Source organism: Pseudogemmobacter humi (assembly GCF_900609055.1).
Lineage (GTDB): Bacteria > Pseudomonadota > Alphaproteobacteria > Rhodobacterales > Rhodobacteraceae > Pseudogemmobacter > Pseudogemmobacter humi.
In genome coordinates this window covers 1-55,273 of sequence record NZ_UXAW01000051.1, presented here as the reverse complement: position 1 = coordinate 55,273, position 55,273 = coordinate 1, and the positions used below count along the sequence as shown (strand labels likewise).

At 67.4% G+C, this 55,273-nt stretch carries 54 protein-coding genes, 1 tRNA gene and 2 pseudogenes (1 of these 57 cut by a window edge); 39 read left to right on the top strand and 18 right to left on the bottom strand.

Annotated features, from left to right (window positions below; all coding sequences use genetic code 11):
* The 13 genes from pdeM to XINFAN_RS06475 form a co-directional block, all read left to right on the top strand.
* A protein-coding gene (gene pdeM, locus XINFAN_RS06535; RefSeq protein ID WP_124085685.1) for a ligase-associated DNA damage response endonuclease PdeM crosses the window boundary here: on the top strand, positions 1-594 show its 3' portion. 96 nt of this gene lie to the left of the window's left edge; only the last 594 of its 690 coding nucleotides appear in the window; its start codon lies beyond the left edge, outside the window; it ends in the stop codon at positions 592-594.
* On the top strand, positions 595-1,389 hold the full coding sequence (locus XINFAN_RS06530; RefSeq protein ID WP_233352148.1) for an NAD(P)/FAD-dependent oxidoreductase: 795 nt from the start codon (positions 595-597) through the stop codon (positions 1,387-1,389). It abuts the gene before it with no gap.
* A gap of 578 nt (positions 1,390-1,967) precedes the next feature.
* The gene (locus XINFAN_RS06525; protein ID WP_124085684.1) at positions 1,968-2,834 is read left to right on the top strand and encodes a phosphate/phosphite/phosphonate ABC transporter substrate-binding protein; all 867 of its coding nucleotides are present in this window, start codon (positions 1,968-1,970) and stop codon (positions 2,832-2,834) included.
* A gap of 4 nt (positions 2,835-2,838) precedes the next feature.
* Positions 2,839-3,639 carry a phosphonate ABC transporter ATP-binding protein gene (locus tag XINFAN_RS06520; RefSeq protein WP_199286376.1) on the top strand — a complete coding sequence of 267 codons (801 nt, stop codon included), beginning with the start codon at positions 2,839-2,841 and terminating at the stop codon, positions 3,637-3,639.
* Positions 3,636-4,430, top strand: a complete 795-nt coding sequence (gene phnE, locus XINFAN_RS06515; RefSeq protein WP_124085683.1) for a phosphonate ABC transporter, permease protein PhnE — start codon at positions 3,636-3,638, stop codon at positions 4,428-4,430. Before XINFAN_RS06520 ends, phnE (XINFAN_RS06515) begins: the two co-directional genes overlap by 4 nt.
* Positions 4,427-5,095: a class I SAM-dependent methyltransferase gene (locus XINFAN_RS06510; RefSeq protein ID WP_233352147.1), complete on the top strand. Its 669-nt coding sequence runs from the start codon at positions 4,427-4,429 to the stop codon at positions 5,093-5,095. The genes phnE (XINFAN_RS06515) and XINFAN_RS06510 overlap by 4 nt, the downstream gene beginning before the upstream one ends.
* A complete protein-coding gene (locus XINFAN_RS06505; RefSeq protein WP_124085682.1) occupies positions 5,092-6,345 on the top strand; it encodes an alpha-D-ribose 1-methylphosphonate 5-triphosphate diphosphatase in 1,254 nt (417 codons plus the stop codon). Before XINFAN_RS06510 ends, XINFAN_RS06505 begins: the two co-directional genes overlap by 4 nt.
* Positions 6,338-7,246: a lysophospholipid acyltransferase family protein gene (locus XINFAN_RS06500; protein WP_124085681.1), complete on the top strand. Its 909-nt coding sequence runs from the start codon at positions 6,338-6,340 to the stop codon at positions 7,244-7,246. The genes XINFAN_RS06505 and XINFAN_RS06500 overlap by 8 nt, the downstream gene beginning before the upstream one ends.
* Before the next feature lie 88 nt (positions 7,247-7,334).
* Positions 7,335-8,153, top strand: coding sequence for a phosphonate ABC transporter ATP-binding protein (gene phnC / locus XINFAN_RS06495; protein WP_124085680.1), 819 nt, complete (start codon positions 7,335-7,337; stop codon positions 8,151-8,153).
* A 36-nt stretch (positions 8,154-8,189) separates the two neighbouring features.
* Complete coding sequence (gene phnD, locus XINFAN_RS06490; protein WP_124085679.1) at positions 8,190-9,086, top strand: phosphonate ABC transporter substrate-binding protein; 897 nt, start codon at positions 8,190-8,192, stop codon at positions 9,084-9,086.
* A gap of 61 nt (positions 9,087-9,147) precedes the next feature.
* Positions 9,148-10,026, top strand: a complete 879-nt coding sequence (gene phnE, locus XINFAN_RS06485) for a phosphonate ABC transporter, permease protein PhnE (RefSeq protein WP_124085678.1) — start codon at positions 9,148-9,150, stop codon at positions 10,024-10,026.
* Positions 10,027-10,029: 3 nt separating this feature from the next.
* Positions 10,030-11,358, top strand: coding sequence for a phosphonate ABC transporter, permease protein PhnE (gene phnE / locus XINFAN_RS06480; protein ID WP_124085677.1), 1,329 nt, complete (start codon positions 10,030-10,032; stop codon positions 11,356-11,358).
* A gap of 1 nt (position 11,359) precedes the next feature.
* Positions 11,360-11,977: an LbetaH domain-containing protein gene (locus tag XINFAN_RS06475; RefSeq protein WP_124085676.1), complete on the top strand. Its 618-nt coding sequence runs from the start codon at positions 11,360-11,362 to the stop codon at positions 11,975-11,977.
* Here the strand turns inward: XINFAN_RS06475 and phnF are convergent.
* Positions 11,968-12,678, bottom strand: a complete 711-nt coding sequence (gene phnF, locus XINFAN_RS06470; protein ID WP_124085675.1) for a phosphonate metabolism transcriptional regulator PhnF — start codon at positions 12,676-12,678, stop codon at positions 11,968-11,970. The genes XINFAN_RS06475 and phnF overlap by 10 nt on opposite strands.
* A gap of 112 nt (positions 12,679-12,790) precedes the next feature.
* On the opposite strand from phnF, the gene phnG reads away from it, so the two are divergent.
* From phnG to phnN, 7 genes are read left to right on the top strand one after another with little or no spacing between them, the layout of a single operon-like run.
* Positions 12,791-13,240: a phosphonate C-P lyase system protein PhnG gene (gene phnG, locus XINFAN_RS06465; protein WP_435530857.1), complete on the top strand. Its 450-nt coding sequence runs from the start codon at positions 12,791-12,793 to the stop codon at positions 13,238-13,240.
* Positions 13,237-13,806, top strand: coding sequence for a phosphonate C-P lyase system protein PhnH (phnH, locus tag XINFAN_RS06460; protein WP_124085673.1), 570 nt, complete (start codon positions 13,237-13,239; stop codon positions 13,804-13,806). Before phnG ends, phnH begins: the two co-directional genes overlap by 4 nt.
* Positions 13,806-14,897 (top strand): carbon-phosphorus lyase complex subunit, encoded by a 1,092-nt coding sequence (locus XINFAN_RS06455; RefSeq protein WP_124085672.1) that lies wholly within the window; start codon positions 13,806-13,808, stop codon positions 14,895-14,897. Before phnH ends, XINFAN_RS06455 begins: the two co-directional genes overlap by 1 nt.
* Before the next feature lie 33 nt (positions 14,898-14,930).
* Positions 14,931-15,821, top strand: coding sequence for an alpha-D-ribose 1-methylphosphonate 5-phosphate C-P-lyase PhnJ (locus tag XINFAN_RS06450; RefSeq protein ID WP_124085671.1), 891 nt, complete (start codon positions 14,931-14,933; stop codon positions 15,819-15,821).
* 5 nt (positions 15,822-15,826) lie between these two features.
* Positions 15,827-16,603, top strand: coding sequence for a phosphonate C-P lyase system protein PhnK (gene phnK / locus XINFAN_RS06445; RefSeq protein WP_435530858.1), 777 nt, complete (start codon positions 15,827-15,829; stop codon positions 16,601-16,603).
* 4 nt (positions 16,604-16,607) lie between these two features.
* Complete coding sequence (gene phnL / locus XINFAN_RS06440) at positions 16,608-17,291, top strand: phosphonate C-P lyase system protein PhnL (RefSeq protein WP_124085669.1); 684 nt, start codon at positions 16,608-16,610, stop codon at positions 17,289-17,291.
* On the top strand, positions 17,288-17,812 hold the full coding sequence (gene phnN, locus XINFAN_RS06435; protein WP_124085668.1) for a phosphonate metabolism protein/1,5-bisphosphokinase (PRPP-forming) PhnN: 525 nt from the start codon (positions 17,288-17,290) through the stop codon (positions 17,810-17,812). Before phnL ends, phnN begins: the two co-directional genes overlap by 4 nt.
* On the opposite strand, the gene XINFAN_RS06430 is transcribed toward phnN, so the two are convergent.
* A complete protein-coding gene (locus tag XINFAN_RS06430; protein WP_354002128.1) occupies positions 17,794-18,465 on the bottom strand; it encodes a DUF1045 domain-containing protein in 672 nt (223 codons plus the stop codon). The genes phnN and XINFAN_RS06430 overlap by 19 nt on opposite strands.
* Before the next feature lie 104 nt (positions 18,466-18,569).
* Between XINFAN_RS06430 and XINFAN_RS06425 the strand changes: the two genes are divergently transcribed.
* Both XINFAN_RS06425 and XINFAN_RS06420 read left to right on the top strand, forming a co-directional pair.
* Positions 18,570-19,715 (top strand): alpha-D-ribose 1-methylphosphonate 5-triphosphate diphosphatase, encoded by a 1,146-nt coding sequence (locus XINFAN_RS06425; protein ID WP_124085666.1) that lies wholly within the window; start codon positions 18,570-18,572, stop codon positions 19,713-19,715.
* Between the two features lie 39 nt (positions 19,716-19,754).
* The gene (locus XINFAN_RS06420; RefSeq protein ID WP_124085665.1) at positions 19,755-20,027 is read left to right on the top strand and encodes a hypothetical protein; all 273 of its coding nucleotides are present in this window, start codon (positions 19,755-19,757) and stop codon (positions 20,025-20,027) included.
* A 135-nt stretch (positions 20,028-20,162) separates the two neighbouring features.
* Here the strand turns inward: XINFAN_RS06420 and XINFAN_RS06415 are convergent.
* Positions 20,163-20,238 (bottom strand) — tRNA-Lys (locus XINFAN_RS06415).
* Positions 20,239-20,936: 698 nt separating this feature from the next.
* Here XINFAN_RS06415 and XINFAN_RS06410 point away from each other — a divergent pair.
* The 10 genes and pseudogenes from XINFAN_RS06410 (at position 20,937) to lpdA (ending at position 32,894) form a co-directional block, all read left to right on the top strand.
* The gene (locus tag XINFAN_RS06410) at positions 20,937-22,142 is read left to right on the top strand and encodes a hypothetical protein (RefSeq protein WP_124085664.1); all 1,206 of its coding nucleotides are present in this window, start codon (positions 20,937-20,939) and stop codon (positions 22,140-22,142) included.
* A gap of 215 nt (positions 22,143-22,357) precedes the next feature.
* Positions 22,358-23,551 (top strand): ADP-forming succinate--CoA ligase subunit beta, encoded by a 1,194-nt coding sequence (gene sucC / locus XINFAN_RS06405; RefSeq protein WP_124085663.1) that lies wholly within the window; start codon positions 22,358-22,360, stop codon positions 23,549-23,551.
* Between the two features lie 7 nt (positions 23,552-23,558).
* On the top strand, positions 23,559-24,119 hold the full coding sequence (locus tag XINFAN_RS06400) for a hypothetical protein (protein ID WP_124085662.1): 561 nt from the start codon (positions 23,559-23,561) through the stop codon (positions 24,117-24,119).
* Positions 24,116-24,328: a hypothetical protein gene (locus XINFAN_RS06395; protein ID WP_124085661.1), complete on the top strand. Its 213-nt coding sequence runs from the start codon at positions 24,116-24,118 to the stop codon at positions 24,326-24,328. The genes XINFAN_RS06400 and XINFAN_RS06395 overlap by 4 nt, the downstream gene beginning before the upstream one ends.
* Positions 24,329-24,414: 86 nt before the next feature.
* Positions 24,415-25,299 (top strand): succinate--CoA ligase subunit alpha, encoded by an 885-nt coding sequence (sucD, locus tag XINFAN_RS06390; protein ID WP_124085660.1) that lies wholly within the window; start codon positions 24,415-24,417, stop codon positions 25,297-25,299.
* A gap of 232 nt (positions 25,300-25,531) precedes the next feature.
* Positions 25,532-28,492: a 2-oxoglutarate dehydrogenase E1 component gene (locus XINFAN_RS06385; RefSeq protein WP_124085659.1), complete on the top strand. Its 2,961-nt coding sequence runs from the start codon at positions 25,532-25,534 to the stop codon at positions 28,490-28,492.
* Positions 28,493-28,568: 76 nt separating this feature from the next.
* Positions 28,569-29,831 (top strand): annotated as a pseudogene (gene odhB, locus XINFAN_RS06380) (2-oxoglutarate dehydrogenase complex dihydrolipoyllysine-residue succinyltransferase); the annotation flags it as partial.
* A 67-nt stretch (positions 29,832-29,898) separates the two neighbouring features.
* Positions 29,899-30,927: a glycosyltransferase family 2 protein gene (locus tag XINFAN_RS06375; RefSeq protein WP_124085658.1), complete on the top strand. Its 1,029-nt coding sequence runs from the start codon at positions 29,899-29,901 to the stop codon at positions 30,925-30,927.
* Positions 30,924-31,325 carry an MAPEG family protein gene (locus XINFAN_RS06370; RefSeq protein WP_124085657.1) on the top strand — a complete coding sequence of 134 codons (402 nt, stop codon included), beginning with the start codon at positions 30,924-30,926 and terminating at the stop codon, positions 31,323-31,325. Before XINFAN_RS06375 ends, XINFAN_RS06370 begins: the two co-directional genes overlap by 4 nt.
* 180 nt (positions 31,326-31,505) lie before the next feature.
* Positions 31,506-32,894, top strand: a complete 1,389-nt coding sequence (gene lpdA / locus XINFAN_RS06365) for a dihydrolipoyl dehydrogenase (protein WP_124085656.1) — start codon at positions 31,506-31,508, stop codon at positions 32,892-32,894.
* A gap of 80 nt (positions 32,895-32,974) precedes the next feature.
* Here lpdA and XINFAN_RS06360 read toward each other — a convergent pair whose 3' ends face one another.
* The 7 genes from XINFAN_RS06360 to XINFAN_RS06330 all read right to left on the bottom strand — a co-directional run bounded on the left by XINFAN_RS06360 (position 32,975) and on the right by XINFAN_RS06330 (position 40,669).
* Positions 32,975-33,451 carry a copper chaperone PCu(A)C gene (locus XINFAN_RS06360; RefSeq protein ID WP_124085655.1) on the bottom strand — a complete coding sequence of 159 codons (477 nt, stop codon included), beginning with the start codon at positions 33,449-33,451 and terminating at the stop codon, positions 32,975-32,977.
* A 68-nt stretch (positions 33,452-33,519) separates the two neighbouring features.
* Positions 33,520-33,870 (bottom strand): DUF2946 family protein, encoded by a 351-nt coding sequence (locus XINFAN_RS06355; protein WP_124085654.1) that lies wholly within the window; start codon positions 33,868-33,870, stop codon positions 33,520-33,522.
* Between the two features lie 67 nt (positions 33,871-33,937).
* Complete coding sequence (gene mdoH, locus XINFAN_RS06350) at positions 33,938-35,659, bottom strand: glucans biosynthesis glucosyltransferase MdoH (protein ID WP_124085653.1); 1,722 nt, start codon at positions 35,657-35,659, stop codon at positions 33,938-33,940.
* A 2-nt stretch (positions 35,660-35,661) separates the two neighbouring features.
* Complete coding sequence (locus XINFAN_RS06345) at positions 35,662-37,251, bottom strand: OpgD/OpgG family glucan biosynthesis protein (protein ID WP_124085652.1); 1,590 nt, start codon at positions 37,249-37,251, stop codon at positions 35,662-35,664.
* Positions 37,248-38,495 carry an OpgC family protein gene (locus XINFAN_RS06340; protein WP_233352145.1) on the bottom strand — a complete coding sequence of 416 codons (1,248 nt, stop codon included), beginning with the start codon at positions 38,493-38,495 and terminating at the stop codon, positions 37,248-37,250. Before XINFAN_RS06340 ends, XINFAN_RS06345 begins: the two co-directional genes overlap by 4 nt.
* Positions 38,496-38,780: 285 nt before the next feature.
* A complete protein-coding gene (locus XINFAN_RS06335) occupies positions 38,781-40,223 on the bottom strand; it encodes a protein adenylyltransferase SelO (RefSeq protein ID WP_124085651.1) in 1,443 nt (480 codons plus the stop codon).
* Positions 40,224-40,300: 77 nt separating this feature from the next.
* A complete protein-coding gene (locus XINFAN_RS06330; protein ID WP_124085650.1) occupies positions 40,301-40,669 on the bottom strand; it encodes a pore-forming ESAT-6 family protein in 369 nt (122 codons plus the stop codon).
* A gap of 363 nt (positions 40,670-41,032) precedes the next feature.
* Here XINFAN_RS06330 and XINFAN_RS06325 point away from each other — a divergent pair, with 363 nt between their 5' ends.
* From XINFAN_RS06325 to XINFAN_RS06310, 4 genes are all read left to right on the top strand, one after another.
* On the top strand, positions 41,033-42,082 hold the full coding sequence (locus XINFAN_RS06325; protein ID WP_124085649.1) for a substrate-binding domain-containing protein: 1,050 nt from the start codon (positions 41,033-41,035) through the stop codon (positions 42,080-42,082).
* Between the two features lie 240 nt (positions 42,083-42,322).
* Positions 42,323-43,108, top strand: a complete 786-nt coding sequence (surE, locus tag XINFAN_RS06320) for a 5'/3'-nucleotidase SurE (RefSeq protein WP_124085648.1) — start codon at positions 42,323-42,325, stop codon at positions 43,106-43,108.
* Positions 43,105-43,785, top strand: coding sequence for a protein-L-isoaspartate(D-aspartate) O-methyltransferase (locus XINFAN_RS06315; protein ID WP_124085647.1), 681 nt, complete (start codon positions 43,105-43,107; stop codon positions 43,783-43,785). The genes surE and XINFAN_RS06315 overlap by 4 nt, the downstream gene beginning before the upstream one ends.
* A 64-nt stretch (positions 43,786-43,849) precedes the next feature.
* A complete protein-coding gene (locus XINFAN_RS06310) occupies positions 43,850-45,040 on the top strand; it encodes a LysM peptidoglycan-binding domain-containing protein (protein ID WP_124085646.1) in 1,191 nt (396 codons plus the stop codon).
* Between the two features lie 244 nt (positions 45,041-45,284).
* Here the strand turns inward: XINFAN_RS06310 and XINFAN_RS06305 are convergent, their stop codons facing one another.
* From XINFAN_RS06305 to XINFAN_RS06285, 5 genes are all read right to left on the bottom strand, one after another.
* Complete coding sequence (locus tag XINFAN_RS06305) at positions 45,285-46,568, bottom strand: hemolysin family protein (RefSeq protein ID WP_124085645.1); 1,284 nt, start codon at positions 46,566-46,568, stop codon at positions 45,285-45,287.
* Positions 46,569-46,585: 17 nt separating this feature from the next.
* Positions 46,586-47,431, bottom strand: a complete 846-nt coding sequence (locus XINFAN_RS06300; protein WP_124085644.1) for an ATP-binding protein — start codon at positions 47,429-47,431, stop codon at positions 46,586-46,588.
* The gene (gene tatC / locus XINFAN_RS06295; protein ID WP_124085643.1) at positions 47,428-48,318 is read right to left on the bottom strand and encodes a twin-arginine translocase subunit TatC; all 891 of its coding nucleotides are present in this window, start codon (positions 48,316-48,318) and stop codon (positions 47,428-47,430) included. Before tatC ends, XINFAN_RS06300 begins: the two co-directional genes overlap by 4 nt.
* Positions 48,315-49,031 (bottom strand): Sec-independent protein translocase protein TatB, encoded by a 717-nt coding sequence (gene tatB / locus XINFAN_RS06290; protein ID WP_124085642.1) that lies wholly within the window; start codon positions 49,029-49,031, stop codon positions 48,315-48,317. The genes tatC and tatB overlap by 4 nt, the downstream gene beginning before the upstream one ends.
* An 85-nt stretch (positions 49,032-49,116) precedes the next feature.
* On the bottom strand, positions 49,117-49,338 hold the full coding sequence (locus XINFAN_RS06285) for a twin-arginine translocase TatA/TatE family subunit (protein ID WP_124085641.1): 222 nt from the start codon (positions 49,336-49,338) through the stop codon (positions 49,117-49,119).
* Positions 49,339-49,497: 159 nt separating this feature from the next.
* Between XINFAN_RS06285 and XINFAN_RS06280 the strand changes: the two genes are divergently transcribed.
* Positions 49,498-49,869, top strand: coding sequence for a helix-turn-helix transcriptional regulator (locus XINFAN_RS06280; protein ID WP_124085640.1), 372 nt, complete (start codon positions 49,498-49,500; stop codon positions 49,867-49,869).
* Between the two features lie 352 nt (positions 49,870-50,221).
* Here the strand turns inward: XINFAN_RS06280 and XINFAN_RS06275 are convergent, their stop codons facing one another.
* A complete protein-coding gene (locus XINFAN_RS06275; protein ID WP_124085639.1) occupies positions 50,222-51,001 on the bottom strand; it encodes an SDR family oxidoreductase in 780 nt (259 codons plus the stop codon).
* A gap of 161 nt (positions 51,002-51,162) precedes the next feature.
* Here XINFAN_RS06275 and XINFAN_RS06270 point away from each other — a divergent pair, with 161 nt between their 5' ends.
* Positions 51,163-52,209, top strand: a complete 1,047-nt coding sequence (locus XINFAN_RS06270; protein WP_124085638.1) for a Hint domain-containing protein — start codon at positions 51,163-51,165, stop codon at positions 52,207-52,209.
* 238 nt (positions 52,210-52,447) lie between these two features.
* Here XINFAN_RS06270 and XINFAN_RS06265 read toward each other — a convergent pair whose 3' ends face one another.
* Complete coding sequence (locus XINFAN_RS06265) at positions 52,448-53,326, bottom strand: trypsin-like serine peptidase (RefSeq protein ID WP_124085637.1); 879 nt, start codon at positions 53,324-53,326, stop codon at positions 52,448-52,450.
* A gap of 103 nt (positions 53,327-53,429) precedes the next feature.
* Here XINFAN_RS06265 and XINFAN_RS06260 point away from each other — a divergent pair, with 103 nt between their 5' ends.
* A complete protein-coding gene (locus tag XINFAN_RS06260) occupies positions 53,430-55,028 on the top strand; it encodes a peptide chain release factor 3 (RefSeq protein WP_124085636.1) in 1,599 nt (532 codons plus the stop codon).
* A 32-nt stretch (positions 55,029-55,060) separates the two neighbouring features.
* Here XINFAN_RS06260 and XINFAN_RS21640 read toward each other — a convergent pair.
* Positions 55,061-55,273 (bottom strand): annotated as a pseudogene (locus XINFAN_RS21640) (hypothetical protein); the annotation flags it as partial.

Here is a 55,273-nt window from a genome sequence, read left to right as displayed (position 1 = left end):
GCCGACCTGCATCTGGGGCGGTCCGGGCGCTATGCGCGCCGGGGTGGCGCGCTGTTGCCGCCCTTTGAGGACGCCGACACCCTGGCCCGGCTGGCGGCGGAGATTGCCGCGCTTGACCCCGCGCGGGTGGTGTCTTTGGGCGATGCCTTCGACGATGATCACGCCGCAAGCGAGGTTGCAACGCGCGAAGCCGCCGTCATCGCGCGGCTCGCGGACGGGCGGGACTGGCTCTGGATTGCCGGAAACCACGATCCGGCCGCGGCCCGCGCTCATTTGCCAGGCACCTGGCTTTCGCATCTGCCTGGCCTGATCGCCTTTCGCCACATCGCCGCGGATGGCCCCGATATCTCGGGCCATATGCACCCCTCAACCCGGCTCGCCGGGCGGCGGTTTCGCTGTTTCGTGCTGGGGCAAACGCATCTGATCCTGCCCGCCTTCGGCACCTATACCGGGGGGCTCGACATCGGCGATCCGGCTTTCGCACCGCTTGCCACGCGGGGAATCGCGCTGGCCTGCGCGGAGCGCGTCTTTGCCCTGCCCATGCCGACCGCCCGGAAACGAAGCCCTCTCAACACCTTTTCAAAGGAGGCATGAATGGCGAAGCACAAGGCGAAGACCCGCAAGGATGACCTGCGCACCGGCACCCCTTTCTGGGTGAAAACGCCGCATTCGGCGGTTGCCACCGAGCCGCGCCTGCCCCGCGACCGTTTCGATGTGATCGTGGTGGGTGCCGGCATCTCGGGCGGGCTGGTGGCCGAGGCGCTGACGCGGGCGGGAAAATCGGTGCTGATCCTTGACCGCCGCCCCGCCGTTCGCGGCTCTACCCCGGCGTCAACTGCGATGATCCAGCATGAGATCGACGTGCCGCTGACGAGGCTGAGGAAGAAGATCGGCAAGGATCATGCCGACCGGGCCTGGTTGCGGTCTGTGCGCGCGGTGGAGGATCTGGTCGCGCTGGCCGGCAGGCTGAAACTCGATTGCCAGATGCGCGCGAAGCCTGCGCTTTATCTGGCGGGGAACGAGATGGGCGCGCGGGCGCTGGCGCATGAGGCGAAAGCGCGCCAGGAGATCGGCATCCGCGCCGATTATCTGAAACGCGCCGATCTGATGGATCGATACGCGATGGACCGCCCGGCCGCGATCTGGTCAGAGGCCTCGGCCTCGGCCAACCCGGCGCAACTGACGGCGGGGCTTTTGCAGGCCACACTGTCGCAGAAGGCGCGCATTGTCTCGCCCGTCGAGATTACCGACATGGCCGAACTGCCCTCTGGCATCGCACTGGCGACGGCGAAGGGCGAGGTTCTGGTCGCGGAACATGCGGTTTTCTGCACCGGCTATGAATATCTGCCGCAGATGAAGACGAAATCGCACAATGGTGCCGGGGTTTAACATCTCGCAGAGCGCGGCCGCCTGCCCGGCAATCTGTGCCGCCTCAACCGATTTCGGCAAACTTGATCCGAGACCGGAAAGGACCGCTTCCTGCACCAGTTCGTGGGCCATTGCCGCAAGGAGCCCTTCAGCGGTTTCGGGATCGACGCCAAGGATCTCGGCAGCACGCTGAAGCCGGCGCTCCGAAGCCAGACGCGTGAACTGCTGCAAGGCATCACTGGCTGCCAAAGCGGCCAGCGATGCGGTCCCAAGTGGTGTGATTGCGACAGCCCGGACACCAAGGCGGCGCAGGATGGCGTCAACTGACGCCTCGGCCGGCAGGGCAAGGGTGGTGCGGGTGGCAGGATTTCAAATGTGGTGGACCCCGCTCTATGGCTGCCGTTCGGACCACCACCACAGGCCAGCCCTTCAGCGATGCTGTCGAGGCAGGCATCAGATGGCCAATCCCGGGATACGCCGCCAGTTCGCATGACGTTGACCGTCGGGGAGCTGTCGCAGTCCTGTAACCTGTCCGTCGCGTCGTTGTTCTCAAGGACTGTTAGCTGCCCTCTCAGAATGACCTGAAAGGACATCACCCCATGAAACACCTTCTCGCCTCGGGCCTTCTGGCCATCGGCATTGCGACGGCCACCCAGTCCGTGGCCCAGGACACCATTCGTTTTGCGGTCACCGACATTGACGGGATGGAAGCGCTGCAGCGTGAGATGGGGCCATTCAAGGAGGCGTTCGAAGCCGCCTCGGGCCTGAAGGTCGAGTTCTTCCCGGTGTCCGGCCGCACCGTCGCGGTCGAGGCGATGGCCGCCGACCAGGTCGACTTCGTGCTGACCGGCCCTTCGGAATATGTGGTGTTCAACGCGCGGCTCGATGCCCGGCCGGTCGTCACCTGGGTGCGGCCGGATTACTATTCCACGGTCGTCGTGCTGGACGAGAGCCCGGTGAAGACCCCCGCCGACCTGAAAGGACAGATGATCTCGTTCGGCGAGATCGGCTCGACCTCGCAGCACCTCGGCCCGGTGGAACTGCTGACCCGGGCGGGGCTGGCCTACGGGGTGGATTACCAGCCGGTGTTCCTGAACCGAAATGTCGCGGTCGAGGCGCTGATCAGGGGGGAAATCTCCGCGATCGGCCTGAACCGCACCCATATCGACAGTATCGCCGGCAAGTTCCCCGACCAGAAGTTCCGTGTCCTGGCCAAGGGTCCGCAACTGCCGGACGACATCCTGCTCGCCTCGGCCAGGGTGGCGCCCGAGGTGGTCGAAAAGGTGCGCAAGACCTTCGCTGACAATGGAGAGGCGATCCTGGCGGCGCTGACCCGCACGGAAGAGAACGCCAAATATCTCGGCGGCCGGTTCAACCCGAAGGTGACCGACGCCGACTACGACGTGGTGCGCGCGATGTTCAGGAACCTCGGCATCACCGAGTTTACCGAATTCGTCGGTGAGTAAGCCGGTGAACGCCCCGCTTTCTCCGCCGCCGCTGACCGGATCCGCCGTAGCGGAGCCGGTCCTTGCCGTGGCCGGTCTGACCAGGGACTTTCCGGGCCGCAAGGTGTTGCAGGGCCTGAGCTTCACGCTTGCCCCCGGCCAGGCGACGGCGCTGATCGGGGCGAACGGGTCGGGCAAGTCCACGCTCTTGCGCTGTCTTGTCCGGCTGGTCGAACCCTCGGGCGGCGAGATCCGGATGCTCGGCCGCGATGTGTGTCGCCTGACTCCGCGAGGGCTGCGCCGCTTCCGGGCCGAGGTCGGGATCGTCTGGCAGCGTCACAATCTCGTTCCCCGCCTGTCCGCCCTTTCCAACGTGATCCACGGCGCGCAGGCGCGGATCCCGGGCCCGCGCACCTGGGCGCAGGCGCTGGCGCCCGCCGCGGTGCGCAACGAGGCGATGGCCTGCCTTGCCCGCGTGGGCCTTGCCGACCGCGCGCTTTTGCGCGTCGACAACCTGTCCGGCGGCCAACAGCAGCGCGTCGCCATCGCCCGTATGCTGATGCAGCGCCCGGCCTTCATCCTGGCCGACGAGCCGGACGCCAGCCTTGACCCACAGACAGGGGAAGAAGTGATGTCCCTGCTTCTGGGTCTTGTCCGCGAGGAGGGACTGTCGCTTCTGGTCATCTCACACCGGCTGGAGCACACGCTGCGCTTTTCCGACCGTATCCTGGGTCTCGCCAACGGCCGGATCGCGCTGGACCAGCCCACCCGGCATGCCAACGCCGCCGGCCTGCGGCAGTTCTTCGATCATGCGGAGGCCGCATGATCTCCCAATCCCCCGCCCGCTTCCGGCACCGCAGCCTGGTGGAATATGCCGCCTTGCTGGCCGTGTTGACGCTGGTCGTGACCTCGCTCGCGGCCACCGCCCCGGCGCCAGACAAACTTGGCAGCGGCATCGCCCGGCTCTTTGCACCCTCGGGCCTTCTGACCCGGATGTTCCCGCCCGACTTCACATGCATCGTGCCCATCGGCTGGAAGCTTCTGGAAACCCTGCAGATGGCCGTCGCGGGGTGTTTCCTGGGCCTGATCCTGGCGCTTCCCTTCGCGATCCTCGCCACAGACCGCCTGTCGCCGCACCCGCTGGTCCGTCAGGCTGCCCGGGCGCTGATCGCGCTGTTCCGCACCGTGCCCGATCTCGTATGGGCCATCGTCTTCATCATCATCGTGGGCCTCGGCCCCGCCGCGGGGGTCATGGCGATCATGGTCGACAAGATCGGCTTCGCCGGCCGCTTCTTCGCCGAGGCGATGGAGGAGACCGACCCCGGCCCGCAGGACGCGCTGCGTGCCATCGGCGCCAGCCGGCTGGGTATCATCGGCTCGGCCGTGATCCCGGCCTGCATGCCCTCGTTCACCGCCACCTCGCTGTTCGCACTTGAGAAATCGATGCGAGGCTCGGCCGCGCTGGGCCTTGTCGGCGCGGGCGGCATCGGGGTGGACCTCAAGGTCGCCTTCGACCTTTTCAATTACGACGAGGCGCTGGCGATCATCCTGATGATGCTGGGGCTGGTCATCGCCGTCGAGCAGGGCTCGGGCTGGATTCGGAGGAAACTGATATGAACCGGATGGTCACCGACACGGCCCACCACTACCGGAACGCCGAGTGGAAGGAGGCCGACAATGCCTCGCCCCGGGCGGTGCCGGAACCCTGGGCGATGGACCATGCCCGCGGCCTGCCACAGGGATCGCGCGTCCTGGACCCCGGCGCCGCGATTGTTCGCCACGCACTGGCCTTCGCCGAACCGGGCCACGAGGTCACAGCGCCGGACGCCGCCGAGGCCGCGACCGCCGCCATTGCCGCCGCCGCCTTCGCCCGGGCCGTGCCCGTCCAGGTGGTCCAGGCGCCGATGACCAATCTGCCGTTCGCGGCGACCAGCTTCGACCAAGTGCTGGCCTGGAACGTCGTCTGCCACGGTGGCGAAGCCGTCGTCCGCCGCGCCCTGTCCGAGGTTGCCCGCGTCCTGCGCCCGGGCGGCAGCTTCATGGAAACCCTGCTGTCCGCCCGCCGCCTGCCGGTGGAACAGGTGAAGGCCCCCTGCCGCGAGATCAGCCGCAACACCCGGGTTTTCGACGGACCGGGCGACAAGAGACATCCACACTATTTCTGCACCGCAGCCAACCTTCTGTCGCTGCTCCGGGGGGTCGAGATTCTCGCGCTGTTCGACCGGCCGCATGAAAAGCCCGGTTCATCGCCCTGGCATCTTCTGGCGGAGCGTCTGGCATGAGCGCCGAGTTGATCGAGGGCGCCCGCGTCATCCTGGACGACCGGGTCGAGATCGCCTCGGTCCGCATCGAGGGCGGGCGGATCACCGGCATCGATGTTGCGCGCGACGGCGCGGCCGTCATCCCGGCGCGCGGGCGCATCCTGGCCCCGGCCTTCGTCGATATGCACGGCGACGCCTTCGAGCGTCAGGTCATGCCGCGCCCCGGCGTCATGGTGCCTGTGGAAACCGCCTTGCTGGAGACCGACCGCCAGCTGGCCGCCAACGGCATCGCCACCGCCTATCACGCGCTGACCCTGTCCTGGGAACCCGGTCTGCGCAGCGTCGATACCGGCTGGCGGATCCTCCGCGCACTGGAACGCCTCCGCCCCCGCCTCACCGCCGAGAACCGCCTGCAACTGCGGTGGGAAACCTTCTGCCATGAGGCCGAACCCCTGATCACCCATGCCCTGGCTGGCGCCGATCGCCCGGCGCTGGCTTTCAACGACCATACGAGCTCGATGCTCCTTCACCCCGATGTCGCAGTTCAGGACCGGCCCTTTGACCAGATCGATCCCTATCCGGTCACCCCTTTCGACGCACCGCGCTTCCGGAAGAAGATGGCCGACCAGGCCCTTCGCGCCCATATCCTGCCCGAGGACTATGTGGCGCTGCTCAACAGGGTCTGGGCCCGCCGCGCCGAGGTCCCGGACCATATCGCCCGCATGGCGGCGCTGGCCCGGACGCACAAGGCACCGATGCTCAGCCACGACGACAGCCAGGCCGAAACCCGCAGATACTATCGCGGGCTGGGCGCGACGGTGGCCGAGTTCCCGATGCACGAGCGCGTCTTCCTTGCCGCGCGCGAGGCGGGCGATGCCATCGTGCTGGGCGCACCGAACGCCATGCGCGGCGGCAGCCACCTCGGCAGCCCCGGAGCCGCGCAGATGATCGCGCGCGGGCTGTGCGACATCCTGGCGTCCGACTACTATTACCCTGCCATGCTGGGGGCCATGGTGCGGCTGCACGCCGACCGGGTGGCACCGCTGCCGGTCCTGTGGGCGCTCGTTTCGCTGAATCCGGCTCGCGCGATGGGGCTGGCCGACCGGGGGCGGATCGCCGCCGGGCTGCGCGCCGACCTCCTTCTGCTCGACTGGCCCGAAGGCCAGGCCCCGGCCCCCCTGCGCACCTGGGTTTCGGGCCGGCCCGGATATTCGGCCCTGCCCGTCGTCCGCCGACCCGAACCCGCCCTCGGAGGAGGCCCCAATGCTTGATGCGCTTGCCGATTTCGACAGCCTTCCCGCCGCGCCGCAGATCGACTTCACCTGTTCCCACCCGGGCCAGTCACGCTTCCGCCGCAGCCTGATCCGCGCGGTCGAAATGCTGACCGGCCAGCGCAGGCTGCGGCGGCTCTACCTCGACTGGGTATGGTGCGACCGGCCTCTGGGCATGCCGGTCTTTTCGGCCGCGCTGCGCCAGCTGCGGATCGACCCGCAGATTGCCGCAGGGGCCGGGCATCTGGAGGCGGTGCCGGCATCGGGTGGGCTTCTTCTTGTGGCGAACCATCCCTTCGGCGTCATCGATGGGCTGGCCATCGGCCATCTGGGAATGCAGATGCGCGGCAATGTGCGCATCCTGACGAACAGCCTGCTCTGCCGGGTGCCCGAGGTCGATCCCTACCTCCTGCCCGTCGATTTCTCGGGCACACCCGAAGCGCGGCGGCTGACGGTCGAGACCCGGCGGCGCGCGGCCGCGCTTTTGCAGGCGGGCGAGGTCGTGGCCGTCTTCCCCGCGGGCGGCGTGGCCACGGCGAACCGGCCGCTGAGGGGCCGCGCGGTGGATGCGGCCTGGCACCCCTTCGTCGGGCGGCTGGCAACGATTCCCGGCGTGACCACTCTTCCGGTGCATTTCGCCGGGCAGAACACGCGTCTGTTCCAGATCGCCAGCCACACCTCTTATGCGCTGCGCGTGGCGCTGATCTTCCATGAAACCCGGCGCCGGATCGGCCAGCCGGTCGAGCTGCGCCTCGGCGCGCCGGTTCCGGCCGCAGAGCTGCGCCTGCTCGACCGCGACCGGGTGGCGGCCGAACTGCGGCGACGCTGCATGGCGCTTGCGGACCCGGCGCTCAGGGACCCTGACGAGACTTTTGTCTGGCCCCGCCACATCAGATGGTAGCCCGCGTCATACAAGGTTCATCCAGGGTTCGGACGGCTGTCACATCCCCCCGGTAGGACTATCGCAGACCACGGGGCGAGAGAGACCGATGCTGGACGTGCAGGGCGTGACGCGGATGTTCGGCCAGAAGGCCGCGGTCGACAATATCAGCTTCCGCATCGACAGCCCGGCCTTCGTGGGCATCATCGGCCGTTCGGGCGCGGGTAAATCCACCTTCCTGCGGATGATGAATCGCCTGCTCGACGCCACCTCGGGCGAGATCCGCGTTGGCGGCCGCAACGTCCTGGCGCTGAAGGGGGCCGAGGCGCGCGCCTGGCAATCGCAATGCGCGATGATCTTCCAGCAGTTCAACCTCGTGCCCCGGCTCGATGTGGCCTCGAACGTGCTGCACGGCATCCTGAACCGCTGCACGACGCTTCAGACCATGTTCAACTTCTGGCCCCGCGCCGACATCCTGCGCGCGCTGGAGATCCTCGACCGTCTCGGCATCGCCGAACAGGCGCCCAAGCGCGCCGAGGCGCTCTCGGGTGGCCAGCAGCAGCGCGTCGCCATTGCCCGGGCGCTGATGCAGGACCCGAAGATCATTCTCGCCGACGAACCCATCGCCAGCCTCGATCCGATGAACGCCCAGGTCGTCATGGACACGCTGAAGCGCATCAACGCAGAGGACGGGCGCATGGTCATCGCCAATCTGCACACGCTCGACACCGCGCGACGCTACTGCGACCGTGTCATCGGGATGCGCGACGGCCGGATCGTCTTCGACGGCACCCCGGACCAGCTGTCCACGGGCGTTGCCCGCGACATCTACGGCGCTGACGCCGGCTTCAACGAGGCGGCGACCTCGACCTCCCTCCCCGCCGATACCACGGCAGACGGCACCTATGCCGACCTGATGCTGTCGTGATCCCGGCCACCCCGGCCTCAACCTCATGGAGACCCCATGCAAAAGCTGCTGACCGCAACCGTCCTGACCGCGATCCTGGCCTCTGCCGCGACCGCGCAGGAGATCAGGAAATTCAACATCGGAATCCTCGGGGGCGAGAACGCCCAGGATCGCCTGACCTCGAACGAGTGCCTGCGCGTCAGGATCGAGGCGGAACTGGGCGTTCCGGTCAAGCTGTTCACCCCCGCCGACTATGACGGCGTGATCCAGGGCCTGCTGGGCGGCACACTGGACTATGCCTGGCTCGGAGCTTCGGGTTATGCCAAGATCTATCTGACCGATCCGGAAGCGGTAGAAGTCAGGCTGACCAAGCAGAACGTGGATGGTTCGACCGGCTACTATTCGATCGGCTTCACCCGCAGGGACACCGGCATCACCTCAATGGAAGACGCCAGGGGCAAGGTCTTCGCCTTCGCCGACCCCAACTCGACCTCGGGCTACCTGGTCCCCGGCGCCGAACTGGCGGCTGAATATGGCAACCTGAAGTCCTATTTCGGCGAAGTGAAGATGTCCGGCGGGCATGAACAGACTATCGTCGGCGTTGCCAACGGCGATTTCGATGCGGGCGTCAGCTGGGCCGACGGCCTGGGCAACTGGGAAGACGGCTACAACTCCGGCGCCTTCCGCAAGGCCGCCGATGCAGGTCTCGTGGACATGTCGAACCTGGTCGAGATCTGGCGCTCGGCGCTGATCCCGGAAGGCCCGATGGTCCTGCGCAAGGCTCTGCCGCAGGATGTGAAGGACAAGGTCACCCGGTTGACCGCCGACCTGTGGGAAACCGACCCGGAATGTGCCTATTCCGTCGCCGCCGGCGAGGCCAGGGACTTCGTTCCGGTCAAACACTCGGACTACGACGGCATAATCGCCGCCCGCAAGATGCAGGAAGGCACCTGATCCTGCCCCTCCCGGACCCCGCCGCTCCCCGGGGGTCCGGGCCTTTCCCCTGGATGATCCCATGGTCGATGTCGCCTTCGGTCCCGAACCGGGCCGCCGCCCCAATCTTGTCGACCCGCAAGCTGCTTATCTGGACCTGGTCCGGCGCAAGCGGATGTATGGCGGCATCCTGCTGGTCGTTTTCGTGGCCCTTATGGCCTCGGGCTGGCGGCTGGCCGAGGACCGCAATGCAGGCGGGTTCCTCGGTGGCCTGGGCCAGCTGTTCGACTTTCCCGCCGAAGTCCTGGCCGAGGCCTGGGAGAAGCGGGCGCTTCTGCCTGCGATCTTCCGCGATCACATCCCCGCCCTGATCGAGACGCTGAACATTGCCGCGGTCGCCACGCTGACGGGGGCGATGGCCGCGATGGCGTTGTCGCTTCTGGCCACGCGGGGCCTTGCACGCTGGCCGCGCCTGATCCCGCTTTTCCGCCGCGCGATGGATGCCTTGCGGGCGATCCCCGAGATCGTCGTCGCGCTGGTGCTGATCTATATCCTGGGCGGCGGCCCGGTGCCTGCCGTCATCGCCATTGCGCTGCACACCGGCGGTGCCCTGGGCAAACTGTTCTCTGAGGTGGCCGAGAATGCTGACCTGAAGCCCGTCGAGGGGCTGGCCTCGGTCGGCGCCAGCTGGGGCCAGCGCATGTGGCTGGGCGTCATCCCCCAGGTTGCGCCGAACTGGCTGTCCTATGCGCTGCTGCGGTTCGAGATCAACGTCCGCGCCTCGGCCATCCTGGGTTTCGTCGGCGAAGGCGGCATCGGCCACGACCTGAAGATCGCGATGCAATGGGGGCAGGGCCGCTATGACGAAGTTGTCGCCATCTTCGCACTGCTGTTCCTGACCATCGTCCTGATTGACCAGGTTTCCGACCGCTGCCGCCACAAGCTGGTCAGGGGGAACTGAACCATGACCGCGTTGCCCGCACCCGCACCCGCACTTGCCGAGACGGTCACCCGCCGCTTCGCCGCCGGCCGCCGCATCGCCTTCGCGATCCCCACGGTGATCCTGGTCTATCTGGTCTATGCCGCGGTCAGCTTCGATATCACGGGTCTGGTGCAGCGCGCCCGCTTTGAAAATGCCGCGATCCTTCTGGGCGACTTCTGGTCGCACAAGACCCATGTCACCCGCGACAACCGCACCGGCCGCGTCACCATCGCCATCGAGGGCGAGGCCAAGGGCACCTATCCCGAGGGCATGGTGCCGGAATGGGTGGGCATTGCGGGCAATGTCACCACCATCGACCTCGGCGGGGGCCATGTCGTCACCTACGACGACCGGGGCGCGCGCTATGTCGTGCCCGGCTACGGCACCCTCGACATCCGGCCCGAGGGCGGCAAGCCTGTCCTCACCGCGCCCCGGCCGATCCCCGACTGGATCAGCGTGTCGGAAAACAAGGTCTCGGCCACCACCGCGGCCGGGCGCTTCAGCTACTCGCGCTCGAAGGTCGAGACCTTCCGATACGAGCCGGGCTGGGAGCTTTGGTTCTTCACCCTCGACAGCCCGTTCTACGGCAAGTCCTGGGGCGAGCTTCTGGCGCTGGCCACGACCGCCGACCGGATCGACCCCGCGCGGACGAACCTCGGCTACATGGCCCGCGAGTTCTGGACCAACAAGATGTGGCGGCACGGAGACGTGGCCTGGGCAATCTTCGAGACGATCCTCATGGCCTTCCTGGGCACCATGTCGGCCGCGCTGGTGGCCCTGCCGCTGAGCTTTCTCGCCGCGCGGAACTTCAACCCGCTCGGCCCGCTGCGCTTTGTCGCCCGCCGGGTCTTCGACTTCATCCGCGGGGTGGACGGGTTGATCTGGACCATCATCCTCAGCCGTGCCTTTGGCCCGGGGCCGATGACGGGCGCCATCGCCATCGCGATCACCGATTCCGGCACCTTCGGCAAGACCTTCTCGGAAGCGCTGGAAAACATCGACGACAAGCAGGTCGAGGGGATCCGGTCCACCGGCGCCAACGGCCTGCAGCGCGCCCGGTTCGGCGTGATCCCACAGGTGACGCCGGTGCTGCTGTCCCAGATCCTGTACTATCTGGAATCGAACACCCGCAGCGCCACCGTCATCGGCGCCATCGTTGGCGGCGGGATCGGGCTTTTGCTGACCCAGGCGATCAACACCCAGAAGGACTGGGAAGAGGTGGCCTACTACATGGTCCTCATCGTGCTGATGGTCATGCTGATGGACAGCCTCTCGGGCTGGCTGCGGCGCAGGCTGATCAAGGGGGCGTAAGATGCCGAAGCTTTCCGCCACCGAACCGCTGGTCCACCCCGGCTGCCTGATCGTCAACTCGACTTTCGGCGCCTGGTGCGAGGTGGGCGAGGGCAGCCGCGTCCTGAACTCCGGCTTCGGGGACTATGCCTATTGCGACCGGCTGTCCGACATCGCCAACACCAGCGTCGGCAAGTTCGCCAACATCGCCGCGATGACCCGGATCGGTCCGACCGATCATCCGATGGCGAACGCCAGCCTGCACCATTTCCTTTACCGCTCGACCCATTACTGGGACGACATCGCCGACGATGCCGAATTCATGGCCCACCGCGCCGGCCGCCGCACCGTGCTCGGCCCCGACTGCTGGCTCGGGCACGGGGTGATCGTGAAACCGGAGGTCACCATCGGTGCCGGCGCCGTCATCGCCTCGGGCGCGGTGGTGACCAGGGACGTGGCTCCCTACATGATCATGGCCGGGATCCCCGCTCAGCCGCTGCGCCGCCGCTTTGCGGCAGGCATCGCCGACCGGCTGCTGGCACTGGCCTGGTGGGACTGGAGCCACGACCGGCTGCGGGCTGCGCTGATCGACTTCCGCAGCCTGAGGGCCGAGGCCTTCCTGGAAAAATATCAGGGCTGATCCGCCACCGTCAGCGTGACCCGCTCGCCCGCGAACCAGGTCGTGCCCAGCTCTACCGGCGCCCCGGCCGGATCCACGTTCACCGCCACCGTCCGCATGACCGGCGCGCCTGGCCGCACTGCCAGTGCCACCGCCAGCACCGGATCGGCAAGCTGCGCCGTCAGCCGCGTCTCGGCGCGGGTGTAGTCGGTGAGCCCCGCGTCTGCGAGGGAGCGGGTGATCGAGCCCGTCTCGCGGACCGAGGCCAGCAGACCCGGAAACCGGGCGGCCGGAAACACCGACCGGAAGGCCGCAATCGGTTGATCATCCGCCAGGGACACGCCCTCGACCACATGCACCGCATCGCCCGGCTTCAGACGAAGGATTCTGGCTTCCCCGGGATCGCAGGGGCGCGTCTCAGCCCTGTTGATGCGGCGCGAGGGGGTCTGCCCGGCCGCAAGCACGTTCTGGTGAAAGCGGACCCGCCGACCCAGCGGATAGTCAGTCGGCCGCGGAGCCACGAAGACCCCTGCGCCCTGCCGGGAGTGGACGAGGCCACGCTCGGCCAGCGCGGCCAGCGCATGGCGGACGGTGTGGCGGTTTACCCCGAACCGGGCCGCCAGCGTCGCCTCGGTCGGCAGCCTGTCGCCGGGGCGGTAGTGACCAGCGGCGATCTCTTCGGTCAGCGCCGCCGCGATGGCGGACCAGATGGCTTCCTTCAAGGGCTTATCCCGTCATGAAAAATTCACAACTCTCCGGTTGGCCGATGGCCCACTGTCAGGTATTATTTGTATAGTTGTCTAGTATTCTAGACAACCCCCTTAACCTGTCGAGATGAAAATGACCGACGCCCCACCTCTGGCCCGCAAGACCTGGATGGCCGCGCTTGCCAAGGCTTCGCCGGTGCGGCTGGCTGCGCTTGTGCCGGACCTTCCCGTGCATACTGTTCTTCGCCAGCCCGAGATCGGCGCGGTGATGGTGCGGGGGCGGGTCGGGGCGACCGGCGCGGCCTTCAACCTTGGCGAGATGACGGTCACGCGGGCCTCGGTCCGGCTGGTCTCGGGCGAAGTGGGGCATGCCTGGGTGCAGGGCCGCGACAAGGGCCATGCGCTGCGGGCGGCGGCAGTGGATGCGTTGATGCAGACCGACCGGGCCTCCGACCTGATGTCGCGGGTGCTTCAGCCGCTGGAGGCCGAAGCCGGGGCCGCCCGTGCGATCCGCGCTGCGAAGGCCGCAGGCACAAAAGTCGATTTCTTCACCATGGTCCGGGGAGAGGACGAATGATCGCTGACGCGCTTGAGGGCGGATTCGCCGAGGCCCCCGTCCAGTCCGCCCGCGCCTTCCGCGAGATTTTGGAAGCGATGGCGCGCCCGGGCACGATCCGGCGGGTCCAGGGGGCGACACCGCCCGCCCCCCTGTCCATCGCGGCAGGCGTGGCGCTTCTGGTCCTTACCGACCCGACGACACGCCTGCACCTCGCGGGCGAGGCCGACTGCCCTGCCGTGCGCGACTGGGTGGCCTTCCACATCGGCGCGCCGCTGGCCAAGGCCGAAGACGCGGATTTTGCGGTTGGCCCCTGGGAGGCGCTGCAACCAGTCTCGCGCTTCCGGATCGGCCAGCCCGACTATCCCGACCGTTCGGCCACGCTGATCGTGGAATGCGACCGGCTGGTCAACCACGGCCCTGCGCTGACCGGCCCGGGGATCGGGGCGGCAACCTGGCTGAACCTGCCCGAAACCGCGGCCTTCCGCGCCAACCGGGCGCTGTTCCCGCTGGGCTTCGATACGCTTTTCACCGCCGGCGACCGCATCGCCGGCCTGCCCCGGTCCACCCGCGTGGAGGCGATCTGATGTATGTGGCCGTGAAGGGTGGCGAACGCGCCATCGACAATGCGCATCAGTGGCTGGCCGAGGAGCGCCGGGGCGATCCTTCGGTGCCGGAGCTGACGATCCCCCAGATCCGCGAGCAGATGCGGCTCGCGGTGAACCGGGTGATGGCCGAGGGTTCGCTCTACGATCCCGACCTTGCGGCGCTGGCGATCAAGCAGGCGCGGGGCGACCTGATCGAGGCGGTCTTCCTGATCCGCGCCTATCGCACCACCCTGCCGCGGCTGGCCGCATCGCGGCCGGTGGACACTGGTGCCATGGTGATCGACCGGCGGATCAGCGCGACCTTCAAGGACCTGCCGGGCGGACAGGTGCTGGGCCCGACCTTCGACTACACGCACCGGCTTCTGGATTTTGCGCTGATGGCCGAGGGCGGTGCGCCTGCCCCTGGCGCCCCCACGACCGGGGCGTCCCCCACGGCGCATGTCCCGCATGTCACCGGCTTCCTGAACCGGGACGGACTGATCGAAGCCGCCTCACCCGACGATACCCCGCCGCCAGACCTGACCCGCCAGCCGATGGAGCTTCCAGCCGGCCGGGCGCTGCGGTTGCAGGCCCTGGCGCGCGCGGACGAGGGGTTCGTCCTGTCGATGGCCTATTCCACACAGCGCGGCTATGGCCGCACCCATGCCTTCGTGGGCGAGCTGCGGATCGGCCGCGTGGCGGTCGAGGTCGATATCCCCGAGCTGGGCTTCGCGGTCGGGATCGGCGAGATCGAGCTGACCGAATGTGAGACGGTGAACCAGTTCAGGGGCTCGAAGACCGAACCGCCGCAGTTCACCCGCGGCTATGGGCTGGTGCCGGGCCAGTCCGAACGCAAGGCCATAGCGATGAGCCTGGTGGACCGGGCATTGCGCTGGCAGGAGCTGGGCGAGGACTTCACCGGCGCCCCGGCGCAGGACGAGGAGTTCGTCCTGATGCACTGCGACAACATCCAGGCCACCGGGTTCCTCGAACATATCAAGCTGCCGCATTACGTCGACTTCCAGGCCGAGCTGGAACTGGTCCGCAAGCTGCGGGCCGAGGCCCAGGCGATGCAGGAGGCGGCGGAATGACCTGCCGCACCATCCTTCACGGGGGCAATTGCCATGTCTGACCTTTCGCCGCAGGACGCTTACAATTTCGCCTATCTCGACGAGCAGACCAAGCGCATGATCCGCCGGGCGATCCTGAAGGGCATCGCGGTGCCGGGTTGTCAGGTGCCCTTCGCCAGCCGCGAGATGCCGATGCCCTATGGCTGGGGCACCGGCGGGGTGCAGGTAACGGCGGCCTGCCTTGTGCCCGAGGACCGGCTGAAGGTCATCGACCAGGGGGCGGACGATACGACGAACGCCGTCTCGATCCGCCGCTTCTTTCAGCGCACCGCCGGGGTTGCGACCACCGGGGCGACGGGCGAGGCGACCGTCATCCAGACCCGCCACCGCATACCCGAAACGCCGCTGACCGAAGGCCAGATCCTGGTCTTCCAGGTGCCGATCCCCGAACCCCTGCGCTTTCTGGAACCCCGCGAGACCGAGACGCGGAAGATGCACGAGCTTGAGGAATATGGGCTGATGCATGTGAAACTTTACGAGGATGTCGCGCGGCATGGTCAGATCGCGACCGCCTATGCCTATCCGGTGAAGGTGGAGGGGCGCTATGTCATGGACCCATCGCCGATTCCGAAGTTCGACAATCCGAAACTTTCCGGCAGCCCGGCGATCCAGCTGTTCGGCGCAGGGCGCGAGCAGCGGATCTACGCCCTGCCGCCATGGACCGGGGTGGTGAGCCTGGATTTCGACGACCATCCGTTCGAGACCTCGAAGGCGCCACACGACTGCGACCTCTGCGGTGCGAAGGACAGCTATCTGGATGAGGTGATCACCGACGACCAGGGCGGGCGGATGTTCGTCTGCTCGGACACTGATTACTGCGCCGGGCGACGGGCGCGGGGCATGAAGGGGCGTCTCTGGGCGCCCGAGCCGGAGGGTGCGGCATGACGGTGATGGAGAAGGTGGCTGCCACCGACCAGCCTTTGCTGAAGGTCGAGGGGCTGACCAGGCGTTATGGGCCGCGGATCGGCTGTGCCGACGTGTCCTTCGATCTCTACCCGGGCGAGGTGCTGGGCATCGTCGGCGAAAGCGGGTCGGGCAAGTCCACGCTGCTGTCCTGCCTTGCGGGCCACCAGCGGGCGGACCTTGGTCGCGTCAGCTACGACGGCCGTGACGTGCTGGCGATGGCAGAGACCGAGCGCCGGCGGCTTGGCCGCACCGACTGGGCCTATGTCCACCAGAATCCGCGCGACGGGCTGCGCATGGGTGTCAGCGCGGGCGGCAACGTCGGCGAGCGGCTGATGGCGGTGGGGGCGCGGCACTATGGGCAGATCCGCGGCAAGGCCGTGGACTGGCTGGGCAGGGTCGAGATTGCCGCCGACCGGGTGGATGACCGGCCCTCGGCTTTCTCGGGGGGGATGCAGCAGAGGTTGCAGATCGCGCGGAACCTCGTCACCTCGCCGCGGCTGGTGTTCATGGACGAGCCCACAGGGGGCCTCGATGTCAGTGTGCAGGCGCGGCTTCTGGACCTTCTGCGCGGGCTGGTGCGGGACCTCGGCCTGTCGGTCATCATCGTGACCCACGACCTCGCCGTTGTGCGGCTGCTGGCGCACCGGCTGATGGTGATGAAATCGGGCCGGGTGGTGGAGCAGGGCCTGACCGATCAGGTGCTCGACGATCCGCAGCACGCCTATACGCAGCTTCTCGTCTCCTCTGTCCTTCAGGTGTAAGCCCATGATCCGCATCGAGAACCTGTCGAAGTCCTTCACGCTTCACAACCAGGGCGGCGCCGTCATCCCGGTGATGGCCGGGGCCGCCCTGGCTGTGAATCCGGGGGAATGTGTCGGCCTGACCGGCCAGTCCGGCGCGGGGAAATCCACCCTGATGCGGATGGTCTGCGGCAACTACCTGGCCGCGGGCGGGCGGCTTGTGGTCGGGGATCTCGACGTGGTTCGGGCAGAACCGCGCCAGATCATCGCGCTCCGCCGCCATACCCTGGGCTATGTCAGCCAGTTCTTGCGTGTAGTCCCCCGTGTGCCGACGCTGGACGTGGTGGCAGAACCGCTCCTGGCAATAGGCACCCCGGCCGAACCGGCACGCGAGCGTGCGGCTTGTCTGCTGCAACGGCTGAACATCCCGGAACGGCTGTGGTCGCTTTCGCCCACCACCTTCTCGGGTGGCGAGCAGCAGCGGGTGAATATCGCCCGCGGTTTCGCCCATGCCTTTCCGGCATTGCTTCTGGACGAGCCCACCGCCAGCCTCGACGCCGCCAACCGTGAGGTCGTCCTGACCCTGATCGAAGAGGCCAGGGCCCGCGGCGCAGCGATCCTGGGCATCTTCCACGACGAGGGCGCCCGTGCCCGGGTCTGCGACCGGCTGGTCGATGTGACCGGTTTCACCCCGCGGGCGGCGGCATGATCTTCGCCATCGTTGGACCATCGGGCGCGGGGAAGGACACGCTGATCCGCGGTGCGCTTGCGGCCCGGCCCGACCTGCACCTTGTCCGCCGGGTCATCACCCGTCCGACAGAGGCCGGGGGTGAGGATTTCGAGGGGGTCACCCCCGCCGAATTCGCATACCGCCGGGCGCGCCGCGACTTCGCCCTGACCTGGGAGGCGCACGGCCTGTCCTACGGCATCCCGAGGGACCAGGCGGACGGCCCCGGCGATGTGATCTTCAATGGCAGCCGCGCTGTCCTGCCTCGGGCGGCGGCGGTTTTTCCCGGCCTCCGCGTCATCCTTGTCACCGCGCCTGCCATTGTCCTGGCCGCACGCCTTGCCACGCGGGGGCGCGAGAGAGCAGATGACATCCGCGAGCGTCTCTCCCGTGCTGCTTTCGGGATGCCCGAGGGGATCGCCTTCCAAACAGTGGTGAACGACGGCTTACCCGAGGACGGCATCGCGCGGCTGCTTACCTTGCTTCAGCCGGTGAGGGCGTAGCGGTGGAGAAGGTGGAAGCGGCCCGAAGGGTCCTCGCCAAACAGGCAGAGATCCTCGATCGCAAAGGGCCTGGGCAGCACGGGGGCAAAGTGGGTTTCCAGCGCCTCGCGGACGGGTTCGGGATGGTCGAGCCGGTCGGTCAGCGTAAGGTGGAAGCGGAACTCCTCCATCACATGCGGATAGCCCCAGCGGTCCAGAAGCTGACGCTGGCGGGGCGAGAGACGTTCCGGGTGGCGCCGGGCGATTTCGGCCTCGGTCAGGGGCGCGCGCAAATCGTCGGTTCCTTCGACCACCCTTGCCGCGAAGTTGGACAGTGCCGCCTTGCAGCCGACCGGGGTCAGCGCCAGAAACCCGTGCAGGATCTCAAGCCGCAACCCCTCGCAGACCACCGGCGCCAGCCGCGCGGCAAGCATTGCCACACGGTCGAGGATCATCTCCCCGCTCACGCCCCCGGCGGGGCGGAAGGGCGCGCGGAGCGTGCCGTGGAACCCGTAGCGCCTTGGCTCGGAGGTCAGGGTATGGGGGTCGCCGACGCCCGCCAGCACCGGCTGCGGCAGAGCCTGGCCGGTGGCCGGATCGCGGCCCAGCCATTCGTTGGCCCGGCAGGCAAAGGTCGGCTCGCGCGGGGAGTAATAGACGGCGTAACGCTTCATCTTGTCCATTCGGGCTGGGGTAGCGGGATTTTGTCACGCCGGTGTGACGGGACCATGTCAGCAGAGGCCATCCCGCTGCGGGTCGCAAGCCAATCGAGGACAACATGACCAGCGAAACCATCCTTGCCAACGCCGCCCTGGTCCTTCCGGGCGAGATCCTGCGCGGGCAGGTGCGGATCCTGGACGGCAGGATCGCGGAAATCGCCCAAGGCAGCGATCTGCCCCGCGGCGCCGAGGATTGCGGCGGCGACCTGCTGATGCCCGGTCTCATCGAACTGCACACGGACAACCTGGAGCGACACATCGAACCTCGCCCCAAGGTCGACTGGCCCCATGCTGCCGCAATCATCGCGCATGACGCAGAGCTCGCCAGCGTCGGGATCACCACGGTCTTCGACGCCCTGCGCGTCGGATCCGTCGTGTCGAATGCCAGGGCTAACTATGGCGAATATGCCCGGGCGCTGGCCGACGAGATCCTGGGCCTGCGGACCGCTGGTGCGCTGAAGATCAGCCATTTCCTGCATCTCCGCGCCGAGGTCTGCTCGGAAACCCTGGTCGGAGAGCTGGACAAGTTCGGCCCCGAGGACCGGATCGGCATCGTCAGCCTTATGGACCACACGCCGGGTGAGCGGCAGTTCCGCGACCTGACGCAGCTGCGCAGGTATGTCATGGGGAAGCACGGCATCAGCGATGCCGAATTCGAGACCCATGTCGCCACGCAGAAGGCATTGTCCGCCCGCCACGGCGCCATCCACGAAGCCGCGGCCGTCTCGGCCGCCCGCCGGTATGGCGCGGTTCTGGCCAGCCATGACGACACGGAAGTCTCGCATGTCATCCGCTCGGCCGGGCATGGCGTGCAGTTCGCCGAGTTTCCCACCACCGTCGAGGCGGCCCGAGCCTGCAAAGAACACGGCATCAAGGTGATGATGGGTGCGCCGAACCTGATCCGCGGCGGCAGCCATTCCGGCAATGTCGCCGCCGCCGATCTGGCCGAGGCCGAGCTTCTGGAAATCATCTCCTCCGACTACGTGCCATCGTCGCTCCTCTCGGCGGCGCTGATGCTCGGCGACCTCTGGGGCGACCTCTCCCGTGGTGTCGCGACCGTCACGGCGGCCCCCGCAGAGGCTGTCGGCCTGTCGGATCGCGGAAAGATCGAGCTGGATGCAAGAGCGGACCTGGTCCGCGTTTCCAGGGTCAGCAATGCCGAATCTGTGCGCGGCGTCTGGGTCCAGGGACGTCGTGTCGCCTGAAGTCACGTTGGTCCTCGCCCCTGTCACGCTGAGAGATTGGTGGCTTCCGAGCAGTATGACTTTGCCCGGCTCATCTTCGACATCGGCTATTCGCCAGTCCGCGAGGTGGCGCTCAGCAAGCGGGCGACAGTCCCGCTCGGCCTCAACATCGCGACTCTGCGGTCGGACGGGTGGGTTATCACCATCCGCGCCAACTCGGATTCGCCCATCTGTTACATCCTGCGGCCTGACGAAGTGAACGCTCACGCCGGGCAGGGTAAGAAGGGCGGGGCATGGTGCAGGAAGCGCCTGCGCCCGGGCCCTGATCCGTGATCATACAGGGCGAGTCAGTGAATTGCGCTGGCTCGCCAGTTCCGCACAGTCTTGCGCTAAACATTTTCGCAGTTCACGACATGCGCCGATCCCGTTGCGGTGCGCCTATAAGCGACTGTTTTTGCAGAAAAATAGTGGTGAGCCCGACAGGATTCGAACCTGTGACCCACTGATTAAAAGTCAGTTGCTCTACCAACTGAGCTACGGGCCCACGCCGAGAGCGTTTAAGGAAGGTGAGTCAGAGCGTCAACCCCTCGCGCATTGATTTCTTCACGAAAACTTCGGCGCGATTATTCCGCCCCGGGCCGGGCGTGCCGCGCGGTGCGAAACGGATCGGCGGTGGCGTTGCGAAGGGCAACCCGGGGCCGGGAACCGGCCTCCTTGTCATGTTCGCGGCCAGAAAAGTCGTCAGATCGACCTTGCAGGGGGCTTTACCTTCTGCCCGGCCAGAACGGCGATCAGCGCCGGAGCGCGGAGGAGCAGGGGGCAAGGACGCCACCGCGCCGGATCGGGTGAGAAGAGGTCCGGCCTGCGCTGTGTCCTGTCGGAAATCCAGATGTTCAGGCAAGCTCTGCGCATGGGAGTGGACGCAACCCCGGCCTGCCGGGCGAAGAAAGCGGCATCCTCGGCGGTGAAACGGCCGGGGCCGACGGGAAGAGGGGTGGCTGCGTTCCTGCTCCTGACCGGCAAGATCCGGCGCCTTGCCGGTCAAAGCCCTGTTTCACGAAACATGACCCGGCAGTATCCCGCCATCATGCTCCGGGTCGCGCAGGAGGCGATGGAATGGCCGGGCCGCACAAACCGGCGCCGCCACCCTTACGGGGAGGGAGGATTTTCTTGCCTCGGGTCCGGCTTGACCCGCGGGGGCGGGCCAACCATCCTTATCCCATACATCTGTGAGGTTTCCCCATGCGCCGCCTGTTGCTGGCCCCCGTTCTGGCCACCGCCTTCGCCGTCCTTCCCGCTTCGGGGCAGGCCGATCCTCTGGCCCTCTCGCGCGAGATCGGCACGAGCGGGATCGCCGCCACCGCAGCGCGGCTCTCGGATCTGCCCGCGCCATCGCCGGAAGAGTTGTTCGCTGCCGCCGGGCTGCGGTTCCTGGGCGGGATCGAGCAGGCGCTGCAACTGCGCTGGCAGACCGGGCTGGAAGCCGACTGGTCGGAACTGCCGATCCTGCGGCTGCCGATCCCGGCCAATCCCTCGCCCCGCCCCTTCACCGGCGCCGATCTGGAGGCGATGCTGCAAGGCGTCTCAGACCGGATGGAAGCCGCCCGCGAGCCCCTCGGCCGGATCGACGGGGATTTCGGGCTGGAGATCGACCTCGCCGATCTGTGGTTCGACATCAACGCGAACGGCGCACGCGATCCGGGCGAGGATCTGACCGAGGTCGCCGGAATCGCGCTCGGCCTGCGCGGCATGGGGGCGGCGGCGCCCGGCCAGGTGGTGATCCGCTTCGACGGCTCGGACGCGGCCTGGCTGGAGGCCTACAGCCATCTGCTGGGCGGCCTGTCGAAACTGGCGCTTGCCTATGGCCCGGCCGAAGCCGCAGACCGCATTCTGAACGCGACGGAGCAGATGCACGCGCTCTGGGGCGACACGCCGCCGCCGAACGCCTGGGATATGATGTTCGGCAAACAGGTCGACCGGATCGCGATCATCCTCAAGGCTCTGGAACAGAAGCCCGACGCCGCCCTGGCCGCCAGCGCCTACACCGATTTTCAGGCGGTGATCGCCGCCAACCGCCGGTTCTGGACCCTGGTCATGGCCGAGACCGACGACGACCGCGAATGGGTGCCGAACGAGGGCCAGACCTCGGCCCTTGGCATCCGGCTGCCGCCGGGGACCATCGCCCATTGGCAGGGCGTGCTGGCCGAGGCCGAACAACTTCTGCAAGGCGAGATCCTGATGCCGCACTGGCGCTACGGCGCCGAGGCCGGGATCAGCCTGAAGAAACTGTTCGACGATCCGCCGCCGGTGGATCTGGTGGGAATGATCCAGGGCGAGGCGCTTTTGCCCTATGCCGAAAAGGGCAGGATCATGTCGGGCCAGGCATGGAGCGATTTCGAGCGGCTGATGCAGGGCGAAGCGGTTCTTTTCGCGGTATTCTTCAACTGACCGCTGCTGACCGGCGGCGGGCGAATCACCCTTTCGGAAACCCGCCGCCGGCATAAGTGATCACAGCTTTCCAACTGTGATCACGCGCAGAAAAATCGTGATCACAAAGCGGGGAATTTCGCCGGGAAAGCCCCCGGGGCGGTGCTTTTGTTTTGCTTATGCGCATTTCCGTGCCAGAAGAGCGCCGAATTCATCACCGGATACGGAACCGCCCCATGAACATCCACGAATATCAGGCCAAGGCGCTTCTTCGCTCATACGGCATCCCGGTTTCCGACGGGCGGGTCGTGCTGAAAGCCGAAGAGGCCAAGACCGCGGCGGGCGAGCTGGACGGACCGCTCTGGGTGGTGAAGTCGCAGATCCACGCCGGGGGCCGCGGCAAGGGCTCGTTCGTTGAGGCCGAGGCCGGCGAGAAGGGCGGCGTGCGCCTTGCGAAATCGGTCGAGGAAGCCGCGGAATTCGCCCGCCAGATGCTGGGCCGCACCCTTGTGACCGTGCAGACCGGCCCGGCCGGCAAGCAGGTGAACCGCATCTATATCGAAGACGGTTCGGATATCGAGCGGGAGTTGTATCTGGCGCTGCTGATCGACCGCAAGACCAGCCGCGTCTCGATCGTCGCCTCGACCGAGGGCGGGATGGATATCGAAGAGGTCGCGCATTCGACCCCCGAGAAGATCCTGACGATCACCGTCGATCCGGCCACCGGATTGCAGGATTTCCACGGCCGCCGCGTCGCCTTCGCGCTGCAACTGAAGGGCGCGCAGGTCAAGCAATGCGTCGGCATCGTGAAGAACCTCTACAAGCTGTTCATGGACAAGGACATGGACATGCTGGAGATCAACCCGTTCTGCGTGCTGAAGGACGGCAGCCTGAAACTGCTCGACGCCAAGATGGGCTTCGACGGCAATGCGATCTACCGCCATCCCGACATCGCAGCTTTGCGCGACGAGACCGAGGAAGACCCGAAAGAACTCGCCGCGTCGAAGTTCGATCTGAACTACATCGCGCTGGATGGCGAGATCGGCTGCATGGTGAACGGCGCGGGCCTTGCCATGGCGACGATGGACATCATCAAGCTCTACGGCGCGGAACCGGCCAACTTCCTCGACGTGGGCGGCGGCGCCACCAAAGAGAAGGTGACCGAGGCCTTCAAGATCATCACCTCTGACCCGAACGTCAAAGGCATCCTGGTGAACATCTTCGGCGGCATCATGCGCTGCGACATCATCGCAGAGGGCGTGATCGCCGCGGTGAAAGAGGTCGGTCTCCAGGTTCCGCTGGTGGTGCGTCTGGAAGGCACCAATGTGGAACTGGGCAAGAAGATCATCAACGACAGCGGTCTGAACGTGATCGCCGCCGACGACCTGTCGGATGCGGCGCAGAAGATCGTCAGGGCGGTAAAGGGCTGAGCGGGCCATGATGCGGCGCGTCACCGGCAGCAAGGGGCGTCAGGGGGCCGCGCGCGGCATCCTCGGGCTGCTGGCTGCGCTGGCCGCCGCGCCGCTCTGCGCCCAGGGCTCGGGTGGCCTCGATCCCCTGCTGGCGGATCTGGCCGGCTCCGATCCGCAGGCCCGGCTGGGTGCTGCCTATGCCGCCTGCCTCGCGGGTGACGGCGACAGCGCGAAGACCGATGCGATTTTCACCGGCGCCGGATGGGACCGGATCGCAGAGCCGGAAATGGGCGTCGTGGAGTTCACCGGCCCCGACCGCCGCCAGTTCGCGATGATCCAGGATGTGGACGGGTTCTGCATGGTGCTGGACGAAGGCACCGGCACCGACGCGGCGCGCATCGTCCTGAACGGCGTGGTCGCGGCGGCGGGATATCAGTCGAAACCGGTGCAGCAGCCAGGCGGCGACTGCCCGCTGACCGAACTGAAGCCCGGGCTGGTGGCGGAACTCACCTCGTCGGGCAACGACCCGGTCTGCGAGACGCCCGGCAGCAGCGGTGTCCGCTTCAGCTGGGAGACAGCAGAATGACGTTCAACAGTATCACCCGTAACGAAGGACAACACCCCATGCGGATGGCCCTTGCCGCCCCGGCCCTGACCCTGCTGCTCGCGCTTGCGGGCTGCGCCGGATCAGGGGCCGAGGATCTGAACGAACCCGGGCGGGTCTGCGCCGAACAGTCGGCCTGGGCGCAATCGGGCCGCACGGACGGGCGCGACATCACCATCACCTGCCCGTAAGGGCCGGGTGACGGATCGGAACAGAGGCGGCGGCACGGCGGGTCCGGGCGGCCGGTGAAAGAGACATTTTCTGCAAGGAGGCCCGGATGGCCGTTCTCGTCGACAAGCACACCAGGGTGATCTGCCAGGGCATCACCGGCAGCCAGGGCACGTTCCACACCGAACAGGCCATCGCCTATGGCACACAGATGGTCGGCGGCGTGACCCCCGGCAAGGGCGGCTCGGAACATCTGGGCCTGCCGGTGTTCGACAGCGTCCACGACGCGGTTGAGAAGACCGGCGCCGATGCGACCGCGATCTACGTGCCGCCGCCCTTCGCCGCGGATTCGATCCTGGAAGCGATCGACGCCGGGATCCCGCTGATCGTCTGCATCACCGAGGGCATCCCGGTTCTGGACATGATGCGCGTCAAGCGCGCGCTGATTAACTCAAAATCGCGGCTGATCGGGCCGAACTGCCCCGGCGTGCTGACGCCCGACGCCTGCAAGATCGGCATCATGCCGGGCTCGATCTTCAAGCGCGGCTCGGTCGGCGTGGTGTCGCGCTCGGGCACGCTGACCTATGAGGCGGTGAAGCAGACCACCGATGTGGGCCTTGGCCAGTCCACCGCCGTGGGCATCGGCGGCGATCCGATCAAGGGCACCGAGCATATCGACGTGCTGGAGATGTTCCTTGCCGATCCGGAAACCACCTCGATCATCATGATCGGCGAGATCGGCGGCTCGGCCGAAGAGGAAGCCGCCGAATTCCTCGCCTCCGAGAAGAAGAAGGGCCGCTGGAAGCCGACCGCGGGCTTCATCGCCGGCCGCACCGCGCCTCCGGGCCGCCGCATGGGCCATGCCGGCGCCATCGTCGCCGGCGGCAAGGGCGATGCCGGATCGAAGATCGAGGCGATGAAATCCGCCGGTATCATCGTGGCCGAAAGCCCCGCCACCCTGGGCGAGGCGGTGCTGAAAGCGATTAAGGGCTGACCATGGGACCGGCGCGGGCCATAGCGGCCGGGTCTTCCCCGGCCCGCGAGGCTCCCGGAGCGGCGCTTCGCCCCGGCACAGCCACTGCGTTCCGCGCCGCCCCTCTTCCGGCCATTTCTCTGCGCCGCGCCGCCGGACTCCGGGAACCGGACCGGCGGCCCGTCTCTTCTGTCTCTGCCCCTTCCCGGACCCAATCCAACCGATACGGCCCCGTTCCGTCTGAGGTAACCCCATGACCGACCAGTCCCCCAATGCGCAATTCCAGGCCTCCTCCTTCATGGACGGGGCCAATGCGGGATATATCGACCAGCTCCAGGCCCGCTATGCGGCCGATCCGAACAGCGTCGATGCCGCCTGGGCCGAGTTCTTCCGCGCCCTCGGCGACAGCGAGCAGGATGCCGCCCGCGCCGCCTCGGGGCCGTCCTGGGCGCGCATCGACTGGCCGCCCGCGCCCACCGACGATCTGACCGCCGCGCTGACCGGCGAATGGCCCGTGGCCGCCCCGAAAGAGGGCAAGGCCGCCGGGGCGAAGATCGCCGCCCGCGCCTCGGAACAGGGCGTCAATCTGACCGAGGCCCAGTTGCAGCGCGCGGTGATCGATTCCATCCGCGCGCTGATGATCATCCGCGCCTACCGGATCCGCGGCCATCTGGTCGCCGATCTCGATCCGCTGGGCATGCGCGAGCAGACGCCGCACCCGGAACTCGACCCGGCCTCCTACGGCTTTTCCGAGGCCGACATGGACCGGCCGATCTTCATCGACAACGTGCTGGGCCTGACCCATGCCTCGATGCGGCAGATCATCGACATCCTGAAACGCACCTATTGCGGCACCTTCGCGCTGCAATACATGCATATCTCGAACCCCGAGGAAGCCTCCTGGCTGAAAGAGCGGATCGAGGGCTACGGCAAGGAAATCGCCTTCACCCGCGAGGGCCGCCGCGCCATCCTCAACAAGCTGGTCGAGGCCGAGGGCTACGAAAAGTTCTTGCACGTCAAATACATGGGCACCAAGCGCTTCGGCCTTGACGGCGGCGAGGCGCTGATCCCGGCGATGGAGCAGATCATCAAGCGCGGCGGCCAGCTCGGGGTGCGCGATATCGTGATCGGCATGCCGCACCGCGGCCGGCTGAACATCCTCGCAAATGTGCTGGCCAAACCCTACCGGGCGATCTTCAACGAATTCCAGGGCGGCAGCTACAAGCCCGAGGATGTCGATGGTTCGGGCGATGTGAAATATCACCTCGGGGCCTCGTCGGACCGCACTTTCGACGGCAATACCGTCCACCTGTCGCTGACCGCCAACCCCTCGCATCTGGAGGCGGTGAACCCGGTCGTTCTGGGCAAGGTGCGCGCCAAACAGGACCAGCTCAACGATACCAGCGAGCGCGCCGCGGTGCTGCCGATCCTGCTGCATGGCGATGCGGCCTTCGCGGGCCAGGGCGTGGTGGCGGAATGCCTTCAGCTGTCCGGCATCAAGGGCCATCGCACCGGCGGCTGCCTCCATATCATCGTGAACAACCAGATCGGCTTCACCACGGCGCCGCATTTCAGCCGCACCTCGCCCTATCCGACCGATATCGCGCTGATGGTCGAGGCGCCGATCTTCCACGTCAACGGCGATGATCCCGAGGCCGTGGTCCATGCCGCGCGCGTGGCGATCGAGTTCCGCCAGAAGTTCCACAAGGACGTGGTGATCGACATCTTCTGCTACCGCCGCTTCGGTCACAACGAAGGCGACGAGCCGATGTTCACCAATCCGGCGATGTACAAGAGCATCCGCAAGCAGAAGACCACACTTCAGCTTTACACCGACCGTCTGGTGGCCGACGGGCTGATCCCCGAGGGTGAGATCGAGGATATGAAGGCCGCCTTCCAGGCCCGGCTGAACGAGGAATACGAGGCCGGCAAAGAGTTCAAGCCGAACAAGGCCGACTGGCTGGACGGCCGCTGGAAGTCGATGAACCGCCGCGGCCAGGATTACCAGCGTGGCCAGACCTGGATCAGACCCGAGACCATGGCCGAGATCGGCGCCGCGCTGACCCGGGTGCCGGAAGGGTTCGACATCCACAAGACCGTCGCCCGCCAGCTTGAGGCCAAGAAGGCCATGTTCGAGACCGGCCGGGGCTTTGACTGGGCCACCGCCGAGGCTTTGGCCTTCGGATCCTTGCAGACCGAGGGCTTCCCGGTGCGCCTTTCGGGCCAGGACTGCACCCGCGGCACCTTCAGCCAGCGCCATTCCGCCTTTGTCGATCAGAACACCGAAGAGCGCTACTATCCGCTGAACCACATCCGCCCGGGCCAGGCCCGTTACGAGGTCATCGACTCGATGCTCTCGGAATATGCGGTGCTCGGGTTTGAATACGGCTATTCGCTGTCCGAGCCGAACGCGCTGACGCTGTGGGAAGCCCAGTTCGGCGATTTCGCCAATGGCGCGCAGATCATGTTCGACCAGTTCATCAACTCGGGCGAGAGTAAATGGCTGCGCATGTCGGGCCTTGTGGTGCTTCTGCCGCACGGGTTCGAGGGGCAGGGGCCCGAGCATTCCTCGGCGCGGCTGGAGCGTTTCCTCCAGCTTTCGGCCGAGGACAACTGGATCGTGGCGAACTGCACCACGCCGGCGAACTATTTCCACATCCTGCGCCGGCAGATGCACCGCGACTATCGCAAGCCGCTGATCCTGATGACGCCGAAATCGCTTTTGCGCCATCCGATGGCGATCTCGGATGCCGGGGATTTCACCGAGACGTCGACCTTCCACCGTGTCCTCTGGGACGATGCGCAGAAGGGCCACTCCGAGCTGAAGCTGAAGGCCGACGATCAGATCCGCCGCGTGGTTTTGTGCTCGGGCAAGGTCTATTACGATCTGCTCGCCGAGCGCGACGCGCGCGGGCTGGACGACGTTTACCTTCTGCGGGTGGAGCAGCTTTATCCGGTGCCGACCGTCGCGCTGACGCTGGAACTGACCCGGTTCCCGAATGCGGATTTCGTCTGGTGCCAGGAAGAGCCGAAGAACCAGGGCGCCTGGTTCTTCATCGAGCCCGAACTGGAGACGCTGCTGACCAAAATCCGCGGCACCGGAACCCGCGTCTCTTATGCGGGCCGTGTGGCCTCGGCCTCGCCTGCCACGGGTCTCGCTTCGCGCCACAAGGCCGAGCAGACCGCGCTGGTCGCCGCCGCTCTGGCGGTCTGAACCCTTTTGCCCCTCATGGGTTCGCTCATGAGGGGGCTGCCGCAAATGCCGACTGACGCCCCGCATGATGCCCGTGGGCTTAGGAGTGAAGAAAATGACTGACGTTATGGTCCCCGCCCTGGGCGAATCCGTTTCCGAGGCCACCGTTTCGACCTGGTTCAAGAAGGTCGGCGATGTGGTGAAGCAAGACGAGATGCTGTGCGAACTGGAAACCGACAAAGTGTCGGTCGAGGTTCCCTCGCCGGTCGCGGGTGTGCTGGCCGAGATCATCGCGCCCGAAGGCGCGACCGTCGCCGCCAATGCCCGGCTCGCCATCGTCTCGGAAGGCGCCGTGGCCGAGGCCCCGGCGGCGAAGGCCGAACCCAAGGCCCGGGCCGCGGCCGAGGTCGGCTCGCCCGGCGCGGGCCCCGAGCAACTGACGCCGCGCGCCGATATCGAGGACGCGCCCGCGGCGAAGAAGGCCATGGCCGAGGCCGGGCTCTCCCGTGATCAGATCCAGGCCACCGGCCGCGACGGCCGGGTGATGAAGGAAGACGTCTCCCGCGCGGTTTCGGGCGCCCCCGGCGCTGCGGCAGCCGCTGCCGCCCCCGCACCGGCCCCGACCGCGATCCCGCGCGCCCCGGTTCCGGCCGACGATGCCGCCCGCGAAGAGCGCATCAAGATGACCCGCCTGCGCCAGACCATCGCGCGCCGCCTGAAAGACGCCCAGAACACCGCCGCCATGCTGACCACCTATAACGAGGTGGACATGTCGGGGATCATGTCCCTGCGCAACGAATACAAGGACCAGTTCGAGAAGAAGCACGGCGTCAAGCTCGGCTTCATGTCGTTCTTCGTCAAGGCCTGCACCCATGCGCTGAAAGAGGTGCCCGAGGTCAATGCCGAGATCGACGGCACCGATGTCGTCTACAAGAACTACGTCCATATGGGCGTGGCGGTGGGCACGCCCTCGGGCCTCGTGGTGCCGGTGGTGCGCGACGCCGATCAGATGGGCTTTGCCGCCATCGAGAAGAAGATCGCCGAACTCGGCATCCGCGCCCGCGACGGTAAGCTGACCATGGCCGAGATGCAGGGCGGTTCGTTCACCATCTCGAACGGCGGGGTCTACGGCTCGCTGATGTCGTCTCCGATCCTGAACCCGCCGCAATCGGGGATCCTCGGCATGCACAAGATCCAGGACCGGCCCGTGGTGGTCGGCGGCCAGATCGTGATCCGGCCGATGATGTATCTGGCGCTTTCCTACGATCACCGCATCGTCGACGGCAAGGGCGCCGTGACCTTCCTCGTCCGCGTCAAAGAGGCACTGGAAGATCCCCGCCGCCTGCTGATGGATCTCTGATCCCCTTGCCGTGCCGGGGCGGGCCTCCGGCGCGGCGCTTCCCTGTCGGGCATCGGAAAGCGCGTCCATGTCACCAGTTCCAGCACAGCCCGGCCGCAGCCGGCGCGCCATCGTCTCTTCGATGCGTAACGAAGGGCTGTGGCTGCTGGAATGGCTGGCCTATCACAAGGCGATCGGTTTCGATCCGATCTTCGTCGCCAGCAACGACTGCACCGACGGCTCGGATCTGATGCTGGCGCGGCTTGACGAGATGGGTGAGGTGATCCACCTGCCCCATACCCCGCCCGAAGGCGTCTCGCCGCAGGAGGCAGGCTGCGATCTGGCGCTGGCGCATCCCGCCATGGCCGAGGTCGAATGGCTTCTGCATATCGACGCCGACGAATTCCTGAACGTCACCTGCGGCCAGGGCCGGGTCGGCGACCTGCTCGCCGCCGTGGGCGAAGCCGACTGCATCACCATCACCTGGAAGATGTTCGGCTCGGGCGGGCGGCGGCTCTGGGAGGGCGGCGGGGTGCTCGACAGCTTTACCCTTGCCGAGGGGCGCCTGCGCCGCCAGCGCCAGCCCCTGGGCAAATGCCTGTTCCGCCCCGACCGTTTCGGCCGGATCTTCGCGCATCTGCCCAAAGCGCCCCGCAGCGCCGATGTCGTGCTGAAGAACACCAAAGGCGAGCCGATGCCCGCCGGGGCGCTGTTTCACGACCGGCTGGTGCGCCACAAGGCCGCGCCTCCCCGGCTGTTCACCTGGCAGAATGCCGCGATCAACCATTACGCCATCCGCTCGCTCGACGTGTTCCTGCTGAAGAACCACCGCGGCGACGGGCTGGGGATGGAGCATCAGAAATACCTTTGCGGCTCGCCGTTCTGGATCAACGCCGACCGCAACGAGGCCCCGGACGAGACCATCCTGCGCCATCTGCCCGCAACGCAGGAGATCCTCGCGCGGCTGCGCGCCGATCCGCGGCTGGCACAGCTCGAAGCCGGGGCGTTTGAGGCTTTCCGCGATCTGCGCCAGCGCCTGCTGATCGAAGAAACCCGCTACGGCTGGAACGATCCGCCACCCACCGTTGCGGAAGAAGAGCCGGAGGAGGAAAGATGACCACCGAACTGACCGCCCTGACCTGCGCCGTTCTGGTGCAGATCGCCGCCATCGGCCTCGCCGGGGCGCAGATGAACCGCGAACTCGGCCCGCGCTACAATGCCGGCCCGCGAGACCGGGCGCCCGAGGGCTCGCCGCTTCTCGGCCGGCTTCGCCGCGCGGTGGCGAACGGCAGCGAAGGCCTCACCCTCTTCGCGCCGCTCGTGCTGGCGGTGGTGATCTCCGGCCAGACCTCGGCGCTGACCGCGACCGCCGCCTGGGCCTATGTCGCCGCCCGCATCCTCTATATCCCCGCCTATGCGCTCGGGCTCACGCCCTGGCGTTCGGTGATCTGGGGGATCGGCTTTCTCGCCATCCTAGCCCTCGCCGGGGCGGCCCTGTTCGGCGCCCCCGCCTGAAAGGCCCCGATATGATCGAAGCCGCCCCACAGCCCTTCTTCCTGTTCGGCCTCGCCGACCCGTTCTCGCTGATGGCAATGCTCATGCAGCTGCTGTCCTGATATTCACCCTGATGCAAATATCCCGCGGGGGTCCGGGGGCGCGAAGCCCCCGGCCTTCCGGATCCAGAGGAGACCACCCATGGCAGAGTTCGACGTAATCGTGATCGGCGGCGGCCCCGGCGGCTATGTCGCGGCGATCCATGCCGCCCAGCTTGGCCTGAAAACCGCCTGCGTCGAAGGGCGCGAGACGCTCGGCGGCACCTGCCTCAACATCGGCTGTATCCCGTCGAAGGCGCTGTTGAACGCCACCCATCACCTGCATGAGGTGCATGAGAATTTCGAGAAGATGGGCCTGATGGGCGCCTCGCCTAAGGTCGATTGGGAACGGATGCTGCGCTACAAGGACGATGTGGTCTCCGGCAACACCAAGGGCATCGAATTCCTGTTCAAGAAGAACAAGGTGACCTGGCTGAAGGGCTGGGGCTCGATCCCCGCCGCGGGCCAGGTAAAGGTCGGCGACGAGGTTCACAGCGCGAAGAACATCATCATCGCTACCGGCTCGGTGGCCTCGGTGCTGCCCGGCATCACCGTCGATGAAGAGGTGATCATCACCTCGACCGGCGCGCTGTCCTTGCCGAAGATCCCGAAGTCGATGGTGGTGATCGGCGCCGGCGTGATCGGGCTTGAGATGGGTTCGGTCTATGCCCGCCTCGGCGCGAAAGTGACGGTGGTCGAATATCTCGACGCCATCACCCCCGGGATGGACGCCGAGGTCGCGAAGAGCTTCCAGAAAATCCTGAAAAAGCAGGGCATCGACTTCGTGCTCGGCGCCGCCGTCCAGGTGGTCGAGCGCACGAAGAAGGGCGCGAAGGTCGCCTGGAAGCTGCGCAAGAACGACGCCGAAGGCGAGATCGAGGCCGATGTGGTGCTGGTCGCCACCGGCCGCAAGCCTTACACCGAGGGGCTGGGGCTGGAAGCGCTCGGCGTCGAGATCCTGCCCCGCGGCCAGATCAGGGTGGACAGCCACTGGCAGACCAATGTCCCCGGTCTCTACGCGATCGGCGACGCGGTGCCGGGGCCCATGCTGGCGCACAAGGCCGAGGACGAGGGCATGGCGGTGGCCGAGATCATCGCCGGCAAGCACGGCCATGTGAATTACGACGTGATCCCCGGCGTGATCTACACGACGCCAGAGGTCGCCAGCGTCGGCAAGACCGAGGAACAGCTCAAGGAAGAGGGCCGCGCCTATAAGGTGGGCAAATTCCCCTTCATGGGCAACGCCCGCGCGAAAGCGGTGTTCCAGGCCGACGGTTTCGTGAAGCTGCTCGCGGACAAGGACACCGACCGTATCCTCGGCTGCCATATCATCGGCCCGGGCGCGGGCGATCTGATCCACGAGGTCTGCGTGGCGATGGAATTCGGCGCCTCGGCCCAGGATCTGGCGCTGACCTGCCACGCCCATCCGACCTATTCCGAGGCCGTGCGCGAAGCCGCGCTGGCCTGCGGTCTGGGCGCGATCCACGCCTGATCCCGGGCAGAACAGGAAAGGGGCGGATGCCGTGCATCCGCCCCTTTTGCTTTGCCGGGATTGCGCCCGGTGAACTGCGCTCAATGCGCCATGTCACCGTGGCCGTGACCCTCGCCGTCCTTCGGCGCGTCGACCGAGAATTCCACGTCGAGCCGCCCGGCCTTCTCGAAGATCAGCGTGCCCTTGACCAGGTCGCCCTCGGCCAGCGGTGTTTTCAGCCCCATGAACATCACATGCAGCCCGCCGCGCTCCAGCTTCACGGTCTCGCCCGCCGGGATGTCGATGGCGGGCACATGGATCATGCGGGCCACACCCTCGGCATCCACTTCCGAGGTATGCAGTTCGGTCTTGTCGGCCGCGTCGCTTTCGGCGCCGATCAGCCGGTCGGCGCTCTCGCCGCCGTTGGTGATGCTGAGATAGCCGCCCGCCGATTTCGCGCTGGCGATCGGGGCGGGGATATGGGGATGACCCACCTCCAGATCGCCCAGGGTGAACTCATGGGCGAAGGCGGGAGCAGCGAGAAAAAGCGCGAAGACGGCGCCGATGATGCGGTTCATGACAGGTTTCCTTGTTCCGTCGGATGAGATTGCGCCCGGGCGGTCTGCGCCGGGAAAGACAGGCAGTCTCAGACGGAAGGCGGCGCCCGCGCGCCATGGGCGGGGCCGGTCACGGCCAGGAAAGGCGCGGTCCAGATCGGGGGAACGAGCGGGACGCCCGGGCCCTGCGCGGCCTCGGCCGGGGCCTGGGGCGCACCGGGCAGCAGGGTGCCGTCATGCAGCCGGCACAGCGGGCAATCGTCGCCCCCCGGCCCGGCGTGATCCTCTCCGCCGCAAAGATCGCCATAACTGCCGCCGGACAGGAAGAAAGCCCGCAGCGCCTCTTCATCGGCCGAGGGCGCGCGATGCGCCCAGGCCGCAGCCGAGACCGACAGCGTCAGAGCCGCCATGACCAGCAGGCTGAACAGTCTTATGCGCAAAAGCCCTCTCATGCGCATGAGGATGCCCGATGCCCGCCGGGCTGGCAATGTGGCGCAGAGCCGCGGTTCATCGGCTCAGGCGCATCACCGGCAGATTGCCTGCCGGGCCCGAAACCCAGGCCGAGACCGGCACCGCAAGCGCGAGGCCAAGCGCCACCGGCAACAGCCAGACGCTCAGCAGCCCGAAGCCGATCAGACCGAGAAGCGCAGCGCCGAGGGCGGTTTCCGCCGCGTGGAACTTCAGCAGATCCTTCAGCGGGATGCGGCCATGGGCGTGCTGCGGCCAGCCGGTATCGGCGCCGGTCAGCGCGCGGGTGATGATCTTGCCGTGATGCAGCATCATCACCGGGGCGGAAAGCACCGCGACCAGGGTCTCCAGCCCGAGGATCCGCAGGAAGCCGAGCCGTTTGCCCTTCGGCACCCCCACCCGGCGCAGATAGTCGATCACTCCGAACACCCGCGGCGCGAACAGAAGGAAGATCACCGCGCCGGCCAGCCAGATCTCGGTCCCGCCGGTCGCGCGGCCGGTGCGGCCCTGCTCGGCCAAAGCCCACAGAACCAGCATCACCGCCAGCATGACCGAGCCGAGATAGGCCATCGCCCCCGACAGGAAATGCAGCCGCGAGACCGGATTCAGCCCCGGCACCTTCAGGAGCCGCAGATGCTGAAGGTTGCCCTGGCACCAGCGCGCATCGCGTTTCAGATGCGCAAGCAGATTCGCGGGCGCGTCCTCGTGGCTGTCGGCGGCCTCGGGCAGGATGCGCACACCCCAGCCGGCGCGGCGCAAAAGCGCGGCCTCGACGAAATCGTGGCTCTGGATCACGCCGCCCATCGGGCGCGGCCCGGGCAGATGCGGCAACCCGCAGCAGGTGGCGAAAGCCTTCATCCGCACCATGGCGTTATGGCCGAGGAAATTGCCCTCGGACCCCGTCCACATCGCGAAGCCGCGGCCATGCGGCCCGCCGTAGACCCGGCTCGCGAAACTTTGCAGCCGCTGCCAGGCGGTGTCGCCCGGCGCGGTCAGCGGCAGGGTCTGCACCAGACCGCAGCCCGGATCGGCGACCAGCGCGTCCGCCAGCGTCAGCACCGTCTCGCGCCCCATCACGCTGTCGGCGTCGAGGATCAGCGCCGCGTCATAGGCCGCGCCCTGGCGCGAGATCCAGTCGCGGATGTTCCCTTGTTTGTAATCGGTGTTCTTCACCCGGTGGCGGTAGGTGATCGCCAGATCCGGGCGGCTCGCGGTCAGCCGGGCGACCAGCGCGGCCTCGTCCAGCGCCGCGCGGCCGTTCCTCGTGTCCGAGAGGATATGCAGCGAGAAGCGGTGCGCGTGCCCCGGCGCGCGCAAAGCGTCGAGCAGCGCGACCGAGGGGCCGATGGTCTCGGCCGGATCCTCGCCATACATCGGCAGAAGGATCGCGATCCGCAGCCCGGGGGCCGAGGCATGCGCGCGGGGCGGCGCGCGCCAGAACAGCCCGCAGAACGACGACACCACCGAAAGCGCCATCCAGTAGACGGCGAAACCCGACAGGAAGGCCAGCGCCGCATCGGCCGGGGTCAGCGCCCCGTCGGCGGCCAGCACGCCGCCGGTCGCCCAGCCGAACAGGGTGGCGAAGGGCGGCGGCAGGATCAGCACCGCCGCGCGGGCCAGCCGCGAATGGGCAGGCCGCGGCCCGGCCATTCGCGCCGCAGGGTCGCGGAAGGCGCGATCGAGCTGCTGATCCGGCATCGCCAGCGGCGCCGGAAGCGTGACGGGGCGGAACCCGTATTGCGGACGGAAAGCGCGGGACATGTTCAGGGCACCCAACGATAAAGCCAGACTTCGCCGACCATCGCCACGCCGCCGCGCCAGAGTTCGACGCGCAACTCGGTCGGACGGTCCTCGGGCAGGATCAGCGTGGCATCGACCCGCATCCCGCCGGTGGCGGGATTGGGATGGATCAGAACGCCGGTCACCTCGGCGCCATCGGCCGTCACCCGGGCCTCCAGCGCCGCGGGATCGGATCCAAGCGCCGGATGCGCCTCATAGTCGATGGCGAACATGCGGCCGGCCTCGAACACGCGCTCGCCGGTGCGGGTGGCGACCACCCGCGCCTTCTCGCCATCGACCGGGGGGGCGCCTTCGGCCCAGTGCAGCCGCCAGGCGAAGCGGTGCTCATCTCCGGCCTCCAGCGGCGCCTCGGGGCGCCAGAAGGCGACGATATTGTCGTAGATCTCTTTGTCTGCCGGGATCTCGACCAGCACGACGGCGCCCTTGCCCCAGTCGCCCCGGGGCTCGACCCACAAGGACGGGCGGCGCTCGTAATGCGCGGCCAGATCGTTGTAGGCGCCCGGATCGCGGGCGCGCTGCATCAGGCCGAAGCCGCGCGGATTCTCATCGGTGAACCACGAGGTCTCCACCGCTTTCGGGTTCCTGAGCGGGCGCCACAAGAGATCGCCCTGGCCGGTCGCGACCAGCAGGCCGTCGCTGTCATGGACGCCCTCGCGGAAATCGTCGAAGCCGATCCGGTTCAGATCGTTGAACAGGAACATCGAGGTTTCCGGCGCGATCCCCGGCTCGTCGAGCGTGACGCGGGGGAAGATCACCGCCTCGACATCCATCGTGGTCGTGTCACCCTTGCGGATCACGAAGCGGTAGGCCCCGGCGGCCGAAGGGCCATCCATCAGCGCCCAGACCACGGCCTCGGTGTCGTGCAATGCGCCCTGTTCGATCCAGAACCGGCGGAACAGCGGGAATTCCTCGGCCGCGCTGGCCGAGGCGGTGTTCAGCGCGAAGCCGCGCGCCGACAGACCGTATTGCTGGCCCTTGCCCACGGCGCGGAAATAGGTCGCGCCCTGAAAGACGGCATATTCCTGAAAGCTGCCGGGCCGCTCGATCTCGCCCGTAAGGCGGAAGCCGGAAAAGCCGGTGCCGGTCTCGGGCAGGTCGGGGAAGCGGTCGGTGCGCACGAACAGGTCGTAATCGAACAGAACCTCGCGCGCCTCGCCCGCATGCACCGCGAAGATGCCGATCGGATAATGCTGGTAGAGGCCCGCGACGAACATCTCGGCGCGCACCGGGCTGTCGGTGTCGGAGAACAGCGCGTGTTTGCCGTCATACCAGATCTCGCGGATCTGGTCGTAGGTCAGGCCCTTCCATTCCGGCGAGATCTCGGCCGGGGCCTCGAACGGCTGTTCGGCAAGCGCCCGGGCCAGAGCCTCGACCATGCCGTCGGCGAAGGGCTCGGCCGGGCCGAGCTTCACGCCCGCGCCGGTGGTGATGCCCTGATCCGCCGCCGCGTCCTGCGCGTCCGCCGCGCGCGGCAGCATCCCCGCCGCCGCTGCCGTCAGCACCCATTGAAGCGCGCTGCGCCTCGTAAAGCCATCCAGGCTTTGCTTCGTCATGGTTTAACCCCTTGCACCGGAGCCAGCGGCCCGGTCTCGCCGATAACCACCCCGGCGGCCGGCAGCTCTGCCGGGGCCCGGGGCGTGTCCAGATGTTTCTTCCAGCTTTGCCCCTTGACCCAGCCCACCAGCCGCGCGGTGGCCCAGATCAGGAAAAGCCCGGTCAGATTGATGGCGGGCGTGACGATCCAGCCCGGCCCCAGCAGTTTCAGCACCGCCCCCAGCACCCGCGCCAGCACCATCGAAACCGCAAAAACCGCCAGCGACTGCTTGCCGATGTCGATCACCATCCCGGCTGCGCGCGGCCAATGGGCGGCGAACTGCTTCAGCCGCGCGCCCGCTGGCCCGGCAAGCGTCCAGGCCAGATAGGCCAGCGCAAGGAAATGCACGTAGCGCAACAGGCCGAAGCCGGTCTTGTCGTAAAGCGGCAGCCATTCGCGCCGCCAGGTCTGAAGGAATTCCGACCGGCCGATGGTCACATACCAGGCGAAAGGCACCGTCGCGATCAGGATCCCCACCGCCAGCCAGACCAGATCGCGGCGCAGAGGCGGCGCGGGCAGCCAGCCCGACATCAGCGCGAAGCCGGTGAAGAACACCAGTTGCCAGGCGAAGGGGTTGAAGAACCAGGGCCGCGTCGAGCCGTTGACGAACCACCATTCGGCCGGGATCCACAGACTGCCCGAGGTGCCCAGCAACCACAGCATCAGCGAGGCCAGCAGGGGCAGCCGGGTGTCGATCCTGGCCAGCGCGATCATGCACGGCACCAGCGCCAGCAGCACGATATACATCGGCAGGATGTCGAAATAATTCGGCACATAGGTCAGCGTCATCAGGCCGAAGAAATTCGAACCCGTGTTGCGCAGGAACGGGTAGAGGTTCAGCGCCCCCACCTCGTCGCGCGGGAAGGCGCCGGTCATGTTCAGCGCCAGCATCGACAGCAGCGCCACGAAGAAGATCCCCAGATGCACCCAGTAGACCTGCCAGATCCGGTAGAGGATGCGCCCCGTCCCGGTCAGCCAGCCCGCGCGGTGAAAGATCACCCCATAGGCCAGCGCCGAGGCCATGCCCGAACAGAACACGAAGATCTCGGTCGAATCCGAAAAGCCGAACCGGCCCGGCAGCCAGAGCGTCCAGGGATTGTCGGTGATATGGGCGAAGAGGATGACGATCATCGCCAGACCGCGGAAAAAATCCAGCCTCAGGTCACGCTCCCGCCGTTTGACGGTCACTGTTTCGTGGCTCACAATCTGCCTCTGCAAACTGGCTGGTGACGGGCCTTTCCGGCTTTGCGCCGGCTGGTTCCCGCCCCTGGCGGTTGAGCCCGAATCTGCGGCGACTTTGCAGTTGCAGCATCCGGGGCTGAGCGCGATTCGATACTGCCGGTTTGGCTTTGCTTCAATGGACAAGTGTTTGAAATCACCGCGGGCTGCGGGAAATCCCGGCCAAAGGGGTAGGGATTGTGCGGCTTTCCGCCGATCAGCCGCGATTCCGCCGCTGCAAGACCGGGAAAAGGGCCGGTGGGCGGCGATTTACGTCCCGCAATAAGTGACGTAGCCGCCGAATCCGGTGGGCGCGGGCAGCATGAACGACTCGCGCGGGGTGAAGGGGTCGCGCACCGCTTCCAGAGCCGCGAGGAACGGCGCCATGTCGCCCGCTTCCGCCGCGTTCAGGGCCTCTTCCACCCGGTGGTTGCGCGGGATCACCGCGGGGTTCGCCGCCAGCAGCCGCTCTTCGGCCCCGGGCCCGAGCCTCGCGCGCCAGCGCGGCAGCCAGGCCTCCATCGCGGCGAAATCCTGAAACAGCGCGCGCAGCGGCGGGTGGTCACCCTGCACCGCCCCGGCAAGGCGGCGGAAGGTCAGCGTCCAGTCCGCGCCCTGCATCGCCGCCAGCAGATCGTCCGCCAGCGCGCCGTCGCCCTCGTCCTCGCCCGCCAGCGCGAGCTTTTCGCGCATCACCGCCAGCCATTCGCGCCGGTAGAGGCCTGCGATACCGGACAACCGTTCGTTCGCAATCGCGACGCCCTGTTCCTGATCCGCCGCCAGCAGCGGCAGGATCGCCTCGGCCAGCCGCGCGAGGTTCCAGCCGAGGATCAGCGGCTGATTGGCGTAAGCATAGCGGCCCTGCCGGTCGATCGAGGAAAACACCGTGCCGGGGGCATAGCTCTCCATGAAGGCGCAGGGGCCGTAGTCGATGGTCTCGCCCGAGATCGCCATATTGTCGGTGTTCATCACGCCATGGATGAAGCCGAGCCCCATCCATTGCGCGATCAGCCGGGCCTGGCGCTGCGCCACCGCATCGAAGAACGCCAGATACGGCTCGGGGGCCTCCGTCAGGTCGGGGTAGTGGCGGCTGATCGCGTAATCGGCGAGCGCGCGCACCTTGTCGGTCTCGCCCCGGGAGGAAAGGAACTGGAAGCTGCCGACGCGGATATGGCTTGCAGCCACCCGCGCCAGAACCGCGCCGGTCAGCGCTCCCCGCTGGGCACCGCTGTCGCGAAACACCTTTTCGCCGGTCGTCGCCACCGCCAGAGCGCGCGTCGTCGGCACGCCGAGCGCCGCCATCGCCTCGGAAATCAGATATTCCCGCAGCATCGGCCCGAGCGCCGCCTTGCCGTCAGCCCCGCGCGAGAACGGCGTGCGGCCCGAGCCCTTCAGTTGCAGGTCCCACAGCCGCCCGTCCGGGCCGCGGAACTCGCCCAGAAGATGCGCCCGCCCGTCGCCCAGCGAGGGGGAAAAGCCGCCGAACTGATGCCCCGCATAGGCCAGCGCCACCGGCTGCGCGCCCGGCGGCAGTTCAGCCCCGGAAAACCAGGCCGCGCCATGTTCGCGCAGCGCGGCCGGGTCGAGGCCCAGGCTTTCGGCCAGAGGCTCGTTCAGCACGGCGAGCGCAGGCGCGGGCGCCGGATCGGGCTGGTGGGGCAGAAAGGTGCCCGGCAGGTCCGCCTGCCAGGAATGTTCAAACCGGAATGTCATCGCGCGCGCTCCCTGACCCGGAAGATATGGCCCGTCGGGGGCCGCCGGGCAAGCATTGCGCGCGCGAAAGGCCGCAATCAGCCGCCGGTCTGAGCCGCGGCAGCCGCCAGCGCGACAGCCATCTGAGTGCAGATCTCGGCGACGCTGGTGTTCTGGGTGGTGGCGGCATCGGCCAGGTTCTGTTCGATCCCCATCGCCGAAAGCGTGCCCGCCTTGCCCTTCTCATAGGCGGCATCCACCTTTTCAGCATCGGTGGCGGGCGGCAGTTGCGCCAGCAGGCCGGCCTGGGTTTCGACGGCGGTGCCGTCGATATGGCCCTCGGCCTGGCAGTATTCCAGCAGGCCCAGCTGATTGCGGGCGGCGGCCAGGGTATCGTCCAGATCCTGCGCCAGAGCGGGGGCCGCGAGGGCGGTCGAAACCGCGGCGAGAGCCAGGAATTTACGCATCTGATACTCCATTCACATCATTGCCGGAGTGTTTCTAACAGCCGCATTCCCGGCTGGCACCGGGCAAACCGCCCCTGCGGGCCACCCCGCCAAAAGGCGGCGCGTTTTCGCCGGAGTGGCCCCGACCCGCGCCCCGGATCCCGCCTGGCCGGGAAATCACCGCTTGCCCGGCCTAAGAAAAACCTCTGCATTTTCATCTGCCCCCAGATATCCCGGGACGAGGGCAGCGCCTTTCTTTCGCGGCCCTTTCCGGGAACGCAAACGTCATGGCCTTGTTACAAAACCGCGGGATTACCGTTACCCGAAGCGCATATTCCGGCGAATGAAAGCCGGTTCTCCGGCTGGCACAATCAGGAGTGATCCATGAACACCGTGAAATTCACCGTATCGGCGCTTGCGCTCGTGGCGGCCGCCACCGTGGCCGAGGCCCGCGACCAGATCCAGATCTCCGGCTCTTCGACCGTGCTGCCCTACGCCACCATCGTCGCCGAGGCCTTCGGCGAGAATTTCGACCTGCCCACCCCGGTGGTGGAAGGCGGCGGCTCGGGCGGCGGGCGCAAGAAGCTTTGCGAGGGCGTGGGCGAGAACACCATCGACATCGCCAATTCCTCGTCGCGCATCTCGCAGTCGGACATCGACCTCTGCGCCGCGAACGGCGTGGCCGAGATCCTCGAAGTCCGCATCGGCTATGACGGGATCGTCTTCGCCTCGGCGGTGAACGGGCCGGAATTCGCCTTCACTCCCGCCGACTGGTATGGCGCGCTGGCCGCCCGGGTGGCGAAGGACGGCGCGCTGACCGCCAATCCGCACAAGACCTGGAACGAGGTCCGCGCCGATCTGCCGGCGCAGAACATCCTCGCCATGATCCCGGGCACCAAACACGGCACCCGCGAAGTGTTCGACCACAAGGTCATCACCGAGGGCTGCAAGGCGACCGGCGCTTACGATCTGTTCCTCGCCGCCGCGACCGGCGAAGAGGCCGAGAAGAAGAAGGCCGCCGAGGGCGAATGCATGAAGCTGCGCACCGATGGCCGGTCGGTCGATATCGACGGCGACTATAACGAGACCCTCGCGCGTCTTGACGCCGACAAGAGTGCGATCGGCGTGTTCGGCCTGTCGTTCTACCAGAACAACACCGAAAAGCTGCGCGTCGCCACCATCGACGGCGTGGTGCCCTCAGTCGAAACCATCGCCGCGGGCGAATATCCGATCTCGCGCCCGCTCTATATCTACGTCAAGAAGGCGCATTTCGGGGTGATCCCCGGGCTGAAGGACTTCGTGGCCTTCTTCGTCTCGGACGAGATTGCAGGCCCGGACGGCCCGCTCGCCGATTACGGTCTCGTCTCCGACCCGGAACTGGCCGCGACCCAGGCCATGGTCGAATCCGAAACCCCGATGGGCCCGCTGCAATAAGCCGCACGGACCGGCAGACTTCACGAGGAAGGGCATCCGGTTTCCCCCGGATGCCTTTTCCTTTTGCCCACCCCCCGATCATTTCCGTCTGCGAATATCCGGGGTCGGCCTTCGGTTCAGGAAACCGATGGACGGGGCCGTTTCGGGGCGGGACGGGGCCCCTTTGCCCGGCCCGCCACCCGCGCGGCGCTTGAAGCAGAGCCGGGCCTCGTCTAATCAGGACATCAGCCAGAGGACATCATGCGCATTCTCATCACCAACGACGACGGCATCAACGCCCCCGGGCTTGCGGTGCTGCACGAAATCGCCACCACCATCGCCGGGCCTTCGGGCGAGGTCTGGACCGTGGCCCCCGCCTTCGAGCAATCGGGCGTCGGCCATTGCATCAGCTACAACAACCCGACCGCCATTGCCCGGCTCGGCCCGCGCAGCTACGCGGCCGAGGGCAGCCCCGCCGATTGCGTCCTCGCCGCGATCTACGACGTGCTCTATGGCGCCAAGCCTGACCTCGTGCTCTCGGGCGTGAACCGCGGCAACAACGCCGCCGAGAACATCTGCTATTCCGGCACCGTCGGCGGCGCGATGGAGGCGGCGCTCCAGGGCATCCCGGCCATCGCCATGTCGCAATATATGGGGCCGGCGACCGACAGCCTTGCCGATCCGTTCGACTGCGCCCGCACTCATGGCGCCTCGGTGGTCAGGAAACTGCTCGACAGCGGCATCTGGACCAACAGCGATTACCGGGTGTTCTACAACGTGAATTTCCCGCCGCTTTCCGCCGCCGAGTCCAAACCGATGCGGATCGCAGCCCAGGGCTTCCGGCGCGACACCTCGTTCACCGCCGAGGCCCAGGTCTCGCCCAACGGGCGGCGGTTCCTGTGGATCAAGGGCGGGCCGCAGCACACCCCCACCCTGCCCGGCACCGATGTTGCGGTAAACCTTGACGGCCATATCTCGGTCACGCCCTTACGGGCCGACCTGACCGCCCACGACCTGCTTGAAGATCTGGCGGGCCGCATCGGATGAGCGCACGGCCCCCGGAGGATACCGACGACGACGCCTCCGGCAGCCTTGCCGAACGCAAGATGCGCTTTCTCTTCGCCCTCCGCTCGCATGGCGTGACCGATGCGCGGGTGCTGACCGCGATGGAGCGGGTCGACCGCGGCCGTTTCGTCAAAGGCGTCTTCGCCAGCCGCGCCTATGAGGACATGCCGCTGCCGATCGCCTGCGGCCAGACCATCAGCCAGCCCTCGGTGGTGGGGCTGATGACCCAGGCGCTGAACCTGGGTCCGCGCGACACCGTGCTGGAGGTCGGCACCGGCTCGGGCTACCAGGCGGCGATCCTCGCGCAGCTTGCACGAAGGGTCTATACGGTGGACCGCTGGCGGCGGCTGGTGCGCGAGGCATCCGGCATCTTCCGCGAGATGGGTCTGGTGAACGTGACCGCCGTGACCGGCGACGGATCTTTCGGCCTGCCCGATCAGGCGCCCTTCGACCGCATCCTCGTCACCGCCGCCGCCGAAGACCCGCCGGGGCCCTTGCTGGCGCAACTGAAACCCGGCGGCATCATGGTGCTGCCGGTCGGGCAATCCGACCATGTTCAGCAGCTGATCCGGGTGAAACGGGGCGAATCCGGCTTCGATTACGAGGAACTTCGCCCGGTGCGTTTCGTGCCTCTGGTCGAAGGGCTCGGGAGCGAGTAGTCTTTCGCGCATCGAGAGAGCCGGGGCATCAACCCGGACGCGGGAAGGCAAGAGGCGGTAAATCATGATCCTGACAGTTCAGACCCCCAGTGCAAAGGGCAGGGCGCGGCTGCGCCTTCTGACGGCCTCTTGCGGGATGGCGCTGCTGGCGGCCTGTTCCAACATGCCCGCGGGCTCTTTCGACTGGGATCTGCGCGGCGGCCCCGGCGGCACCGCCGACGAGGCCCGCCAGGCCACCGCCGCACGTCCGGTGCCCGACGGCAACGGCGTCCTTTCTTACCCGGGCTATCAGATGGCCCAGGCCCGCCGCGGCGAGACGGTGGCCAGCGTGGCCGGTCGCCTCGGCCTGAACCCCTCCGAACTGGCGCGGGCCAATGCGCTGCAAGCGGGCGACCCCCTGCGCGAGGGCGAGCTTTTGCTGCTGCCCGCCCGGGTCAGCGCCGCCCCGCAGCCGGTGACCGGAGCGACCGGGCCGGTCGATATCACCGCCATCGCGACCGGCGCGCTCGACCGGGTTGAGACCACCGCGCTGCCGCCGGTCAGCGCGCCCGCCGCAAGCGCCCCCGGCGGCGGCAAGGAGCCGGTCCGCCATACGGTGAAACGCGGCGAGACCGCCTTCATCATCGCGCGCTCCTACAACGTCTCGGCGAAGGCGCTGGCGGAATGGAACGGGCTAGGTTCCGACATGGCGATCCGCGAGGGGCAGACGCTGATCATCCCGGTCGCCACTGCCCCCGCGCCCAACCCCGAGCCGAAACCCGCCGCGCCCGGTTCGGGCAGCGCCACCCCCGCGCCGCCCTCGGCCTCGAAACCCCTGCCGGACGAAAAGACCGAACCGGCGGGTCAGAAACCCTCGGGCACCCCCGCCTCGCCCGATCTGGGCGCGGCCCGAACCGGAGCTTCGGCGTCGAAAATGGCGATGCCGGTCGCGGGCAGCGTGATCCGCGGCTACGACAAGAAGTCGAACCAGGGCGTGAATATCGGCGCCGCCCCCGGCACGCCGGTGAAGGCGGCGGATGCGGGCACGGTGGCGGCGATCACCAAAGACACGGAACAGGTGCAGATCGTGGTGATCCGCCACGCGGGCGGGTTGATGACGGTCTATGCCGGCGTCGACGGGCTGAAGGTGAAAAAAGGCGACAGCGTCAGCCGCGGCCAGCAGATCGGCGTGGTGCGCAGCGGCAATCCCTCGTTCCTGCATTTCGAGATCAGGAAGGGTGTCGACAGCCTCGACCCGATGCCTTACCTGCAATGACCCGCCGGGCCGTCCGGCACGGCGCCTGGTTTCCCGAAAGCTCGTCTGGCTGAGAGCGCAGAAGGGGGGGCCCTGCCCCCCTCGGCCTTCGGCCTCACCCCCCGGGATATTTAAGGACAGAAAATGAGGCGAGTTCCGCTCTGATCATTTTCTGTCTTTAAATATCCCCGCCGGAGGCATCCGTGCCGCAAGGCGCGGACCTCTGATATCTGCCGCAGCCGGAAGGCAGCGCCCCGGCACCGTGTCAGACCCGGTTCACCAGCACCTTGTCGATCCGCATCCCATCGAGATCGACCACCTCGAAACGCAGCCCCGGGCCCTGGGCGCCGGGCAATTCGAACACCTCGCCAAGGCTTGCCAGATGGCCGAGCTGGTGCAGCACCAGCCCGGCCACCGTATCGTATTCGCCTGCCGTCTCGCGCGGGATCGCCATCCGGTCGCAGAATTCGTCGGCCGGCATCCATCCCGCCACCAGCAGGCTGCCGTCCTCGCGCTCAAAGATGGCGGGCTCGTCAGCGTCAGAGGCGGCCTCGGCCCCGGTGATCGCCTCCAGCAGGTCGCCGATGGTGATCAGCCCCTCGAAATTGCCGTATTCGTCATAGACCAGCGCCAGACGGTCGCCCGATTGTTGCAACACGCGAACCACATCCAGCGCCTCCATCCGGTCCGAGATCACCGGCACCTGGCAGAGCAGCGCACGCAGATCCGGCGCCTCGCCCCTTGAGACCGCGGCGAAGACATCGGTCAGCCGAAGGATTCCCAGCACATCGCCCGCCGCATCCGCGACCGGGATCCGGCTTTTGCCGATGCGGCGGATCGCTTCCAGCGCGTCGCCGGGCGGCGTATCGGCGGGCAGGAATTCCACCTCGTTGCGCGGGGTCATCAGCGCGCGGGCGGTGCGGTCCGAAAGCCGCATCACGCCCGAGATCATCGCGCGCTCGTCCTCTTCGATCACGCCGCCCTGCTGCGCTTCGGACAAGAGCAGGTTGACCTCTTCTTCGGTCACGCGGCTTTCGCTTTCGCCACGCTGCCGCAGCAGCCAGAGCATGGCGCGGCCGGAACGGTCGAGAAACCACACCACGGGCGCCGCCGCGACCGACAGCGCCACCATCATCGGGGCGACGCGGGCGGCGATGGCCTCGGGGTTGCGCAGCGCGATCTGTTTCGGCACCAGTTCGCCCACGATCAGCGAGACATAGGTGATGGCGACCACCGCGCCGCCGACGCCGATCCGCCCGGCCCAGGCGGGGCTCATCCCCTCGGCCACCAGCCAGGCCGCGATCCGTCCGCCAAGCGTATCCCCGGCCAGTGCGCCCGACAGCACGCCTACGGCGGTGATGCCGATCTGCACGGTGGAGAGGAACCGGCCCGGATTTTCCGCCAGCCGCAAAGCCAGCGCCGCGCCGCGGCTTTTCACCGCGAGCGTTTTCAGCCGTGCCGGGCGCGAGGAGACCACCGCGAGCTCGGACATGGCGAAGACGCCGTTCAGCACGATCAGCGCAAGCAGGATCAGCACTTCGCCCAGCATCCCGGCCCCCGATCAGATCACGCCGCGACCCTGACCCCTTCGCGCGCGGCCAGATCGCAGAAGAATTGCCACGCGACCCGGCCCGAACGCGAGCCGCGCGTGGCCTGCCATTCGATCGCCTCGGCGCGCAGCCGCTCCTCGGGCACCTTCACCCCATGCGCCGCGCAATAGCCGCGGATCATCGCCAGATATTCGTCCTGGCTGCACGGGTGGAAGCCGAGCCACAGCCCGAAACGGTCGGACAGCGAAACCTTTTCCTCGACCGCCTCGGCCGGGCTGATCGCCGAGGACCTCTCGTTCTCGATCATGTCGCGCGGCATCAGATGGCGGCGGTTCGAGGTGGCGTAGAACAGCACGTTTTCGGGCCGGCCGGAAATCCCGCCGTCCAGCACCGCTTTCAGCGATTTGTAATGCTGGTCGTCATGGCTGAACGAGAGATCGTCGCAGAACAGCAGGAAGCGGTGCTGCACCGCCGCGCGCAGATGGTTCAGCAGCCGCGCGACCGAGGGCAGATCCTCGCGCGACAGTTCCACGATCTTCAGGCTCAGCCCCTCGGCCAGAATCTGCGCATGGGCGGATTTGACGAGGCTCGACTTCCCCATGCCGCGCGCGCCCCACAAAAGCGCGTTGTTCGCGGGCAGGCCGCGGGCGAAATGGCGGGTGTTCTCCAGCAGGATATCGCGCGAGCGGTCCACACCCACCAGAAGCGAGATGTCCACCCGGGCGACCCTGGTCACCGGTTCCAGCCGGTCGGGCTGGGTGGCCCAGGCGAAAGCGTCGGCCGCGTCGAAATCGGGCGCGGGCATCGGCGCGGGCGCCAGCCGTTCAAGCGCCCCGGCGATACGTTCCAGCGGATCGGTCATGCGTTGGTTCCGTCTTCGTCCTCTTCCCATTCTCCCGCGGCGCGCAACTCGGCCTCTTTCTTCTTCTCGAAGCGGCGCACGAGGAAGATCGAGATTTCATAAAGCGGGTAGACGGCGGCGAAAAGGATGATCTGGCTCATGAAATCCGGCGGCGTCACCACGGCGGCGACGATCAGGATGATCACGATGGCATAGCGGCGCACCCCCGCCAGCCCGGCCGAGGTGACCAGCCCGGCCCGGCCCATCAGCGTGAGCAACACCGGAAGCTGGAAGCACAGACCGAAGGCCAGCACGAAACTGGTGGTCAGCGCGAGGTAACTCTCCATCGAGCCCTGGAAGACGATCCCGGCGGCGTCCTTCACCTCGCGCGCGACCTGGCTGCCGGCCTCTACCGCCGGGCCGATGGCCTCGGCCACGGTGCCGGGTTCCGAGATCATCCCCTGCTGGAACGACAGGAAGAAGCTGAAGGCGATCGGCAGCACGACATAGTAGGAGAACGCCCCGCCCAGCAGGAACATCAGCGGGCTGGCGATCAGGAACGGCAGGAAGGCCTGTTTCTCGCTGCGGTAAAGCCCGGGCGCCACGAAGCGCCACATCTGATAGCCGACGATGGGGAAAGACAGCGCGATCCCTCCGATCACCGAGATGCGGATCGCGACGAAGAACCCCTCCTGCAACTTGATCAGCACCAGGCCGCAATCCTGCTGGCGTTCGGCCAGAGCAGAGCAGATCGGGCGGGTCAGGAAGTTGAAGATCGGATTCCAGACCGAGAAACAGAGGATCATGGCGACGAGGAATGCCGCCAGCGACCAGAGGATCCGGTTCCTCAGCTCGATCAGATGCTCGATCAGCGGAGCCGAGCTTTCGTCGATCTCATCTGTGCTCATGCGCTGTCCTTCGTCGCAGTCGTCGCAGCGGATTTGCGTTTCGGCGCGGGTTTCGCGGCGGGGTCTTTGACGCTTTTGGCGGCCGCAGATTTCGCGGCGGCCCTGGCGGGTGCCTTCGCGGCGGTTTTGGCCGGTGCTGCTTTGGCCGGTGCCGCGGGTTTCGCGCTTACCGGCTTAGCGGCGCTGGCGCTGCGGGTGCGGCCGGGCGTCTTCTTTGCCGGTGCCGGAGCAGCGGCGGGCGCCGTCACCGTGGCCGGGGCATCCTCGAAGGCCGCGGGGGCGGGTTGGGGCGGGTCCAGCGGCCGGGTCTCGACCGGAGCGTCGGCCAGCGGCTTTGCCGCCGCATCCGCCGGCGCGGCGGCAGCGGTCGCCGCCGTGGACGCGGCAGCCGCAGCGGCTGCGGGTCTGGTGCTGCCCGGCGTCGGACGGGTGCCCTTCAGCGGATCCCATTTCTCAAACTTGTCCGCCGCCGATTTCACCGCATCGAGGCCCATATTCTTCGGGCTGACGACCTTCTTCAGATCATCGGCCACGTCCTTGACGCCGGTTTCTTTCGCCGCATCTTCCATCGCGCGCGAGAAATCCCGCGCCATTGACCGCAGCTTGGCGGTGAACCGGCCCAGAGTGCGGAACATCTCGGGCAGATCCTTCGGTCCGATCACGACCAGCGCAACGATGCCGATGACCAGAAGCTCGGTCCAGCCGACTTCCATCCGCGCCTCTCCTTACGATTGCTCAGACGAACCCGCGCCCCCGCGAAGGGGCTCCGGGGCGAAAGCCCTGCCCGGCACCTGCCGGTCAGACCTTGTCTTTCTCCGGTTCGACCACGGGCGTCACGTCTTTCGCCGCCTCGGCCTTTTCGCGCTCGATCTCGGCGTTGCCGTCACCCACGCCTTTCTTGAAGGCGGTGATCCCTTTGCCCACCTCGCCCATCAGCGAGCTGACCTTGCCTTTGCCGAACAGCACCAGCACCACCACCGCGATCAGAAGAAGGCCGGGAAGGCCGATATTCTGGAACATGGAAACCTCCGTTCAGGCCCCCGCATGCCGGGGGAAATCCGTCCTGTCTGCGGTAAGATTAAGGCCGGGGCGGCGGCAGATGAAGGGCGATTCGGCTTGCCGGGGCGGGGCAACTGACAGTATTTTGTCAGTAGGCCCTGCCATCGCCCGGAAAAGCCGATGAAACGCGACGACCGCCTTTACGATATCGTGCAGATCCTGCGCGACGGCCGGCTGCATACCGCGCAGGAGCTGGCCGACCGGCTGGGCGTCTCGACCCGCACGGTCTGGCGCGACATGGCGATGATGGCCGCGACCGGCCTTCCGGTCACCGGGGGGCGCGGCCTCGGCTATATCCTGCGCTCGCCGCTGATGCTGCCGCCCACGGTGCTGACACCCGACGAGATCGACGCGCTGGCCACCGGGCTGCGCCATGTCGAGGCCAACGATCCGGCCCGCGCGCGGGCGGCCAAAAGCCTGCTCTACAAGATCGCGACGCTGCTGCCGCAGGCCGGGATCGAGGCGCAGGATCCGCGCGAGCCCCAGGCCTGAGCCTCAATCGGCCCACCACAGGATGGTTGCCGCGACGCCGACGCCGAAAGCGAAGGTGTTCGCGGGTTTGCCGTAGCGGGCGGCGATCCTGCGCCGGTCCCTGAGACGACAGAAGGCGCGCCCGATGAAATTGCGAGCCTTGGCCGCCTCGGCATTGTGGGGAATCGCCGACGCGCGGGATCAGGTGGAGGGGATGGCGGCCCCGGTTTGCGCCTGTGAAAGGCCGCGCGGAGCGGGGCATGTGTCCGGCAGGGCCGGAGCCGCGGCGATTACGCTCTCGTTGCCCGGGGCCGGTGGCAAGGGCTCCGGCTGCCGGGCACCCGGCTGGTGACAGGGCAACAACGGCCCGCTCCTAGACCGTAAGATTGGTCGATCCACCGTCGATCAGGATATTCTGCCCGACGATATAACCGGCATGGACCGAGCAGAGGAAGGCGCAGGTGGCGCCGAATTCCTCTGCCGTGCCGTAGCGCCCGGCGGGAATGGTGGCGGCACGCGCCTTCTTCGCCTCGTCCACGCCGATTCCCTGCGCATGCGCCGCCCCCTGATCCAGCGCGACGGCGCGGTCGGTCGCATGCATACCGGGCAGAAGGTTGTTGATCGTCACCCCACTGCCCGCCACCTGGCGCGCGGTGCCGGCGACGAAGCCGGTCAGCCCGGTGCGGGCGGTGTTCGACAGGCCCAGCACGTCGATCGGCGCGCGCACCGAGGCCGAGGTGATGTTGACCACCCGGCCCCAGCCCCGTGCGATCATCCCCGGCAAAAGCGCCTGCATCAAAGCGATCGGCGTCAGCATGTTGGCGTCCAGGGCGCGAAGGAAATCCTCGCGCGTCCAGTCGCTCCACAGCCCCGGCGGCGGGCCTCCGGCATTGGTCACGAGGATGTCGGCCCCCTCCGCAGCCGCCAGAACCCGGGCGCGGTCCTCCGCGCGGGTGATATCGGCCACCACGGGGGTAACGCTGACGCCGTGCCGTTCGGCCAGCTCCGCCGCGGTGCGCTCCAGCGCGTCAGTGCCGCGCGCGCAGATCACCAGATCCACCCCCGCCGCCGCCAAAGCCCCGGCGCAGCCCCGGCCGAGGCCCTTTGAGGCCGCGCTGACCAGCGCCCGCCTGCCCGCGATTCCCAGATCCATCGCCTTCTCCCTGCTTTGCCGCAGTCCCGAGCCTGGCCGCCCGGCCCCGAGGATGCAAGAGCCACGGCCCTGCGGCGCAGAGCGTTTGACCCCGGTGTGCGGAAACTGCTATCCTTCCTCCGGTGGTGGGGCTTAGCAGACGGTCAGGATTTCGATCGAAGATGACAGATTCCCCCTCGCGGGCCACGGCCAGCCGTGCTGCGCCCGCCTCTCCTTCGCCCGGACATGCCTGCCAGGTCTTTGCCGCCGATGACATCTGGGTCTCGGCCGGGGCGAATATGGGCGACGGCCTCGGCCTGCCCGACGAGGTGGAATCGGGCGACATCTATCAGCTGGAACCCGGCGCGCGGCCCGCGCGGCTGGTGCTGACCCACCCGGAGGCCGGCGCCGATCCGCGGGTGGGCGAGGGGTCCGCCGTGGGGCGGCCCGGCGATCCGGTGGCGACCATCGCCCGCTACACACTGATGGCCGACGACGGCGACCGGATCGAGATCCTGCTGTTGCAGGTGGCGGGCGGGCTTTACGTGCTGCCGCTCTCGCCGGTCTCGGAGCGGGCGGAATACACCCTTCTGACCACCGATACCACGCCGGGCGATATCCGGCTGTCGGAGCTGATGTGCCTTTCCTTCGCGCGCGGCACCGGGATCACGCTGGCCGACGGCCGCCAGGTCGCGGTCGAGAATCTTGAGCCGGGGATGAAGATCCTGACCCGCGATCACGGCCCGCAGGTGCTGCGCCTCGTGGGCCGCGCCACGCTGCGCGCGGTGGGGGTCTTCGCCCCGGTGGTGATCACCGCCGGAACGCTCGGCAACAGCGGCGATCTGATCGTCAGCCAACATCACCGGATGTTCCTCTACCAGCGACACCGGGTGCCGGGGCTGGCGACCTCGGAACTGCTGGTCCAGGCGCGCTGGCTCGCGGATGGCGAGCGTGTCTTCATCCGCGAGGGCGGCTTCACCGACTGGTTCAGCCTGATCTTCGACCATCACGAGATCATCTATGCTGAGGGCATCCCGGCCGAGAGCCTGATGGTCAACGACGCCACAATCTCGCGCCTGCCGCCGGAACTGGCGGCCGAGGTGCAAACGCGCTTCCCCGGCCTTGCCCAGGTGCAGCATTTCGGCACCGAGGCCGGGCGGCAATTCCTGGAAACCCTCGGCGGCGAGGCGCTCTACCCCGCGCGGACGAGGGGCGGTCCGGGCCGGTGACCCTTTGCCAGCCGCAGCCAGAAGAGGTTTCGCGCCTTATGGCGCGAAATGCCTCCGGCGGGGATATTTAAGGACAGAAAATGAACAGAAACGCTCCTGCCATTTTCTGTCCTTAAATATCCCGGGGGTGAGGCCGAAGGCCGAGGGGGCAGGGCCCCCTCTTCCACGCCATGCAAAGAGCGGACGGTCCGGGAATTTAGCCGGCGGCGCCGGCCCCGCTTTTGCCGCCGCGGCCGGATCATGGCGCGGCGTGGTGTTCCAGCCTGCGCTGCATCCCCTCGCTCGCGGTGCCGAGGTTCCAGAACAGCGCGCTTTCGGGCAGCGCGGTGTCGGTGCCGATCCAGGGCTCCATCGAGGCGCTGACGATGCCCTGGAGCGTCATCTCACCCGCCTCCATCACCATGATCGGCGAGGAACTGGCGCCCGGCGAGATGTCGCAGCTGAAGTAGATCACCGCCATGCCGAAACGCTGGCGGCGCTGCCCGCATTCCTGCCACGAGAACTGCCAGCCGTTCTCGCGGTGGAAGCGTCCGTCATAGCCCAGCACCCAGACCGGGCCCGCGCTATGCTGGCGCGAAGACCATTGCATCGCGCCGCGCGGCTGACCCGCGCCCCAGGTGCCCTCGGGCATGATCTCGTCCGAGACGGGCCGCGTCAGCCGGTAGGCCACCCAGTCCTGGACCCAGGGCATGGCCACGCCGCTGCGGGTGAAATTGACCGGCATCGGCTCCAGTTCCACCGTGACGCGGGACAATTCCCGCAGAGCGGGATCCCCCGGCCCGCGGTAGGCGGCATAGGGATAGAACAGCGCCGGATCGTCGGGCTCGCAATGCACATCGCCTGGCAGCCTGGCCACCAGCAGATGCAGCGAGGTGATCGCGTAATCCACGCCCCCCACATTGACCAGCACCGCGTTCGAGCCCCAGCCGCAGGCCGGAATGTCGATCCAGCCGGTACGGTTCGCCGCGGTCAGCAGCGCGACCTCGGTGGCGCTCAGCCCGGCGGCGGGTTTGTCGCGTAAGACCGTCAGCGCCTCGCGGTCGCCGTTGTCGGTGAACCAGGCTGCGCGCGCGGGCGCGGCCAGCACCAAAGCCAGAACCAGGAGAACACGACGCATATCCGCACCCCGCACTTTCCCGCAGCAAAACCATGCGCACCCCTGCCTGTCCAGAGCCACAGCCCCGTGGACGGGCCGCGCGGAAACCGCTAGAAGCCCGCTCATGCTGGACAATGCCCCCCCTCTGCCTTCCGAGATCGCCCGCCGCCGGACCTTCGCGATCATCGCGCACCCGGACGCCGGCAAGACCACGCTGACGGAGAAGTTCCTGCTGTTCGGGGGCGCGATCCAGATGGCAGGCCAGGTGCGCGCCAAGGGCGAGGCGCGGCGCACGCGCTCGGACTTCCTCAAGCTGGAGCAGGACCGCGGCATCTCGGTCTCGGCCTCGGCGATGTCCTTCGACTACCGCGAATACCGCTTCAACCTGGTCGACACCCCCGGCCACTCGGACTTTTCCGAGGACACCTATCGCACGCTGACCGCGGTGGACGCCGCGGTGATGGTGATCGACGGCGCCAAGGGGGTGGAAAGCCAGACCCGGAAGCTGTTCGAGGTCTGCCGGCTGCGCGATCTGCCGATCCTGACCTTCTGCAACAAGATGGACCGCGAGGCCCGCGACACGTTCGAGATCATCGACGAGATCCAGGAGAACCTGGCGATCGACGTGACGCCGGCTTCGTGGCCGATCGGCTCGGGGCGCGATTTCCTCGGCGCCTATGACCTTCTGAACGACCGGCTGGAACTGATGGACCGCGCCGACCGCAACAAGGTGGCGGAATCGGTGAAACTCGACGGGCTGGACGATCCGCGTCTGGCCGATCACATCCCCGCCGACATGCTGGCGCAACTGCGCGACGAGATCGCCATGGTGCGCGAACTGCTGCCGGCCTTCGACCGCCAGGCCTTCCTGCATGGCGCGATGACGCCGATCTGGTTCGGCTCGGCGATCAATTCCTTCGGGGTGAAGGAACTGATGGAGGGGATCGGCAATTTCGGCCCCGGCCCGCAGCCGCAGAAGGCGGCCGAGCGTCCGGTGGCGGCGGATGAGCCGAAAGTTACCGGCTTCGTGTTCAAGGTCCAGGCCAATATGGACCCGAAGCACCGCGACCGGGTGGCCTTCGTCCGCCTCGCCTCGGGGCATTTCGAGCGTGGCATGAAGCTGACCCATGTGCGCTCGAAGAAGCCGATGGCGGTGACGAACCCGGTGCTGTTCCTCGCCGCCGACCGCGAACTGGCCGAGGAGGCCTGGGCGGGCGACATCATCGGCATCCCGAACCACGGCCAGCTGCGTATCGGCGACGCGCTGACCGAGGGCGAGACGTTGCGCTTCACCGGCATCCCGTCTTTCGCGCCGGAACTCTTGCAAAACATCCGCGCCACCGATCCGATGAAGGCGAAACACCTGGAAAAGGCGCTGCTGCAATTCGCCGAGGAAGGCGCCGCCAAGGTGTTCCGGCCGATGATCGGCTCGGGTTTCATCGTCGGCGTGGTGGGCGCGCTGCAATTCGACGTGCTGGCCAGCCGCATCCAGCTGGAATATTCGATCCCGGTGCGGTTCGAGCCCTCGCAGTTCAGCTCGGCGCGCTGGATTTCCGGCGACAAGGCCGAGATCGAGAAACTGGTCAACGTGAACAAGCAGCATATCGCCAGCGATTCCGACGGCGATCTGGTGTTCCTGACCCGGCTGCAATGGGACATCGACCGGGTGGTGCGCGACTATCCGCTGGCGAAACTGACCGCGACCAAGGAAATGATGGTCTGAGCGCGGCCCGGGCTTTCGCCCGGGACCCGTGGTCAGAAATCGAAGATATCGCCGAGGAAATCGTTCAGCCGGCTGCGCTTGCTGCGGCCATGGCGGCGGTCGTCATCATCATCGTCATGCTCGTAACGGCGGCGGCTTTCCTCGCGCCGGCGGTCCCGGTCGCCGTAGATTCCGTCGCGCGGCAGGTCGCGCGCCCCGCGATGATCTTCCCGCGCAGGGGCCGCGGCGCGCTCGGGGGCGGGCGG

What these genes read in the sequence shown, in the direction of transcription:
- phnN (WP_124085668.1), top strand. Translation starts at nt 17,288, where the DNA reads ATGATCTTCGCCATCGTTGGACCATCGGGCGCGGGGAAGGACACGCTG.
- phnC (WP_124085680.1), top strand. Translation starts at nt 7,335, where the DNA reads ATGCTGGACGTGCAGGGCGTGACGCGGATGTTCGGCCAGAAGGCCGCG.
- phnG (WP_435530857.1), top strand. Translation starts at nt 12,791, where the DNA reads ATGAAAATGACCGACGCCCCACCTCTGGCCCGCAAGACCTGGATGGCC.
- phnL (WP_124085669.1), top strand. Translation starts at nt 16,608, where the DNA reads ATGATCCGCATCGAGAACCTGTCGAAGTCCTTCACGCTTCACAACCAG.
- XINFAN_RS06385 (WP_124085659.1), top strand. Translation starts at nt 25,532, where the DNA reads ATGACCGACCAGTCCCCCAATGCGCAATTCCAGGCCTCCTCCTTCATG.
- XINFAN_RS06315 (WP_124085647.1), top strand. Translation starts at nt 43,105, where the DNA reads ATGAGCGCACGGCCCCCGGAGGATACCGACGACGACGCCTCCGGCAGC.
- mdoH (WP_124085653.1), bottom strand. Translation starts at nt 35,659, where the DNA reads ATGTCCCGCGCTTTCCGTCCGCAATACGGGTTCCGCCCCGTCACGCTT.
- XINFAN_RS06285 (WP_124085641.1), bottom strand. Translation starts at nt 49,338, where the DNA reads ATGTTCCAGAATATCGGCCTTCCCGGCCTTCTTCTGATCGCGGTGGTG.
- XINFAN_RS06260 (WP_124085636.1), top strand. Translation starts at nt 53,430, where the DNA reads ATGCTGGACAATGCCCCCCCTCTGCCTTCCGAGATCGCCCGCCGCCGG.
- XINFAN_RS06455 (WP_124085672.1), top strand. Translation starts at nt 13,806, where the DNA reads ATGTATGTGGCCGTGAAGGGTGGCGAACGCGCCATCGACAATGCGCAT.
- lpdA (WP_124085656.1), top strand. Translation starts at nt 31,506, where the DNA reads ATGGCAGAGTTCGACGTAATCGTGATCGGCGGCGGCCCCGGCGGCTAT.
- phnH (WP_124085673.1), top strand. Translation starts at nt 13,237, where the DNA reads ATGATCGCTGACGCGCTTGAGGGCGGATTCGCCGAGGCCCCCGTCCAG.
- tatC (WP_124085643.1), bottom strand. Translation starts at nt 48,318, where the DNA reads ATGAGCACAGATGAGATCGACGAAAGCTCGGCTCCGCTGATCGAGCAT.
- XINFAN_RS06450 (WP_124085671.1), top strand. Translation starts at nt 14,931, where the DNA reads ATGTCTGACCTTTCGCCGCAGGACGCTTACAATTTCGCCTATCTCGAC.
- phnE (WP_124085683.1), top strand. Translation starts at nt 3,636, where the DNA reads ATGATCTCCCAATCCCCCGCCCGCTTCCGGCACCGCAGCCTGGTGGAA.
- phnE (WP_124085677.1), top strand. Translation starts at nt 10,030, where the DNA reads ATGACCGCGTTGCCCGCACCCGCACCCGCACTTGCCGAGACGGTCACC.
- XINFAN_RS06500 (WP_124085681.1), top strand. Translation starts at nt 6,338, where the DNA reads ATGCTTGATGCGCTTGCCGATTTCGACAGCCTTCCCGCCGCGCCGCAG.
- XINFAN_RS06265 (WP_124085637.1), bottom strand. Translation starts at nt 53,326, where the DNA reads ATGCGTCGTGTTCTCCTGGTTCTGGCTTTGGTGCTGGCCGCGCCCGCG.
- XINFAN_RS06300 (WP_124085644.1), bottom strand. Translation starts at nt 47,431, where the DNA reads ATGACCGATCCGCTGGAACGTATCGCCGGGGCGCTTGAACGGCTGGCG.
- XINFAN_RS06305 (WP_124085645.1), bottom strand. Translation starts at nt 46,568, where the DNA reads ATGCTGGGCGAAGTGCTGATCCTGCTTGCGCTGATCGTGCTGAACGGC.
- XINFAN_RS06270 (WP_124085638.1), top strand. Translation starts at nt 51,163, where the DNA reads ATGACAGATTCCCCCTCGCGGGCCACGGCCAGCCGTGCTGCGCCCGCC.
- phnK (WP_435530858.1), top strand. Translation starts at nt 15,827, where the DNA reads ATGGAGAAGGTGGCTGCCACCGACCAGCCTTTGCTGAAGGTCGAGGGG.
- XINFAN_RS06280 (WP_124085640.1), top strand. Translation starts at nt 49,498, where the DNA reads ATGAAACGCGACGACCGCCTTTACGATATCGTGCAGATCCTGCGCGAC.
- XINFAN_RS06310 (WP_124085646.1), top strand. Translation starts at nt 43,850, where the DNA reads ATGATCCTGACAGTTCAGACCCCCAGTGCAAAGGGCAGGGCGCGGCTG.
- phnE (WP_124085678.1), top strand. Translation starts at nt 9,148, where the DNA reads ATGGTCGATGTCGCCTTCGGTCCCGAACCGGGCCGCCGCCCCAATCTT.
- XINFAN_RS06510 (WP_233352147.1), top strand. Translation starts at nt 4,427, where the DNA reads ATGAACCGGATGGTCACCGACACGGCCCACCACTACCGGAACGCCGAG.
- XINFAN_RS06425 (WP_124085666.1), top strand. Translation starts at nt 18,570, where the DNA reads ATGACCAGCGAAACCATCCTTGCCAACGCCGCCCTGGTCCTTCCGGGC.
- tatB (WP_124085642.1), bottom strand. Translation starts at nt 49,031, where the DNA reads ATGGAAGTCGGCTGGACCGAGCTTCTGGTCATCGGCATCGTTGCGCTG.
- XINFAN_RS06275 (WP_124085639.1), bottom strand. Translation starts at nt 51,001, where the DNA reads ATGGATCTGGGAATCGCGGGCAGGCGGGCGCTGGTCAGCGCGGCCTCA.
- XINFAN_RS06430 (WP_354002128.1), bottom strand. Translation starts at nt 18,465, where the DNA reads ATGAAGCGTTACGCCGTCTATTACTCCCCGCGCGAGCCGACCTTTGCC.
- XINFAN_RS06475 (WP_124085676.1), top strand. Translation starts at nt 11,360, where the DNA reads ATGCCGAAGCTTTCCGCCACCGAACCGCTGGTCCACCCCGGCTGCCTG.
- XINFAN_RS06345 (WP_124085652.1), bottom strand. Translation starts at nt 37,251, where the DNA reads ATGACGAAGCAAAGCCTGGATGGCTTTACGAGGCGCAGCGCGCTTCAA.
- sucC (WP_124085663.1), top strand. Translation starts at nt 22,358, where the DNA reads ATGAACATCCACGAATATCAGGCCAAGGCGCTTCTTCGCTCATACGGC.
- XINFAN_RS06505 (WP_124085682.1), top strand. Translation starts at nt 5,092, where the DNA reads ATGAGCGCCGAGTTGATCGAGGGCGCCCGCGTCATCCTGGACGACCGG.
- XINFAN_RS06375 (WP_124085658.1), top strand. Translation starts at nt 29,899, where the DNA reads ATGTCACCAGTTCCAGCACAGCCCGGCCGCAGCCGGCGCGCCATCGTC.
- XINFAN_RS06410 (WP_124085664.1), top strand. Translation starts at nt 20,937, where the DNA reads ATGCGCCGCCTGTTGCTGGCCCCCGTTCTGGCCACCGCCTTCGCCGTC.
- XINFAN_RS06395 (WP_124085661.1), top strand. Translation starts at nt 24,116, where the DNA reads ATGACGTTCAACAGTATCACCCGTAACGAAGGACAACACCCCATGCGG.
- XINFAN_RS06330 (WP_124085650.1), bottom strand. Translation starts at nt 40,669, where the DNA reads ATGCGTAAATTCCTGGCTCTCGCCGCGGTTTCGACCGCCCTCGCGGCC.
- XINFAN_RS06400 (WP_124085662.1), top strand. Translation starts at nt 23,559, where the DNA reads ATGATGCGGCGCGTCACCGGCAGCAAGGGGCGTCAGGGGGCCGCGCGC.
- XINFAN_RS06335 (WP_124085651.1), bottom strand. Translation starts at nt 40,223, where the DNA reads ATGACATTCCGGTTTGAACATTCCTGGCAGGCGGACCTGCCGGGCACC.
- surE (WP_124085648.1), top strand. Translation starts at nt 42,323, where the DNA reads ATGCGCATTCTCATCACCAACGACGACGGCATCAACGCCCCCGGGCTT.
- XINFAN_RS06370 (WP_124085657.1), top strand. Translation starts at nt 30,924, where the DNA reads ATGACCACCGAACTGACCGCCCTGACCTGCGCCGTTCTGGTGCAGATC.
- XINFAN_RS06360 (WP_124085655.1), bottom strand. Translation starts at nt 33,451, where the DNA reads ATGAACCGCATCATCGGCGCCGTCTTCGCGCTTTTTCTCGCTGCTCCC.
- phnD (WP_124085679.1), top strand. Translation starts at nt 8,190, where the DNA reads ATGCAAAAGCTGCTGACCGCAACCGTCCTGACCGCGATCCTGGCCTCT.
- XINFAN_RS06325 (WP_124085649.1), top strand. Translation starts at nt 41,033, where the DNA reads ATGAACACCGTGAAATTCACCGTATCGGCGCTTGCGCTCGTGGCGGCC.
- sucD (WP_124085660.1), top strand. Translation starts at nt 24,415, where the DNA reads ATGGCCGTTCTCGTCGACAAGCACACCAGGGTGATCTGCCAGGGCATC.
- XINFAN_RS06525 (WP_124085684.1), top strand. Translation starts at nt 1,968, where the DNA reads ATGAAACACCTTCTCGCCTCGGGCCTTCTGGCCATCGGCATTGCGACG.
- XINFAN_RS06530 (WP_233352148.1), top strand. Translation starts at nt 595, where the DNA reads ATGGCGAAGCACAAGGCGAAGACCCGCAAGGATGACCTGCGCACCGGC.